The organism is uncultured Ilumatobacter sp., from assembly GCF_963980585.1.
Taxonomy (GTDB): Bacteria; Actinomycetota; Acidimicrobiia; order Acidimicrobiales; family Ilumatobacteraceae; genus Ilumatobacter_A.
The window spans coordinates 1-55,386 of the sequence record NZ_CAXCAM010000019.1 but is presented as its reverse complement, the minus strand read 5'-3'; the positions used below and the strand labels follow the sequence as shown (position 1 = coordinate 55,386).

58 protein-coding genes (1 of these 58 only partly in view) are annotated in these 55,386 nt (G+C 63.2%); 19 read left to right on the top strand and 39 right to left on the bottom strand.

The window, feature by feature from the left end; translation table 11 throughout:
• Window positions 1–588, top strand: the 3' portion of a protein-coding gene (locus tag ACH2DW_RS08200) for a twin-arginine translocation signal domain-containing protein (protein ID WP_394929250.1). 333 nt of this gene lie to the left of the window's left edge; only the last 588 of its 921 coding nucleotides appear in the window; its start codon lies off the left edge, out of view; the stop codon is at window positions 586–588.
• Between the two features lie 182 nt (window positions 589–770).
• On the opposite strand, the gene ACH2DW_RS08195 is transcribed toward ACH2DW_RS08200, so the two are convergent.
• Both ACH2DW_RS08195 and ACH2DW_RS08190 read right to left on the bottom strand, forming a co-directional pair.
• Window positions 771–1,100 carry a HesB/IscA family protein gene (locus tag ACH2DW_RS08195; protein ID WP_394929249.1) on the bottom strand — a complete coding sequence of 110 codons (330 nt, stop codon included), beginning with the start codon at window positions 1,098–1,100 and terminating at the stop codon, window positions 771–773.
• A gap of 54 nt (window positions 1,101–1,154) precedes the next feature.
• Complete coding sequence (locus ACH2DW_RS08190) at window positions 1,155–1,838, bottom strand: helix-turn-helix transcriptional regulator (RefSeq protein ID WP_394929248.1); 684 nt, start codon at window positions 1,836–1,838, stop codon at window positions 1,155–1,157.
• 39 nt (window positions 1,839–1,877) lie between these two features.
• Between ACH2DW_RS08190 and ACH2DW_RS08185 the strand changes: the two genes are divergently transcribed.
• Window positions 1,878–3,146 (top strand): Mrp/NBP35 family ATP-binding protein, encoded by a 1,269-nt coding sequence (locus ACH2DW_RS08185; protein ID WP_394929247.1) that lies wholly within the window; start codon window positions 1,878–1,880, stop codon window positions 3,144–3,146.
• 6 nt (window positions 3,147–3,152) lie between these two features.
• Here the strand turns inward: ACH2DW_RS08185 and ACH2DW_RS08180 are convergent, their stop codons facing one another.
• The 5 genes from ACH2DW_RS08180 to ACH2DW_RS08160 all read right to left on the bottom strand — a co-directional run bounded on the left by ACH2DW_RS08180 (window position 3,153) and on the right by ACH2DW_RS08160 (window position 6,601).
• Window positions 3,153–3,962, bottom strand: coding sequence for an NUDIX hydrolase (locus ACH2DW_RS08180; protein ID WP_394929246.1), 810 nt, complete (start codon window positions 3,960–3,962; stop codon window positions 3,153–3,155).
• Between the two features lie 106 nt (window positions 3,963–4,068).
• A complete protein-coding gene (locus ACH2DW_RS08175) occupies window positions 4,069–4,929 on the bottom strand; it encodes a cytochrome c biogenesis CcdA family protein (RefSeq protein ID WP_394929245.1) in 861 nt (286 codons plus the stop codon).
• Window positions 4,926–5,516, bottom strand: a complete 591-nt coding sequence (locus ACH2DW_RS08170) for a TlpA family protein disulfide reductase (RefSeq protein WP_394929244.1) — start codon at window positions 5,514–5,516, stop codon at window positions 4,926–4,928. The genes ACH2DW_RS08175 and ACH2DW_RS08170 overlap by 4 nt, the downstream gene beginning before the upstream one ends.
• Window positions 5,517–5,686: 170 nt before the next feature.
• The gene (locus ACH2DW_RS08165; RefSeq protein ID WP_394929243.1) at window positions 5,687–6,205 is read right to left on the bottom strand and encodes a WhiB family transcriptional regulator; all 519 of its coding nucleotides are present in this window, start codon (window positions 6,203–6,205) and stop codon (window positions 5,687–5,689) included.
• A gap of 129 nt (window positions 6,206–6,334) precedes the next feature.
• Window positions 6,335–6,601: a hypothetical protein gene (locus ACH2DW_RS08160; RefSeq protein ID WP_394929242.1), complete on the bottom strand. Its 267-nt coding sequence runs from the start codon at window positions 6,599–6,601 to the stop codon at window positions 6,335–6,337.
• Window positions 6,602–6,832: 231 nt separating this feature from the next.
• Here ACH2DW_RS08160 and ACH2DW_RS08155 point away from each other — a divergent pair, with 231 nt between their 5' ends.
• Together ACH2DW_RS08155 and ACH2DW_RS08150 are read left to right on the top strand one after the other, a co-directional pair.
• Window positions 6,833–7,915, top strand: coding sequence for a glycosyltransferase (locus ACH2DW_RS08155; protein ID WP_394929241.1), 1,083 nt, complete (start codon window positions 6,833–6,835; stop codon window positions 7,913–7,915).
• 68 nt (window positions 7,916–7,983) lie between these two features.
• On the top strand, window positions 7,984–8,505 hold the full coding sequence (locus ACH2DW_RS08150; RefSeq protein ID WP_394929240.1) for a copper resistance protein CopC: 522 nt from the start codon (window positions 7,984–7,986) through the stop codon (window positions 8,503–8,505).
• Between the two features lie 27 nt (window positions 8,506–8,532).
• Here the strand turns inward: ACH2DW_RS08150 and ACH2DW_RS08145 are convergent, their stop codons facing one another.
• Entirely contained in the window at window positions 8,533–9,510 is a 978-nt protein-coding gene (locus ACH2DW_RS08145) for an NAD(P)H-quinone oxidoreductase (RefSeq protein ID WP_394929239.1), read from the bottom strand.
• A 106-nt stretch (window positions 9,511–9,616) separates the two neighbouring features.
• Window positions 9,617–10,183: an oligoribonuclease gene (gene orn / locus ACH2DW_RS08140; RefSeq protein WP_394929238.1), complete on the bottom strand. Its 567-nt coding sequence runs from the start codon at window positions 10,181–10,183 to the stop codon at window positions 9,617–9,619.
• A 57-nt stretch (window positions 10,184–10,240) separates the two neighbouring features.
• Here orn and ACH2DW_RS08135 point away from each other — a divergent pair, with 57 nt between their 5' ends.
• Window positions 10,241–10,861 (top strand): poly-gamma-glutamate hydrolase family protein, encoded by a 621-nt coding sequence (locus ACH2DW_RS08135; RefSeq protein WP_394929237.1) that lies wholly within the window; start codon window positions 10,241–10,243, stop codon window positions 10,859–10,861.
• A gap of 19 nt (window positions 10,862–10,880) precedes the next feature.
• On the opposite strand, the gene ACH2DW_RS08130 is transcribed toward ACH2DW_RS08135, so the two are convergent.
• The 4 genes from ACH2DW_RS08130 to serS form a co-directional block, all read right to left on the bottom strand.
• Window positions 10,881–11,927 carry an ATP-binding protein gene (locus ACH2DW_RS08130; RefSeq protein ID WP_394929236.1) on the bottom strand — a complete coding sequence of 349 codons (1,047 nt, stop codon included), beginning with the start codon at window positions 11,925–11,927 and terminating at the stop codon, window positions 10,881–10,883.
• The gene (locus ACH2DW_RS08125) at window positions 11,924–12,613 is read right to left on the bottom strand and encodes a response regulator transcription factor (protein ID WP_394929235.1); all 690 of its coding nucleotides are present in this window, start codon (window positions 12,611–12,613) and stop codon (window positions 11,924–11,926) included. The genes ACH2DW_RS08130 and ACH2DW_RS08125 overlap by 4 nt, the downstream gene beginning before the upstream one ends.
• Window positions 12,614–12,686: 73 nt before the next feature.
• Entirely contained in the window at window positions 12,687–13,358 is a 672-nt protein-coding gene (gene pdxH / locus ACH2DW_RS08120; RefSeq protein WP_394929234.1) for a pyridoxamine 5'-phosphate oxidase, read from the bottom strand.
• Window positions 13,359–13,422: 64 nt separating this feature from the next.
• Window positions 13,423–14,730, bottom strand: coding sequence for a serine--tRNA ligase (serS, locus tag ACH2DW_RS08115; RefSeq protein WP_394929233.1), 1,308 nt, complete (start codon window positions 14,728–14,730; stop codon window positions 13,423–13,425).
• A 110-nt stretch (window positions 14,731–14,840) separates the two neighbouring features.
• Here serS and ACH2DW_RS08110 point away from each other — a divergent pair, with 110 nt between their 5' ends.
• Window positions 14,841–15,014, top strand: a complete 174-nt coding sequence (locus tag ACH2DW_RS08110) for a hypothetical protein (RefSeq protein ID WP_394929232.1) — start codon at window positions 14,841–14,843, stop codon at window positions 15,012–15,014.
• A gap of 137 nt (window positions 15,015–15,151) precedes the next feature.
• Here ACH2DW_RS08110 and ACH2DW_RS08105 read toward each other — a convergent pair whose 3' ends face one another.
• From ACH2DW_RS08105 to ACH2DW_RS08065, 9 genes are all read right to left on the bottom strand, one after another.
• On the bottom strand, window positions 15,152–16,066 hold the full coding sequence (locus ACH2DW_RS08105) for a cytochrome c oxidase assembly protein (protein ID WP_394929231.1): 915 nt from the start codon (window positions 16,064–16,066) through the stop codon (window positions 15,152–15,154).
• 63 nt (window positions 16,067–16,129) lie between these two features.
• Window positions 16,130–16,456, bottom strand: a complete 327-nt coding sequence (locus ACH2DW_RS08100) for a cytochrome C oxidase subunit IV family protein (protein ID WP_394929230.1) — start codon at window positions 16,454–16,456, stop codon at window positions 16,130–16,132.
• Between the two features lie 4 nt (window positions 16,457–16,460).
• Entirely contained in the window at window positions 16,461–17,141 is a 681-nt protein-coding gene (locus ACH2DW_RS08095) for a heme-copper oxidase subunit III (RefSeq protein WP_394929229.1), read from the bottom strand.
• The gene (gene ctaD, locus ACH2DW_RS08090) at window positions 17,134–19,152 is read right to left on the bottom strand and encodes a cytochrome c oxidase subunit I (RefSeq protein ID WP_394929228.1); all 2,019 of its coding nucleotides are present in this window, start codon (window positions 19,150–19,152) and stop codon (window positions 17,134–17,136) included. Before ctaD ends, ACH2DW_RS08095 begins: the two co-directional genes overlap by 8 nt.
• 17 nt (window positions 19,153–19,169) lie before the next feature.
• Entirely contained in the window at window positions 19,170–20,369 is a 1,200-nt protein-coding gene (gene coxB, locus ACH2DW_RS08085; protein WP_394929227.1) for a cytochrome c oxidase subunit II, read from the bottom strand.
• Between the two features lie 80 nt (window positions 20,370–20,449).
• Window positions 20,450–21,658 (bottom strand): hypothetical protein, encoded by a 1,209-nt coding sequence (locus ACH2DW_RS08080; protein WP_394929226.1) that lies wholly within the window; start codon window positions 21,656–21,658, stop codon window positions 20,450–20,452.
• A gap of 7 nt (window positions 21,659–21,665) precedes the next feature.
• Window positions 21,666–22,241, bottom strand: a complete 576-nt coding sequence (locus ACH2DW_RS08075) for a cytochrome c oxidase subunit 3 (RefSeq protein ID WP_394929225.1) — start codon at window positions 22,239–22,241, stop codon at window positions 21,666–21,668.
• Window positions 22,241–23,866 carry a cbb3-type cytochrome c oxidase subunit I gene (locus ACH2DW_RS08070; RefSeq protein WP_394929224.1) on the bottom strand — a complete coding sequence of 542 codons (1,626 nt, stop codon included), beginning with the start codon at window positions 23,864–23,866 and terminating at the stop codon, window positions 22,241–22,243. Before ACH2DW_RS08070 ends, ACH2DW_RS08075 begins: the two co-directional genes overlap by 1 nt.
• A 208-nt stretch (window positions 23,867–24,074) precedes the next feature.
• Window positions 24,075–25,031, bottom strand: coding sequence for a heme o synthase (locus ACH2DW_RS08065; protein WP_394929223.1), 957 nt, complete (start codon window positions 25,029–25,031; stop codon window positions 24,075–24,077).
• A 127-nt stretch (window positions 25,032–25,158) separates the two neighbouring features.
• Between ACH2DW_RS08065 and ACH2DW_RS08060 the strand changes: the two genes are divergently transcribed.
• On the top strand, window positions 25,159–26,037 hold the full coding sequence (locus tag ACH2DW_RS08060; RefSeq protein WP_394929222.1) for an S-adenosyl-l-methionine hydroxide adenosyltransferase family protein: 879 nt from the start codon (window positions 25,159–25,161) through the stop codon (window positions 26,035–26,037).
• 201 nt (window positions 26,038–26,238) lie between these two features.
• On the opposite strand, the gene proC is transcribed toward ACH2DW_RS08060, so the two are convergent.
• The 5 genes from proC to ACH2DW_RS08035 all read right to left on the bottom strand — a co-directional run bounded on the left by proC (window position 26,239) and on the right by ACH2DW_RS08035 (window position 29,841).
• Window positions 26,239–27,087, bottom strand: a complete 849-nt coding sequence (gene proC / locus ACH2DW_RS08055) for a pyrroline-5-carboxylate reductase (protein WP_394929221.1) — start codon at window positions 27,085–27,087, stop codon at window positions 26,239–26,241.
• Between the two features lie 152 nt (window positions 27,088–27,239).
• Window positions 27,240–27,701 (bottom strand): YbjN domain-containing protein, encoded by a 462-nt coding sequence (locus ACH2DW_RS08050; RefSeq protein ID WP_394929220.1) that lies wholly within the window; start codon window positions 27,699–27,701, stop codon window positions 27,240–27,242.
• Window positions 27,698–29,029 (bottom strand): glycosyltransferase, encoded by a 1,332-nt coding sequence (locus tag ACH2DW_RS08045; RefSeq protein ID WP_394929219.1) that lies wholly within the window; start codon window positions 29,027–29,029, stop codon window positions 27,698–27,700. The genes ACH2DW_RS08050 and ACH2DW_RS08045 overlap by 4 nt, the downstream gene beginning before the upstream one ends.
• 69 nt (window positions 29,030–29,098) lie before the next feature.
• Window positions 29,099–29,602, bottom strand: coding sequence for a hypothetical protein (locus tag ACH2DW_RS08040; RefSeq protein ID WP_394929218.1), 504 nt, complete (start codon window positions 29,600–29,602; stop codon window positions 29,099–29,101).
• The gene (locus ACH2DW_RS08035) at window positions 29,599–29,841 is read right to left on the bottom strand and encodes a MoaD/ThiS family protein (protein ID WP_394929217.1); all 243 of its coding nucleotides are present in this window, start codon (window positions 29,839–29,841) and stop codon (window positions 29,599–29,601) included. Before ACH2DW_RS08035 ends, ACH2DW_RS08040 begins: the two co-directional genes overlap by 4 nt.
• Here ACH2DW_RS08035 and ACH2DW_RS08030 point away from each other — a divergent pair.
• Entirely contained in the window at window positions 29,840–30,016 is a 177-nt protein-coding gene (locus ACH2DW_RS08030) for a hypothetical protein (protein ID WP_394929216.1), read from the top strand. The genes ACH2DW_RS08035 and ACH2DW_RS08030 overlap by 2 nt on opposite strands.
• A gap of 26 nt (window positions 30,017–30,042) precedes the next feature.
• On the opposite strand, the gene ACH2DW_RS08025 is transcribed toward ACH2DW_RS08030, so the two are convergent.
• Window positions 30,043–31,143 carry a hypothetical protein gene (locus ACH2DW_RS08025; protein WP_394929215.1) on the bottom strand — a complete coding sequence of 367 codons (1,101 nt, stop codon included), beginning with the start codon at window positions 31,141–31,143 and terminating at the stop codon, window positions 30,043–30,045.
• A gap of 147 nt (window positions 31,144–31,290) precedes the next feature.
• On the opposite strand from ACH2DW_RS08025, the gene ACH2DW_RS08020 reads away from it, so the two are divergent.
• From ACH2DW_RS08020 to ACH2DW_RS08010, 3 genes are read left to right on the top strand one after another with little or no spacing between them, the layout of a single operon-like run.
• Window positions 31,291–32,112 (top strand): peptidylprolyl isomerase, encoded by an 822-nt coding sequence (locus tag ACH2DW_RS08020; RefSeq protein WP_394929214.1) that lies wholly within the window; start codon window positions 31,291–31,293, stop codon window positions 32,110–32,112.
• A gap of 33 nt (window positions 32,113–32,145) precedes the next feature.
• Window positions 32,146–32,442, top strand: a complete 297-nt coding sequence (gene clpS / locus ACH2DW_RS08015) for an ATP-dependent Clp protease adapter ClpS (RefSeq protein ID WP_394929213.1) — start codon at window positions 32,146–32,148, stop codon at window positions 32,440–32,442.
• Entirely contained in the window at window positions 32,435–32,968 is a 534-nt protein-coding gene (locus tag ACH2DW_RS08010; RefSeq protein WP_394929212.1) for a DUF2017 family protein, read from the top strand. The genes clpS and ACH2DW_RS08010 overlap by 8 nt, the downstream gene beginning before the upstream one ends.
• Window positions 32,969–32,977: 9 nt before the next feature.
• Here the strand turns inward: ACH2DW_RS08010 and ACH2DW_RS08005 are convergent, their stop codons facing one another.
• A complete protein-coding gene (locus ACH2DW_RS08005; protein ID WP_394929211.1) occupies window positions 32,978–34,168 on the bottom strand; it encodes an acetyl-CoA C-acetyltransferase in 1,191 nt (396 codons plus the stop codon).
• A gap of 114 nt (window positions 34,169–34,282) precedes the next feature.
• Here ACH2DW_RS08005 and ccrA point away from each other — a divergent pair, with 114 nt between their 5' ends.
• From ccrA to ACH2DW_RS07990, 3 genes are read left to right on the top strand one after another with little or no spacing between them, the layout of a single operon-like run.
• Window positions 34,283–35,617: a crotonyl-CoA carboxylase/reductase gene (ccrA, locus tag ACH2DW_RS08000; RefSeq protein WP_394929210.1), complete on the top strand. Its 1,335-nt coding sequence runs from the start codon at window positions 34,283–34,285 to the stop codon at window positions 35,615–35,617.
• Between the two features lie 29 nt (window positions 35,618–35,646).
• A complete protein-coding gene (locus ACH2DW_RS07995) occupies window positions 35,647–36,297 on the top strand; it encodes an HAD family hydrolase (RefSeq protein WP_394929209.1) in 651 nt (216 codons plus the stop codon).
• A gap of 45 nt (window positions 36,298–36,342) precedes the next feature.
• A complete protein-coding gene (locus ACH2DW_RS07990) occupies window positions 36,343–37,536 on the top strand; it encodes a glycosyl hydrolase family 18 protein (protein WP_394929208.1) in 1,194 nt (397 codons plus the stop codon).
• A 12-nt stretch (window positions 37,537–37,548) separates the two neighbouring features.
• Here the strand turns inward: ACH2DW_RS07990 and disA are convergent, their stop codons facing one another.
• The 3 genes from disA to ACH2DW_RS07975 form a co-directional block, all read right to left on the bottom strand.
• Window positions 37,549–38,589 carry a DNA integrity scanning diadenylate cyclase DisA gene (gene disA, locus ACH2DW_RS07985; RefSeq protein WP_394929252.1) on the bottom strand — a complete coding sequence of 347 codons (1,041 nt, stop codon included), beginning with the start codon at window positions 38,587–38,589 and terminating at the stop codon, window positions 37,549–37,551.
• Between the two features lie 80 nt (window positions 38,590–38,669).
• Window positions 38,670–40,037, bottom strand: a complete 1,368-nt coding sequence (gene radA, locus ACH2DW_RS07980; RefSeq protein WP_394929207.1) for a DNA repair protein RadA — start codon at window positions 40,035–40,037, stop codon at window positions 38,670–38,672.
• Window positions 40,038–40,094: 57 nt separating this feature from the next.
• A complete protein-coding gene (locus ACH2DW_RS07975; protein ID WP_394929206.1) occupies window positions 40,095–40,613 on the bottom strand; it encodes a TIGR03086 family metal-binding protein in 519 nt (172 codons plus the stop codon).
• Window positions 40,614–40,742: 129 nt separating this feature from the next.
• Here ACH2DW_RS07975 and ACH2DW_RS07970 point away from each other — a divergent pair, with 129 nt between their 5' ends.
• Both ACH2DW_RS07970 and ACH2DW_RS07965 read left to right on the top strand, forming a co-directional pair.
• A complete protein-coding gene (locus ACH2DW_RS07970; RefSeq protein WP_394929205.1) occupies window positions 40,743–42,311 on the top strand; it encodes a transcriptional regulator in 1,569 nt (522 codons plus the stop codon).
• A gap of 12 nt (window positions 42,312–42,323) precedes the next feature.
• Window positions 42,324–42,809 carry a hypothetical protein gene (locus ACH2DW_RS07965; protein ID WP_394929204.1) on the top strand — a complete coding sequence of 162 codons (486 nt, stop codon included), beginning with the start codon at window positions 42,324–42,326 and terminating at the stop codon, window positions 42,807–42,809.
• Window positions 42,810–42,845: 36 nt separating this feature from the next.
• Here the strand turns inward: ACH2DW_RS07965 and ACH2DW_RS07960 are convergent, their stop codons facing one another.
• The 4 genes from ACH2DW_RS07960 to ACH2DW_RS07945 all read right to left on the bottom strand — a co-directional run bounded on the left by ACH2DW_RS07960 (window position 42,846) and on the right by ACH2DW_RS07945 (window position 48,445).
• Window positions 42,846–44,024, bottom strand: a complete 1,179-nt coding sequence (locus ACH2DW_RS07960; protein WP_394929203.1) for an ABC transporter ATP-binding protein — start codon at window positions 44,022–44,024, stop codon at window positions 42,846–42,848.
• A 10-nt stretch (window positions 44,025–44,034) separates the two neighbouring features.
• Window positions 44,035–45,252 (bottom strand): carbohydrate ABC transporter permease, encoded by a 1,218-nt coding sequence (locus tag ACH2DW_RS07955; protein ID WP_394929202.1) that lies wholly within the window; start codon window positions 45,250–45,252, stop codon window positions 44,035–44,037.
• A complete protein-coding gene (locus tag ACH2DW_RS07950) occupies window positions 45,249–46,946 on the bottom strand; it encodes a carbohydrate ABC transporter permease (RefSeq protein ID WP_394929201.1) in 1,698 nt (565 codons plus the stop codon). Before ACH2DW_RS07950 ends, ACH2DW_RS07955 begins: the two co-directional genes overlap by 4 nt.
• A gap of 110 nt (window positions 46,947–47,056) precedes the next feature.
• Window positions 47,057–48,445, bottom strand: a complete 1,389-nt coding sequence (locus tag ACH2DW_RS07945) for an ABC transporter substrate-binding protein (RefSeq protein WP_394929200.1) — start codon at window positions 48,443–48,445, stop codon at window positions 47,057–47,059.
• Between the two features lie 301 nt (window positions 48,446–48,746).
• Here ACH2DW_RS07945 and ACH2DW_RS07940 point away from each other — a divergent pair, with 301 nt between their 5' ends.
• From ACH2DW_RS07940 to ACH2DW_RS07930, 3 genes are all read left to right on the top strand, one after another.
• Window positions 48,747–49,406, top strand: coding sequence for a TetR/AcrR family transcriptional regulator (locus tag ACH2DW_RS07940; RefSeq protein WP_394929199.1), 660 nt, complete (start codon window positions 48,747–48,749; stop codon window positions 49,404–49,406).
• Between the two features lie 131 nt (window positions 49,407–49,537).
• A complete protein-coding gene (locus ACH2DW_RS07935) occupies window positions 49,538–50,506 on the top strand; it encodes an aldo/keto reductase (protein WP_394929198.1) in 969 nt (322 codons plus the stop codon).
• 27 nt (window positions 50,507–50,533) lie between these two features.
• The gene (locus ACH2DW_RS07930) at window positions 50,534–51,532 is read left to right on the top strand and encodes a phytanoyl-CoA dioxygenase family protein (protein WP_394929197.1); all 999 of its coding nucleotides are present in this window, start codon (window positions 50,534–50,536) and stop codon (window positions 51,530–51,532) included.
• Between the two features lie 36 nt (window positions 51,533–51,568).
• Here ACH2DW_RS07930 and ACH2DW_RS07925 read toward each other — a convergent pair whose 3' ends face one another.
• From ACH2DW_RS07925 to ACH2DW_RS07915, 3 genes are all read right to left on the bottom strand, one after another.
• Window positions 51,569–52,375 (bottom strand): hypothetical protein, encoded by an 807-nt coding sequence (locus ACH2DW_RS07925; protein ID WP_394929196.1) that lies wholly within the window; start codon window positions 52,373–52,375, stop codon window positions 51,569–51,571.
• 112 nt (window positions 52,376–52,487) lie between these two features.
• On the bottom strand, window positions 52,488–55,103 hold the full coding sequence (locus tag ACH2DW_RS07920) for an ATP-dependent Clp protease ATP-binding subunit (RefSeq protein WP_394929195.1): 2,616 nt from the start codon (window positions 55,101–55,103) through the stop codon (window positions 52,488–52,490).
• An 81-nt stretch (window positions 55,104–55,184) separates the two neighbouring features.
• A partial coding sequence (locus ACH2DW_RS07915; protein WP_394929194.1) for a hypothetical protein occupies window positions 55,185–55,386 on the bottom strand: 202 nt, incomplete at its 5' end.

Genomic DNA, 55,386 nt, shown 5'->3' with positions numbered 1-55,386 from the left:
GACGCGATCTCAGCGGTCCGTCGAGATGTCGCCCCTGCGCCGTACTACGACTTCCGAACCACCATTGACGCACCCGGCTTTTTCGCCCTCGCTGTCGCCGGCGGCCCCGACGATGGTGCTGCCTTTCAGGTCATGGACCCCCGGGCAGTCGCTGTTCCGACACCAGGTGAAATGTTGCCCGGCTTCGACACACCGACAGTCGGTGACCCTCAGGGTTTCGAGGTGCTGTGCTCCCGAGCCCCCGAGCCATGCCCATTCCACGACGTGACACTGACCGAGGCACTCGCCGCGGGCCGCCCTGTGGCGTATTACGTCGGCACGCCGGCATTCTGTTCGACTGGGAGCTGCGCTCCCGCCCTGGAAGCCCTCATCGGGGCACAGGAGCGCTTCGCGGACACCTTCACCTTCGTCCACGCCGAAGTCTTCTCAGATGCCGCTGGCACGGCGATCGCACCCGCCGTCGCCGCGGTCGGCATGACCTATGAGCCTGCGTTGTTCATCACCGACGCCACCGGAACCATCGTCGAACGCCTCGACGCCGTCTGGGATCAAACCGAACTCGAAGAACGCCTCGCCCTCTCCGCTTGACCGGGTCCAGATCTCCCGCTCAGTGAAAGAAGGGAAACGAAAGAAGCCCGCGTCCATCGACGCGGGCTCCTCCAAGTCTTCATTGAGTTTTTCGAGTCAGGTTTCCGAAGTCACGGAAGCGAAGGCCGAGTTGAGCTTGCTCAATGAGAGCCGCCGCTGACGCAGAGATCGGGAAAGCTGGCTCAGGAAAAACTGGAGCCGCAGCCGCAGGTGCGGGTTGCGTTGGGGTTGGTGATCGCGAAGCCGCTCTCGTCCAACCCGTCCTTGTAGTCAAGCGTGGCGCCCTCGAGGAGCTGCGCCGAGGCCTGGTCGACCACGACACGGACCTTGCCGTCGTCGCCATAGCTGGTCTGGTTGTCGTCGGCGGCGATGTCGCCGTCGAAGAACATCTCGTAGGAGAAGCCGCTGCATCCACCAGGGCGGACGGCGACGCGCAGCGCCAGTTCTTCGGCGCCTTCGGCGGCCAGGAGCTGGCCAACCTTCTCGGTTGCGGTGTCGGTGAGTGTGATCATGTGACAGTCCTCCTCAGGAGCCATCTGACTGGTAGGTCAACTGGTGGTGCCACATTACCTGGACGAGACGGTGACTCGACAAGGTGTGCGGTTGGTCAAGGTACAGAATTCGTCAATCGTGGCGTCACCCAGGTCGTCAACGAAGCCCGCGACCATTCCTTTGTGTAAACCACAGACGAGGTCCGGATGTTCCCGAGCGAGGTCAGCAAATGGGCAGTGGCCGAACGAGATGACCGCACCGACATCGTCGCCGACTGCGTCGTTACGGGGGTCATCGGTGACGACCGGGTCGAAACCAAGCCGGTCAAGGTCACTGACCAGCGCTTCGAGGGTGGAACGGCTGTCGACATGCATCGCCGCGCGGCGAGCGCCTTCGTCGTGGCCAACCGCCTCGGCATCGCTGGCGCTGCCGTCGAGTCGTTGCGCCATCGACAGCACCATTCGAGCGAGCACCGAGATCGTTGGCGGCTCGAGGCCGAGTGCTGGGGCGTCGGCGGCCAACGAGTAGCGGTGTTGCGGCCGGCCGACGTCACCTCGGCCGCCGACTTCGACATCAACGAGGCCGACATCACGCATGCGTTCAAGATGGGGCCGCACCGTGTTCGCGTGAAGCGAAAGCGAGTCGGCGATCTCGGCGGTGATCAGCGGTCGGGGTGCTCGTGCCAACTCAAGGTAGATCGCGTAGCGCGTATTGTCGCCCAGCGTCTTCAGCACATCGAGTTGGGATGAACCGGCCACATGACGAGATTACACGGCCGGGGCCGGTAAAATGTCGCGATGAGCCGCACCATCTCCGGCAAGGCACCCCGCCAGACGTCGGGCCCCCCGCCGACCAACGACGAAGTGATCGAGGTACTCGGCTCAGTGATCGACCCTGAGCTCGGCGCCGACATCGTGTCGCTCGGCATGGTTCCCTCCGTGGTTGTCGCGGACGACGGCCTCGTCACGATCGAGATCAAGCTCACGATCTCGGGCTGTCCGATGCGCGCCGAGATCAAGAAAGAAGTCGAAGACCGCGTCGAACTGCACCCGGGCGTCTCGAAGGTCAAGATCACCTGGGGAGAAATGAACTCCGAGGAGCGCAGCCAGGTGATGACCAAGGCTCGCTGGAACGCTCGCGAGAGCGCTGCCGAGACCGAGGTGCCCGCCAACTGCAAGGTGCTCGCGATCGCCAGTGGCAAAGGTGGCGTCGGCAAGTCTTCGGTCACGGTCAATCTTGCGGCAGCGCTGGCATCGACCGGGCTCACCGTCGGCGTGCTCGACGCCGACATCTGGGGATTCTCTGTGCCGCGTCTCCTGGGCATCACCGATCGGATGGAGGCTCACGCCGTCGAGGGGCCTGACGGAGAAGCGGGCAAGCCAAAGATTTTTCCAAACGAGCGCGTCGTGGGTGACGGTCTGCTCAAGGTGGTCTCAACCGGGTTCCTCGTCGACGAAGAAACAGCCCTGATGTGGCGCGGCCTCATGCTCACCAAGGCCGTCGAACAGTTTCTGCGCGACGTGCAGTGGGGCGAGCTCGACTACCTCCTCATCGACATGCCACCGGGCACCGGTGACGTCCAAATGGGCTTGGCGCGGATGCTCCCCAGTACTGACCTTATTGTCGTCACCACCCCCGCACTGGCAGCTCAGAAAGTGGCGCAGCGTGCAGCCGATATGGCCCGCCGCAGTTTCCTGAAGGTGGTCGGTGTCATCGAGAACATGAGCGCGTTCACGTGCGATCACGGCGAGACGTACGCACTGTTCGGATCGGGTGGCGGCGAGGCGTTGGCGGCCGCAATCGGCGCCCCGCTGCTTGGTCAGATCCCGCTGGAGCCATCGGTCGCCGCTGGCAATGATGCGGGCGCTCCGGTTGCCATCGACGGCACCGGCGCAGCGGCTGACATGTTCCGCTCGATTGCCGAGCACATCATCGACGAGATCGCTCCCCCGTCGAAGCCCGAAGACATCGACATGGCTGGCTGCAGCGCCCGCCTCTTCGACTCAGACGATGCGGCGTTCGCCGAGCTCGAGACCGCGGTCACCGTGGGTCCGCGGTCGTCGTAGCCGGCCTCAGAGCATGTCGTAGTCAGGATCGCCGGGCAGGGCGATCCCAATGAACTTGCCCGCGTCGTCAGTCCGCATCTTCGGCAGGATGCATGGCACGTCGGTGCGCGCCTCGCCCGCGGCGATCGCTTCGGCTGCAGAACCGTGTTCAGCCAAGAACTTCAGGTTGTAGATCGTCGGCGGCAACATCATCAGGTCGCCGCGCGCATGCATCTCGAGTGCATCTTGCGGCCGCACCCAGAGACTTTCAACGGTCTCCTTGTCATCGTGGAGCCCTTCTTGGTCCGAAGGTGCCAGCGTGACAAAGAAGCGGGTGTCGAACCGCCGGTTTTCGCCGATTGGTGTGATCCAGTGATCGACGTAATGCGTTGTCGACAGATCGAGCACAAGGCCGTGGCGCTGTGAAAGCTCGACCATCGAGAGCGTTCCGTCGTGGATGTGGTGACGTTCATCTTCGTCAACATCGAGCGGGGCACCATCACTGCGTTCGGCGAGCAGAACGCCGGCTTCCTCGAAGCACTCACGAATTGATGCAACCCAGTACGCGAGACCACCCGATTCAATACTCAGTTGTGCTGAGGCTTCATCGTCGGTGAGCCCCTTGCAGAACGGGGCAATCTCATCGGCATGGTCGACGTCGTCGACACGTCCACCGGGAAACACATACATCCCGGCAGCAAATGATGCCCGGCCAGTGCGTCGCAGCATGAACACCTCCAGACCCTCGGACCCGTCCAGATTCTTGTCGCGCACCATCATGACGGTGGCTGCAGCCTTGATCGGAACGGTGGTCGGGTCAAACGGTGTGTCAGTCATGCCCGACCGACATTAGAGATCTCAACCCACTTCGTTTGCGTCAGAGTTTCTGCGGACCGTTCCGCAAGATCTCCGACACAAACGCTGAAAGAGTCCCAAACAGGGCTCAGCTGACCGATTCGGACTCGGGTGCCACCTCGAGCTCGTCGTCGGTGTCGTCCTTGCGGAACGTCACGTACGCCACCGCAACGGCGACGACGCCACCGAGGACAATGCCGACAACCTTCCAGTTGTCGTTCAGGAAGGCGGTGGCGTCAGCCTGTCGGGCGAAGGCCCAGTCCGTGATCGGGTCGCCGCCGTTGTCAAGGTCCACCCAGTAGAAGTACCAGGCGAGATACAGACCTGACAGCACGACGAACGCCGCAGCAATCTTGTCGACGTACTGCATGGCGTTACGCAGGAACTTGAGCAGGGTCGTGTTGGCGAACGCGAACCCGACAGTCAACGCGCTGACCAGGAGTGCCATGCCCGCGCCGTAGGCGACCATGTTGGCGACACTGTCGATGAAGGTCTCATCCGGGCGAGCACTGAAGACCGTCGCGAGGAACAGTCCAATCGTGCACCCGATTGACGCCACGGCGTACGCAACGCCGTAGACGAACATCGACTTCACGGTCTGGTCCTTCTTGCCGGAATCGATCTGCGGCGTCATGAACGGCAGCTTGTAGCCAAACAGCATCGCAGTGCCGAGGACGATCAGACCGATTGCGATGAAGCCGGTGACGTACTTGGAGTTCGCCGAGATCGTCGAGCGCAGTGGCACCGACAAGAATCCGATCACCAGGAACACGGCCAAGAATCCGGATGACACGGCGGCGCTGACCTTGAGCGCTCGAGTAATCGACGCCTTCTGCGTGCCCGGGGCGCCACCCGACACACCGAGGAAGTACATCAGGTAGGTCGGCAGGAGGATGAAGCCGCACGGATTGACTGCAGCAACCAGGCCTCGAATGAATGACAAGCTCATGCTGAGGCCTCCAAGAGTCGTTCGATTTCAGAGCGAAGCTCATCGGCGTCGAGCACGCCAGTCTGTTCGATGATGCCGCCGTCGGGAGTCACGAAGAGCGTCGTCGGCGTGTTGACCAGGCGGATGGCGTCGACGAGATCACCGAAGTCGTCGCGGTAGAGCTCGTACGTAACGCCACGGTCGGCCGCGAAGCGCTCCATCTCTTCGACCGAGTCCTGGGTGTTCACGCCGATGAATCGCACGGCATCGCCCATCTCGGCGTGCACCTCAGCAAAGTCGGGGAGCTCCTTGACGCATGGCGGGCAACTGGCGTACCAGAAGTTGACAACGAGCGGTTGGCCGAGGAAAGACGCCGTGGAGATTGCGTTGCCGTCCCGATCGCCAAGGTCCACGACTGGAAGTTGGTCACCTTCGACGTTGGCGTTCGCGAGTCCGTCGTTCGGAAACGTGACGACTCCAGGAGTGAGTCGAGCATCGACGTCATCGTCGCTGCTGGCTTGAGTTGCCAGCACGACGGCGAAGGCCACGATCGACAGCACGGCAACGGCAAGCGAGCCGGCGAGCAGTCGTGGACGTGCGATCTTCACCCTTGGAAGGGTAGTGACACCACATCGGCAGCGCCGGTCGGACCGCGAAACGTTCCCTTACAGAACTCAATCCGTTTGCGTACCCACCAGATGTCGTGGGCGACATACGGCGGGTACGCAAACAGAAGGGCGGGGCGGGGATCGGCGGCGCGTGGGGGACGGCGATGTTGCTAGGCCGAGATCAGCGTGGCGCCCACCGGGCCCATCTCGTCGTAGACGACCTCGGGCCGCGGGACCTTCGGCGGACGACCACAGGGCCGCTTGTCGGCGATGATCCGGCCGCCCGAGAGCAGCTGACCGCCCCAGACGCCCCAGGGCTCTTCACGCTCGAGGGCGCCAGCGAGGCACTGCGACTGCAACGGGCAGAGGGCGCACATTGCCTTCGCTCGGGCGATATCGACGACATGGTCGGAGAAGAAGAGGCCGACCATCGTGCCGTTGCCGTCAGCACACCGGGCGACCGGGATGCGCACGGCGCCGGGTTCGCCGAACGGCTCGTCAAGTGATCGATCTGGGGGTCTCTGTATGTCGGGGTCCGGCTCGCCGAGCTCGTCGACGGGAGTGAAGGTATTCATGGAAGGGTCCGTTTCGTTGGTGCGTGCGTACAGGGCGGGAGCGGCGTGTGTTGCGCCGTCCGGATGCTTGGGCCAGATGCCGGCGGCTGCGTCGTGGTTGGTGAGGATTTTCATTGGGGTGCTTTCTGAGTTGGTGGCGCCGGTGGGTGCCGGTGGGTTTCGGAGAGATCTGGGTCGGAAAACCAAAAAGGCCGCCGGGTTGGTGAACCCGGCGGCCTCGCAAGAGGTGATCTGACGTTGGTCTTACGTCAGGGCCTCGCGGAGGCTGCCGGTGGTGATTCGCTTGGTGACATACGTGGTCGTCACGCATCCGGTTTCGGCAGAGTCACCAAGCCACGCAGTGTTCATGTGGTTGGAGTTCATGCCCGTGCCGAACTGGTTGCCACCGAATGCCGGGTTCGCGCCTGCGAACGCCCGAACCGAGGGTGTCGCGACAACTGCCGACACAGCGCGGGCGTGAACGGACAGGTCTGCGGCGTTGCGCTGGATGAACGACGTGATGTTGTTCATAGGTCTGTCCCTTCTGCTCGGTCTGCTCGGTCTGGGTGTCTGGGGCGAGTCACTACTTGCACGGCGGTGACCGCACGACTCAGTGATAGGCAACCACGATTGTGGGCACCGGGTCAAGGGAGTTAACTCGACCTCTCCGAATTCACCCCTGATGCGCGAAGTTCTCGGCCGATCTCCGACATGGCGTGCGCTCTTGTTGCAACACATCTCCGCGACGACCAGAGTGGGCCGGTGGAACTCGTGCCCGATCGCGTGGATCTGGCGATCTACCTCGCGGGATGGACCCTGGGCTGGTTGCTGCTGTGGCGTCTTCGACCGCTTCCGGATCTCGCCGGTGACCATTCCCCTGGATCTGCTGCGCGCCCGGGCGTTGCTGTGATCATCCCGGCCCGCAACGAGCAAGACGCTCTCCCGCACCTGTTGTCACGAGTACTGCCGCACATCGGACCGCAGGATGAAGTGATCGTGGTCGACGATCATTCCGATGATGCCACCGCGATCATCGCGGCACGGCACGGCGCCCGCGTCATCACACCGCCGCCACTCCCACCCGAATGGCTCGGCAAGCCACACGCGTGCGCGTTCGGCGCCGCTGAGTCGAGCGCACCGATTCTCCTGTTCGTCGATGCCGACGTCCGACCCGCCCCCGACCTCGTCGCCCGAATAGCGCAGGCCGTCACAGCACAACCCGACGTGGTGACCTCCATCCAGCCGTGGCACGAGACTGGGGGTTGGGCCGAGCAAGCCAGCGTGTTGTGCAACGTGACCGCCCTGATGGGCTGCGGCGCGTTCACGCCGACAGGACACGGCGCAAACGCCACGGTGGCATTCGGCCCGGTCCTCGCCATTGACCGGACCACGTACGACCAAGTCGGCGGACATGCGCATCCGTCGGTGCGTTCGATGCACACCGAAGACATCGGTCTCGCCCGCCTCGTCGGTCGGGCCGAGCTCTACACGGGCCGCCCCGACACGTCATTCCGGATGTACCCGGAAGGCCTTGGGCAAACCATTCGCGGATGGACCCGCAGCATCGCGACCGGTGCTCGCTTCACACCCTGGTGGATCGCCATCGCCACGCTGGCATGGGTCTGGTCGCTCGCTGGGGGTTGGATCGCCATGCCCATCGTCTACCCCCTCAGCGCGCTGCAAGTCTGGGTCCTGGGGCGTCGCGCTGCGTCGATCCATCCGCTGACCGCCCTTCTGTATCCGCTCGCCGTCGTGGCGTTCACCGTCATCTTTCTCCGCAGCCTCATCGCATTGATCCTGGGGCGAGGCGTCGAGTGGAAGGGCCGCCACGTTGATGCTCGTTGACCCACTGGCTGCAGGTGACCCGCGTCTGCCGAGGTCAAGAAGGACTCTGGCGCTGATTGAATGGAATCATGAAGGGCGCCACTGGTCCTGTCCGCCGATTCTTCGTTGCGGTGCTCGCTGTCACGGCAGTGTTCAGCGCCGGCTCAGCAGTGCTTGCGCACGACGACATCGAATCGTCGGTTCCCGAACACAAAGCGCAGTTCGACGATCCGATCAGCGAGGTGACGATCAACTTCGGCGAGCCGGTTGACGGTGTCGAACTCGCACTGGTCGGCCCGGACGACGGCGACGTACCGGGCGAGGTTCTGATCGTGTCGGAAACCGAAGCCAAGCTCGTCTTTGAGCCGCTGACGGTCAAGGGTGAGTACTTCGTACGTTACCTCGCAGAGGAGGACGGCCACCTCATCCGCGGAGCCATCACCTTCGTGTATGGCGACCGCGCGGGGGAAGGTGCTGGCGCACTCACGTGGATCCTGTTCGGACTGGGTGCCGTGTTGATTCTTGCGATCGGCGCGTACTTCAGCCTGCGCAACGCGCAGAAATCGGCCGTTGACGCCGAAGACAGCGAGCTGGCTGACGTCGACGTCTGATCTTGGCGTGATCGCGGTTGCGCCTGGTCAGGCGAGATCGATCAGGATCTTGCCGACGTTGGCGTTCGACTCCATGTATCGGTGTGCCTCAGGCAGCTGATCGAAGGAGTAGCGCGAGTCGATGACCGGGCGGAGCGCCCCCGATTCGAACAACGGCAGCATCTCGTCGATGAACCGCTGCATCAATGCGACCTTGCGTTCGAGCGGCCGGGACCGCAGCGTGGTCCCGATCCAAGTGACGCGCTTCATCAGGATCAGCCCCATGTTGACGGGCGCCGATCCTCCTCCCATCAGACCGACTTGCACGATCGTTCCGTCAACGCGGACGGCCTTGAGGTTGCGATCGGCTTCCTCGCCTCCGACGACGTCGAGGATCGTGTCGACGCCATCGGGCACCGCAGCACTGAGCTCGCCCAGCCAGTCAGACGGGCTGCGCTCGATCACCAGATCGGCACCGAGCGCAGTGCAGGCGTCGGCCTTGCCAGCTGAACAGGTGACGGCGATGCGTGCACCGATTGCCTTCGCGATCTGAATCCCGGCGGTACCGACGCCCGAGGCTCCGGCATGGATCAGCCCCCACCGCCCAGAGGTCAAACCGCCTTGCACGACCAGCGCATCCCACGCCGTGAGGAAGACCTCGGCAATGGCAGCAGCATCAGCCAGATCGACATTGGCAGGCACCGGGAGCGCCTGGCGGCTGTGGGTGACGACCTTTTCGGCGTAGCACCCGCCCGATTCGATGCCCATCACCTGGTCACCGATCGCCCACTCGGTCACGTCGCTGCCGATGGCGGACACGGTGCCCGCGTACTCGAGGCCGGGGATCTCGATCGTAGGGTTGCGTGGGTCGTTGTACATCCCCATCCGTTGCAGCGTGTCGGCACGGTTGAGCGCTGTGTGGGCGATGTCGACAACGATCTGGTCGGGTCCGGCCACGGGATCAGGCACCTCCTCGATCTGCAGGACCTCGGGACCACCGTGTGCTCTCAAAACGATTGCGCGCATGAGCGGAACCTATCCGGCGCGCTCAGCGCGGACCGATATGGGCCCAGCCGGTCCGAAACGTTGAGCCGTCGCGATGGTTGATGTTCGGGGTGACTCGATGGCTCCGTTATTCACCATCGTCAGATGCTGCGGGCGTGGCAGGGTCGACAAAGACCGTGTCGCGGTAGTACGCCATCTCGCGAATCGACTCTCGAATGTCGTCGAGCGCGCGGTGCGAACCCTGTCCACGAGGCCGGCTGGTGTCGACGGCTGGGTACCACCGCTTGACGAGTTCCTTGACGCTGGACACGTCGATCGAGCGATAGTGCAGCCAGTTCTCGATGTCGGGCAGGTACGCGTCGAGGAACCGGCGGTCGGTGCCGATCGAGTTGCCGCACAGGGGTACCGCCCGCTCTTCGGGAACGTGCTCCTTGATGAACGCGAGCGTGGCTGCCCCCGCCTCCTCAAGCGTGATGCTCGAGGCCTTGATCTGGTCGAGCAGGCCGGACCGAGTGTGCATGTCAACGACAAACGGGTCCATCGCGGCGAGTTGCTCGTCGGTGGCGTGGATGACCAGATCGGGCCCCTCGGCGACAATCTCCAGTTGATCGTCGGTGATCAGTGTCGCGATCTCCACGATGACGTCCGACGTGTGGTCGAGACCGGTCATTTCGAGATCCATCCAGACGAGCATCCGCTCATCGTACTGGCCCGATTCGCCCCGGTTCATTGACTCGGCCATGATGAAGTGATGACAGAGTTCGCCCAGATCCTCGAAGCACCCGGCGTGCGCGAGGTGTGCGAGCTCCGCTCGGGCCCTGCGGGTCGGGTGGGATTCATGGCCTATCACGGCGGAAATCTCGAGTTGCAGACCGACGTGATTGCCGATGCGGCAGCGATCCGGTCCGGCGCGTCGTACTACGGCGTCCTGCAACCCGTTCCCATGCGCGAGCACTTGTCGTCGATCAAGGTGCGGCCTGCAGAATCTGCAGCGTTGAGGTCGTTCATTGACCATGTCGACATCGTGGTGACCGTCCACGGGTTCGGCCGGCGGGGCATGTTCAGCTCGCTCTTGCTCGGGGGCTCCAACCGGCCGTTTGCCGAGCATGTGGGCGATGCTCTGCGTTCGGAGCTCCCGGCGTACGACGTGGTGACCGACCTCGACACGATTCCGAAGAAGCTGCGGGGTCTCCATCCTGACAATCCGGTCAACCTGCCGCGCCAGCAAGGGGTGCAGATCGAGTTGCCACCGCGCGTTCGCGGATCGAGCCCGCTCTGGTGGGACTGGGAAGGCCCTGGCCTCACGCCACACACCAACTCCTTGATCGACGGCCTCGTCACCGCTGCATCGACGTGGGCTCCGCCTGGTTGACCCTGGCGGCGGAATTCTGTCAGCGAGAGGGGATCGGGAGCGAGATGCGCACGTCGCCGCCCGGACCTTCGCCGAGCGCGACCGTCCCGTCGTGAGCATTGACGATTCCTCGGGCAATGGAGAGCCCGAGGCCAGCAGTACCCGTTCGCGTGTCACGCGCGGGATCCGCGCGGGTGAACGGTTCGAATGCTCGATCACGGAACTCGGTGGGGAAGCCCGTGCCCTCATCGTGCACTCGCAGCACCACGTTGACGTCGCCACGCGCGACCTGCACGAGGACGACCGAACCGTCGGGAGCGTGACGAATGGCGTTGTCGAGCAGATTTCGAATCACACGGGCCAGCTGAGATCCGTCGGCGTCGACCATGACCCGTTCGGTCGCTTCAAGCAGCAACTTGACGCCTCGCGATTCTGCAAGTGGACGGACGATTTCCATTGACTCGTCGGCCAGTTCAGTGAGGTCGATACGCGCCCGGTTGAGCTGCAACGTGCCGCTGACCAGGCGCGTGTGCAACTGCAGGTCATCAACGAGGAACGTGAGCGCCTTCACCTGGCGCTCCATCCCGACGAGATACAGGTCGGGGTCGTCAGCAACGCCGTCGCGAATGGCCTCGACCGCAGCACGCAAGGCCGCCAGTGGTGTTCGGAGATCGTGCGAAATCGATGAGAGCATCAATGAGCGCTCGCTTTCGACCGAGTTGAGACGGTCGACCATGACGTCGAACATCTCAGCAGCCTCGCCGAGTTCGTCGTTGCGGACCACGCCAGTCCGTGCGGACAGGTCGCCGTCAGCGACGCGCATCGCTGCATCGCAGATGCGCTTTGCATCACGGGCAACAGGACGAGCCATGAGCATTGCCACCATCGCTGCGGAGAGAACTGCCGGAATGAGCACCCACATCAGCAATCGACGATCGTGGTCGTTGATGAACATCTCGTTCGCCGCAATGGCGATCATCATGATCGCCACACCAAGCACCGCAAGGTTGGCCGCCAAGAATCTGCGACCCAACCGATTCATACGGTGGGCCTTGTGGCCGAGTTCGTTGGCGACGGGGTCGCTCATGGCTCGAACCGGTAGCCGACGCCCCACACCGTGGTGATCCACCGCGGGTGCTCGGGGTCGGCCTCGATCTTGTTGCGGATACGACGGACGTGGACGGTGACGGTCGCCGGATCCTGCCACTCGGGCGAGGACTGCCAGACTGATTCGAGGAGCTGAGCGCGCGAGAAGACCTGCCGCGGTGACGACGCCAGGAAGAGCAAAACGTCGAACTCCTTCGGCGTCATCTCGATGATCTCATTGTCCATCGTGACTTCGCGACTGAGCGGCTCGATGCGCAGCCCGTCGAATGTGAGCATCGCCGGGGGCTCTTCAACGCGACCGCTGGTGCGCCGCAAGACGCCATTCACGCGCGCCGCGAGTTCTCGGGGCGAGAAGGGCTTGACCACGTAGTCGTCGGCGCCGAGTTCCAGACCTGCGACCCGGTCGGACTCCTCAGCCCGAGCGGTCAACATGATCACCGGAATCGAACTGACGGCGCGGACGCGACGGAGGATGTCGAGCCCGTTCACCCCCGGCAGCATCATGTCGAGCACCACGAGGTCGGGCGGGTCAGAGTCCAGCAGCTCGAGCGCGGTGTATCCATCGCCGGCTTCTGCGACCTCGTGCCCATCACGGCGCAGATAGCCGACCACCACCTCGCGCACGGTGGGTTCGTCGTCAACCACCAGGACTTTGCTTCCGGTCATGTGCACAGCCTTGCTTGTTGCCATTGTCGCTTCAACCTTGCGTTGGTCCTGTTTCGTGATTGGCTCGTCGTCTTCAGGGGGCGAGGCGGTCGATCATCCACGCTCCGTCGACGGCGCCGTCGCTCGATCGCGGTCGATCCGTGGAGTAGCGCAACCGATCATGGAGTCGGCTCGGGCGACCCTGCCAGAATTCCCATTCGGTCGGCAGCAGTCGCCAGCCGCCCCAGTTGTCCGGCCGGGGCACCTTGTCGACATCGGCGAAGCGTGCCTCGGTTGCCAAGACTCGGGCGTCGAGCGTCCCGCGATCGGGGATCGTTGCACTCTGCGGCGATGACCAGGCGCCGAGTTGCGAAGCTCGCGGCCGGGTCGCAAAGTAGGCATCGCTTTCGTCGGGTGACATTTGCTCGACGGTGCCACGGGTCCGGACCTGTCGATGCAGGTCGAGCCAGCTGAACGTCGCCGCGGCGACCGGCCGACGACTGAGCTGCTGGCTCTTCACACTGTCGTAGTTGGTGTAGAACGCGAGTCCACGTGCGTCGATGCCGCGGACCAAGACGATGCGAGCGTCCGGCGCGTCGTCAAGGCCGATCGTCGAGAGTGTCATTGCGTTGGGTTCGGCCACGCCCGCCTCGAGTGCTTCGTCGTACCATCGCTGCCATTGCTCGACCGGGTCGGCACTCAGGTCGTCGACATCGAGCCCGGCCGTCTCGTATTGAACTCTTCGGTCGCGCAGCGCATCACTCATCGCTCCAGCTTCGCACCAACGAACGCTCCGAGCACGGAGGAGTTCGCTCAATGCTGCGATGGGGTCAGTCCGCCGAGATGCGAGTGATGCCGCGCATGTAGGGATGGAGAACGTCAGGAACAGTGACGCTGCCGTCTTCGTTGCGATAGTTCTCGACGATTGCCGCCCAGACCCGCGGGACGGCAAGCGCCGAACCGTTGAGCGTGTGCGCGAACTCGCTGCCCTTGATCAGCTTGCCGGTCTCGTCATGGCGACGGAACCGGATGTTGGCGCGACGCGCTTGGTAGTCGCCGAGCCAGCTGACCGACGACACCTCGAGCCACGCATCGGCACCCGGCGCGTACACCTCGACATCGAAGGACCGGTGATGGCTTTGCCCCATGTCGCCAGTGCAAATTTCGATGACGCGGTACGGGAGCTGCAGTGCCGCAATGACTCGCTCGGAGCGCTGCACCATGTCGTCCAACAGGCCTGGCGCCTGCTCGGGCGTGGCGTACGCCATCATCTCGACCTTGTCGAACTCGTGGCTCCGCAGCATGCCCCGCGTGTCGCGGCCAGCGGAGCCCGCCTCGCGCCGATACGACGAGCTGTGCGCCATCAACCGGATTGGCAGCTCGGTGTCGTCGAGGACTTCGTTGGCATAGATCGAGGTCAGTGGTGCCTCGGCGGTGGGGCTTGCCCAGAGGTCGTCACGCTCGATCGCGTAGGCATCGTCGGCAAACTTTGGCAACTGCCCGGTCGCGGTCAGGGTGGCAGTGCTGACCAGCGAAGGTGGTCGCACCTCTTCATGGACGTCAGCATTTTGGTCGAGCCCAAACTGGCAGAGCGCACGGGCGAGCGTTGCGCCGGCGCCGCGCTGCATCGTGAACATCGACCCCGAGATCTTTGCTGCCCGTTCGTTGTCGAGGATGCCAAGCTCGACAGCGGTTTCCCAGTGCGGTACCCGCTGCCATTCGGGGTAGGTGGAGTGATGCGCGATCGGGCCGATCACCACCGGATTGTCATCCTCGCTCGCACCATCGGGTGCGGCCGCATGCGGCAGATTCGGGATGCCCAGCAGCCGGTCGCGAAGCGCAGCTGACACTTCTTCGTATTCACCAGCGAGAACGCTCTCGGTGCCTCCGAGATCCTTGCTCTCGGCCTGCAGCGCTTGCGCCTCGTCAGACTTGCCGTTGCGGTGCAGTTGGCCGACCTCTTTGGAGATGCTGTTGACGCGAGCACGGATGTCGTCGCGTTCGGCTTGAATATCGCGCAGACGGGCGTCGAGCCGCGCGGCATGCGCGACATCGTCAATGATTGCCGGACGGTTGCGACGCGACAGCGCGGCCTTCACGCCGTCGAGGTCCGTACGCAGCAGTCGTTGGTCGATCACGGCCTCTGACGATATCGCCCGCCGTTCACCCGGCCGCTCCCGATTCGGCGCGGCGTTGACAACACAAGATGGAGTCGAGTCGCCAACTCCGTCTCAGACGTTCAATCGGCGTGTTCGCGAGCATGGTCGTCGAGCATCGCCAACTGCTCGACAATGCGGCTGCGTTCGGCGGCAGACACGCCTGGTTCTTCCAAACGTTCGAGCAATCCGCCACGAACGTCGAACCGACAACAATCACCGGTCAGGGGTTCGGCAAGGAGCCCACCGTCGGCGCCATCATCTGATGGCAACTGCAGGAACCCGTAGTCGGATCGCCCGGGGAGTGGAACGCCTGAATTGACCAGGCCGGGTACAGGTTTCTCACGCCTCGGCGACGAACACGATGTAAATCCTGCGACGACACGGTCGAGGTCAGTGCGTGTCAGCCGACATCTTGCGGTGGGGCACTGGACGCAAACTCACGATCGACGTCAGCCGTGGTCAACGGCTCGTCGTCTGGCTCCGTCGGGCGGCGGTAGTCCTGCTTCTCGCCGTACCCATTCGCGAAGCGCTTGAAGAAGATGTAAATGACGAGTGTCCACAGGAAGACGCCGCCACCGATCTTCATGATGGCACCGGCTAACTGCTGGTCGACCGTGACGCTCCAGCCGAAGACTCGGACCGGGATGTCGTACGGCTTGTACACGGCGCCTTCGGCAAAGGTGAGCCACGCCGCGGGCAACGTCGGTACGACCGAAAGCAGGAAGAGGTAGATGCACTTCCCGAGTGGGCCCATGTGGAATTCCTTGAACGGGCCGACGACGGGCATCCACATCAGCAGGGAGAACAGCACGACAATGAAGTGCAGTGAGTAGTGCAGCGGCCCATTGTCGAGGGAGGCATTGACGACGAGCGGAACGTGGGTGACCATCGCCACCAGGTTGAACAACACACCTGCGATGACCGGCTTGGAAAGGAAACGCACCGCTCGGTACGTTCCGCCGTCGCCGATGAGCACACGCAACAGCCATTCCGGCGTGGCGAGGAGCGCCAACGGGGGCAGGAAGTAGCTGAGCATCATGTGCTGCAACATGTGCGCCGAGTACAGGTACTCCTCGGAAATGTCGTGCAATGGCCAGTCGCTCGCAACCCACAACAGCGCCATTGCTCCGACGAAGGCGTAGGTGTTCTTGCGTGACACGGCCTGCTGGCCGGGTGGTACGGCGTTCGGCCCGATGACCTTGATCATGTAGACGAACGCTGCGGTGAGGAACCCCACGAGGACCCACACTTCGGGGTGCCATTGGAAGCGCCAGGGATCAGCCGAAATCGCCGTATCAGCAGCCTGCGCGAGCATGTTGGTCAGCCTACGAGACAGCCGGCAACGTGCCCAGTTGAGGGACCATGCCCTCGGTCACCACTACCCGGCAAAGAACTGGAACGTTGACAGCATGGCGACGTAGACGGCCACGGCCAGGCCGAGGCCGATGTAGAACAACCGCCCGAATAACTGGTGGTCGAACTTGATGTGCATGAAGTACCAGACGACCGTGAAGAACTTCACGATCATCAGACCCAGCAGCACGGGAAGGAACGCAGGCCCGATGTCGATGTAGCTGACGAGCACTTCAACTGCGGTAATCGCCGCAAGGAAGAAGAAGATCGCAATGAACTGCTTGTCCGTTGGACCGTGGTGATTGTCGTGCTTGTCGTCGTGAGCGGTGGTGGTCTCGAGTGTGTCAGTCATGTGATCAGGCCGGAATCAAGTAGACGAGGGTGAAGATGATGATCCAAACGATGTCGACGAAGTGCCAGTAGAGGCCGACCATTTCGACCGCCTCGGCCTTGTCGCCAGAGATTTTGTCTTTCTGAATCATGCCAATCGTGGCCACCAACATGATGATGCCGATCGACACGTGCACGCCGTGGAAGCCGGTGAGCGTGAAGAAGCTCGACGAGAAGAGGCTCGTGGTGAATCCCAAGCCTTCTCGATAGAAGGTCGTGAACTCGTAGATCTGGCCGGCGACGAACAGTCCGCCGAGCAGCGCCGTGACGCCCAGGAAGATCTTGGTGTTGCGCAGATCCTTGCGGTTGGCTGCGCTGACTGCGAGCACCATGGTGAGCGACGACGTGAGCAGAACGAAGCTCGATGCCGAGGTGAACGGGATATCCCACAGTTGGTCCGGACCAAGTTCTGCCGAGTGCCGGTTGCGGTACAGCATGTAGGTGGAGATGAGTCCACCGAAGAGGAGGCACTCAGATCCAAGGAACAGCCACATGGCCAGCTTGTTGTTGGACAGCCCGAGCGACGAGTGATGCCCGCCGTGCGCGTGGTCATCGTGACCGTGGTCGTCTCCTGCATGTTCAGCAGGGTGGTCTTCCACGACGTCGACGGCGTCGGGCGCCGGCTCGGTGATTACCGAATCAGACATTGGCCAATTCCTTGCTCGTCTCGCCGCCATCATCAGTGGGGTCGTAGTCGGACTGTTCTGCGTCGGCAGGCTCGAGGGCCCAACCGAACATCGCCATGACCGCAATGGCACCGCCAGCAACGATCAAGAGCGTGTTGTAGATGACGCCGTAGGCCATGATCGGCAGCGAGAACGCAAGGACCATCGGCCAGTAGGACGGTGCCGGCAGGTGGATGTTCGGGTCGGCGTTGTCTTCTTCGTGCTGGATGACTTCTTCGCCGGTCATCCGCTGCACGTACTCGTGGCTGTCGCCTTCGCCCACGTCTTCGTACTTCCGGTGGAAGAACTCGTCGAGTTCAGATACCTGCGGGGTGCGAGCGAAGTTGTATTCCTTCGGCGGGCTGCTCGTGATCCATTCGAGGCTGCGTGCGTCCCACGGGTCTGCAGGTGCTGGCGGGGTCTTCGAGCCGGGACGGTGGGTGATCCAGATGTTCACGAGGAACAGCAGCACACCGACAGCGAGGATGAACGTGCCGATCGTGGCCACGAGGTTCCAGAAGCCGAGGTTGAAGAATCCTTCACCCGCACGGAACTCCGTCCAGACGTACATGCGGCGGGGCTGACCCTGCAACCCGATGATGTGCATCGGTCCGAATGTGAGGTTCATGCCGGCGATCATCAGCCAGAAGTTCCATTTGCCCCAGCCTTCGCTGAGGAGCTTGCCGAAGATCTTCGGCCACCAGTAGTAGAAGCCGGAGAACAGGCCGAGCACAGCGCCACCGAAGATGACGTAGTGGAAGTGGGCAACGATGTAGTACGTGTCGGTCTGCTGGGTGTCAGACGGCGCAACCGCATGGGTGACACCGGAGAGGCCTCCGATGGTGAACTGCACGATGAGCCCGACGGCAAACAGCATGGCGGTCGTGAACTTCAACTTGCCGCCCCACATCGTGAGCGTCCAGTTGATGATCTTGACGCCGGTCGGCACTGCAATGGCCATCGTGGCCACCGAGAACACAGCAACCGACACCGGGCCGAGGCCCGAGGCGAACATGTGGTGCGCCCAGACGCCCCAGCCGACGAAGCCAATGGCGGCGCCGGAGAACACGACGAACGGGTAGCCGAACAACGGCTTCTTCGAGAAGACGGGGAGAACCTCGGAAATAATACCGAAGCTGGGCAACACGAGGATGTACACCTCAGGGTGACCGAAGATCCAGAACAGGTGCTGCCAGAGCAACGGATCAGCCCCGGCCTCGACACTGAAGAACGTGGCGCCGAAACTTCGCTGGAACATCAGCAGGAAGAGCGCCACGGTGATGACGGGGATGGCGAAGAGGAGCAGCATCTGCACCACGAAAGCCATCCAGGTGAAGATCGGCATCTTCATCATCGACATGCCAGGTGCTCGCATGTTGAGCACGGTGACGATGAGGTTGATGGCACCGACCAGTGAAGCGATACCGGTGATCTGCAGGCCGAGTGCCCAGAAGTCGACACCGTTGGTCGGGCTGAACGGCACCGAGCTGTTCGGTGCGTACATGAACCAGCCGCCGTCTGCGCCGCCGCCGAGGAACCACGACGTGTTGAGGAAGACGCCACCAAACACGAAGACCCAGAGGGACAGCGCGTTGAGGCGAGGGAACGCGACGTCTCGAGCTCCGATCTGAAGCGGAATGAAGTAGTTCGCGAAGGCCGCAGCCATCGGCATCACGAAGAGGAACACCATGGTGGTGGCGTGCATCGTGAACATCTGGTTGTACTTGTCGGCCGACAGGATCGTGCCGTCGGGACCGGCGAGCTGCAGCCGGATGAGTCCGGCTTCAAGGCCACCGATGATGAAGAAGAACATCGCGACGGCGCCGTACATGATGCCGATTTTCTTGTGATCGACCGTGAAGGCCCACGAGCGCCAGCCGGTGGTTTCCACGGGGCGGCGCAGGTAGCCGTAATTGGTGGCTGCAGTGGGCGCCTGCGCCGTTCCCGCGGGGCGGGCGTCAGGTGTCTCAGCTGGACGTTCGATGATGGCCATTGTTCAGTCGCTCCGTGTCACTTGCGCTCGAGCAGGTAGGCGATGAGTTGATCAATCTGATCTTCACTCAGCGCCAGGTACGGCATGCCACGGGGAAGACCGTCGGTCTCCTCCAGGCTTTCAGGGTCGGTGTACATCGGCTTCTTGGCCGGTGCGTTGCGGAGCCACTCACGTAGCTCGACTTCGTTGAGGCAGCTGTCGCTGACGCCTTCGAGATAGGCAGCGCCGACCTCAGATGAATCGGCCTCCCAGACGTCCGGCCAGCACTCGTTGCTCAGCAGATTCCAGGTCGCTCCGGCGAAGGTGTTGCGAGTCATGAAATTGGTGAGGTTTGGCGCTGCGCCAGACCAGACATTTTGGTCGGGGCGGGCCACGACCAGCTCGCCACCGCTGTCGGTGAGGCCATCGACCTGGTGACACCGTGAACACTGCGTGATGAAGGTGGCTTCGCCTTCCGCAGCGAGCGTGCCTTCATCAGGCGAGGCATATGCCTCGAGCTGGTTGGCTTTCCATGCAGCGAAGTCGTCCGGCTCCATGGCGATGACTTCCATGCGCATGTTGGCGTGGCTCAGCCCGCAGAACTCGGTGCACTGACCGGCATAGATACCGGGTTCGTCGGCTTCGAGACGCACGGTGTGGATGCGGCCCGGCACCATGTCGCGCTTGCCGTTGAGACGAGGAATCCACCAGGAGTGAATGACGTCGCGGCTGGTGCCACGCACGAGCACCTTCGAGCCGGCTTCGATGACCATCTGGCCTGACGTGACGATGGGTTCTTCAATGCCGCCACAGCCGTCCTGGACCGGGTAATCAACTTCCCACCACCATTGCTGGCCGGTGACGTTGATGATGCACTCGGTGTCATCGGTCTTGTTGAGATCCATGATCGTGCCGACCGTGGGGATAGCGATGCCGATCAGAATCAAGGCAGGGAGAATCGTCAGGCCAATCTCGAGCGCCGGCTTGCCGTGGGTCTGCTCGGGGATTGGCTGGCCGCGATCGCGGTATTTCCAGACGGCGAAGCCAAGGACCGAGAACACAGCGACGCCGACGATGCCAGCAATGCTGAACACCCAGATATCGAGGTCATTGATCTGGCGGGCATTCGAGCCAGCCGGCTGCCAGGTGTCCTGCGGCGCGTCTTGCGCACAGCCTGCAACGACTGCGGCCAACATGGCAACGGCAGAGAGGCGGGCGATACGTGCACGAGGCGTCACGGAGTTGACCGTAGTTGTGGAGTTCACTGCCTGCATTTTCGTCGTCGGTGGTTGAAGGTCACTCGTTGCGCTGCGAACGATCATGGCACCATCACCTCGAGCTCAGCGTCGGTTCCGGGAACAAAGAAGCGGAAGGCTTCGTCGTCATTGGACGGGGAGATACTCGGCTCCGCGATGAGCAGCGTCATGAGCTGAGCCCCGCCCGGTTCGATGAGCGTGGTGCACTGCTGGAAGCGCTCGACGGTGCTGTGTTCCTCGTCGCTCTCACCTTCGCCGCCATGCGATTCGTCTTCCTTGGCAGCTTCGATCTCGATGATCTCGTCCTCGGTCAGCGCCCGGAAGTCGTAGGTCAGTCGACGTTCTTCGTCAGAATCGTTGCGGAACACGATGTTGTTGGGGTTCGAGCGAGGGAGCACCATCGCAACGGCACCGACCTCAACCGGCCCGGGGACGTCAAACTCGAGTTCATCGGATGCGGTCAACGTGATCGTGTAGGTGCTGGACTTGGTTCCGACGGTCTGGCTTGCTTTCTCGTCGAACTCGCCCTTTTCGGGGCTGGCACAGAGACCCTCGACAGCAGCGGTGGTGGTGGTCTCGTGCACGTGGATGTCACGTTCACCATCGACGCCCGCAGCAGTGCCACTCGCGACGATCGCCACGGCACCCAGGCCGAGGACAGCGCTGATTGCTCCACGCTTGACCGATGGGCGGAAGGCGAAGAAGAAGGCGATCAGAGCGATCAGCGTGGCGAGGATGACGAAGGCATAGACCGTGTTGGTTTTTGACAGCCACAGCATGATGCGGCTGAAGGCGAAGGCGATGATGCCGACAGCAACGGCTCCGAGCAACGGGTATTCGAGCGGGTTGGCCACACGGTCGCGAACATCGGCATTGACCCTGCGGTCCGACGAAGCGCTCTCGGCCCAAGCCTGCACCATCCACTGCGCACCTGCGGCAATGAGGATGACGACGCCGATGGTGAAGATGCTCTGCTGTGTGACGAGCCCCAGCAACACGGTGGTTGCTCCGACGCCGAACACCATCGGCCAGATGCTGGCCCCGGGGGGCTCAATCGCCGCGTCGGAGGTCGCGATTCCCGTGGTGTCCGTTGCGGACAGGTTCGAGTCACGCGCCCAGACGTTGAAGCCGGCGAGCAGCGCTAGCGCGATTGCCGCGGAGATCAAGCCAACAATGCCGATCGCCTCGCCCTGCGAGATGCCGTAGACGATGGCCGCCACGGTGGCGAGCACCGAGCTGCCGATGAGAATTTTGGAACCTGTGGTGAACATCAAAGACTCACTTAGTGATGTAGACGACGAACCAGATGGCCGAGAAGATGGCCGCCATGGTGTACCAGTAGATCGCATGGGCGACGACGATGGCGTTGTCGCTTCGTCCGCCAATGGAGCGGAATGCGGTGACCGCGGTGAGGACAACGCCGATGATCATCAGGAGGGTGAACATCCCGGTGACGGCGTAGAACATCGTGGCGTAGGCACCATCAGAGATGCCGAGGCCCATTTGGGCGTAAATGAACGCCTGGGCATTGATGACCATGATTGCGGTGAGTGCGGTGACCCCGAGGGCAAACGCTGTGTGCCCACGATCTTGACGCTTCACCGACCAGACCGCCCACTGGGCGAACGTGCAGATTGCAATGAAAGCGATGAGCGCCACGTTGGCAGCAACTTCGGGGATGACCACCCCGTTCGGGAGCCAGGTGCCCTCACTCTCGACGAAATTCGTGCGTTGCTCGGACCAGACGGCGAGCATGCCACCGGTCAGCATGATCATCGCCACGCTGGCCATGACGGAGCCGGCGATGACCTGTCGACGTGGTGCCGCAGCGGGTCCGGCAGTGAGGGCCTGCATCACTTCTCGCCTTTCTCGTCGGCGCTGGCAGAGCCTGCGCCGTAGTTCGGCTTGCTGTCGGCAAGCGGTTCAGCGGACATCACCGTGGGTGGCTCGACAAAGTTGTTGGCCGGCGCGGGCGACGTGGTGGCCCATTCGAGCGTCTGACCGTCGTACGGATCGTCGACCGCGTCGTTGTCATCATTGGCCACTGCCTGCGCAAGCAGGCCGACAAAACCGATGACGGTGAGCGCCATGAGTCCGTGACCAACGGCGATGACCGTGTCGTACACGTCACGCTGCTGGTCGAAGCCGGCGATGTAGTTGGGCAGCGAGGCGAGCACTGTGGCCAGGACACCGAGGCCGGCGAGGGGCAACAATTTGACCATCGACAACTCGACTCCCCAGAGCTTCGAGGCCCAGTAGGCCATCCCGCCGAGAGCGGCGAGGACGAGGCCATACGCGACATACACGAGGACGCCCTCTTCGAACGTCGAGTCCTGCAGCTTGAGGTCTTCGATGGCGTACATCGCGTTGCCCAGCATGCCAACCATGATCATCCCGACACCGAGGAAACCGAACACCATCGCGGGCGTGAGGTTGGGCTTGGCGCCACGAATGGGCTTGGCGACGAAAAGCGACATCAGCAACACGATGGTGATGCCAACCAGCGGCAAGAGGTTGAAGAAGGCGGACGGCACGATGTCCGAAACAGCATCTCCACCGAACGTGTCGACCTCGGCCACGCTGAACAGCGATTGCTGCGCCACGCCAGCGAAGGCAGCGACGCCGACGAGCGCAAAGCCGGCGTACATGACGCCTCGTGCCGGTGTGCGCTGCTTGAACAACAGCGCGGCGCCTTCGGCGAGCACACCGAGTGCCGGGATGGCAAACAGGAAGCTCATCGGTTGGGTGAAGATCCAGGACGCCCAGTCGTAGAGGCCGGTGTTCCCGCCGAACGCTTCGCGACCGTTGCGGTGATCGAGGAACAGGTAGCTGAGCGTTCCGAGCAGCACCGGCATGACGAGTACGAGACCAATACCGGTGATCATCGCCGACATTGAAAAGAACGGGACCCGACGCATGGTCATGCCCGGCGCTCGGGTAGTGAGCACGGTGACAGCAATCGATGCGCCGACGGCAGTGAGGCCAATCGCCATCAGGCCGTGCGCTCCGATGAAAAGATCGACCATGTCAGCGTCGCCGCCAAGACCGCCGCCATTGTTGGCGAGGGCGATGATGCTGAAGATCAGACCTCCAGCCCACATCCAGAAGCCGGATGCGGCCAGCCGTGGAAACGCGATCGCACGGGCGCCGAGCTGCATCGGAACAACGGCGATGCACAGGCCGACGGCCAATGGCAACAGCGTCCCGAACACGAGACCGACACGCTGGGCGTCGAGGAGTTGCGGGGTCGCGGCGTCATCGATGTTTGCGATGCCGGCGCGGTCAAGACTGATGATGACGTTGACCACGATGGTCCCAAGCAGGCCGATGAGGCCGGCGCCGAGGAACAGTCGGCCGATCTTCTTGTGGTCGGTCGATGTCAGCCAATCAGCAATGGCTGCCAGCAACTGCGCGACGGCACCGTCGCGTTCATCGGCAAATTCTTCGGCCGTTGCGGTGGTGGGATCAATGGTGGTCATACGAAATGGAGCTCACAATTTTCGGTTCAACGGATCAAATCGACTGGAGGTGGCGGCACACAACGGCCCGAGACTACTTGCCGAGGGGTGAATCTTCTGAAATCACAGCGAGATTCGTGACGGACGGCGGAGCGCATGTTCACAAGCTCCTGTGGATGTTCGTTGGGGGCGCCACTTGGCGCCAGGGTGACCAGGCCGTTGGCGACCATCACCAGCCGTACTCGACAAAGACATCAAGCGACATGGCGCCGAAGAGCAACGTCACGTACGTGATGGAGAAACCAAAGAGTCGCATGCTCGCTTGAGGTGTCGGGTTCCGTCCGAGGGCAATGGTGCCACCAAGAAAGATGGCGCCGAGCACGACGGCCGCGACCCCGTATATCCAGCCCAGTCCGGCGACCGGAAGGAGGACCAGCGTCGAGATGACGAGCGCCACCGTGTACAGGGTCATCTGCCGCACGGTCTCAGCCATCGGCACGACGCTCGGGAGCATCGGAACGTCGGCCGCCCGGTAGTCGTCGGCGTACTTAACAGCAAGTGCCCAAAAATGCGGTGGTGTCCACAGGAACATCACGATGAACAGCACAATCGGCGTCCAGGTGACGTTGTTTTGCACGGCAGACCAGCCAACCAACACCGGCACCGCACCCGCGGCGCCGCCGATGACGATGTTCTGACGGCTGGTGCGCTTCAACCAGATGGTGTACACACCGATATAGAACGCCGCTGCAGCGAAGGCGAGGACGGCCGACAGCAGGTTTGCTCCGGACCAGAGCACACCGAAGGCGACGACCTGCAGGCTGAGGGCGAAGATGAGTGCGTTACGAGGTTCGATGACACCGGTGACGAGCGGCCGGGCCTGCGTCCGTTCCATCAAGGCGTCGATGTCACGATCGACGTACATGTTGACGGCGTTGGCACTGCCGGCCGACAACGTTCCGCCAATCAGGGTGACCACGACGAGCCAGGTGGACGGCCATCCGCTCGCTGCAAGGATCATCGTGGGCACCGTGGTGATCAGCAGCAGTTCAATAATGCGCGGCTTGGTCAGTGCGACGTAGGCACCAATGACGGTGGTGGGCGTGCGACGACTGCCGTGCGCTACTCCGCCGGGCGCGAGCCGCGACGGAACGAGGGGGCGAGAGCCGACGGCCATTGCGCCCATCGTACGGTCACGCGGGGAACCCGGCCAACGTGGGCGACGCGTGTTTCCGAAGCCGTGCCCGCGTCACACCCCTGTTGAGGCCGGCGACCTGGCGGACATCAAGGCTGCACGGATAGCGTCCGAGGGGATGGGCCGCAGGTATGACACCGTTTCGTTTCTCACTGACTACGGGCTACAGGACGAGTTCGTCGGCGTGTGCACATCGGTGATTCGTGAGCTCGCACCGCACGCCTCGGTCATCGACTTGACCCACGGCATTGCTCCGTTCGACGTGCGCGCCGGTTCGCTCGCCCTCGCCCGCAGCATCAGCTATGTGGCCTCTGGTGTCGTGCTGGCCGTGGTCGACCCGGGCGTCGCCACATCGCGCAAGGCGATTGCGATCGAAGTCGCGGACGGTGAGGGCGTTCTCGTCGGCCCTGACAACGGGCTGCTTGCGCCCGCCGTCTCGATGACCGGTGGTGCCGGACGGGCAGTCGAATTGACCAACGCCGATTACCAGCTCCACGCCATCGGGGGCACGTTTGCCGGTCGCGACGTCTTTGCACCTGCAGCTGCACACCTCTGCAATGGTGTCGATCTGATGGAACTCGGCAATCCCGTCGATGCTGACCTGTTGCTCCCGGGAGTGATCCCGCTCCCGCAATCCGACGACACCAAGGTGATCGCGCAAGTGCTCTGGATCGACCGGTTCGGTAACGCGCAGCTCAACGTCGGACCCGACGACCTGCCCGCGACGTTCGGCTCCCGCGTCAGCGTGCGGATCAGTGCGCCGACCGACCCGTCCGGAGAGGTCACGCGGAGCACGGTGCGCGCGGCATCGTTCGCCGAACTCGTCGGCGGCAGCGTCGGCCTGGTGCTCGACTCAAGCGGAATGCTCGCCATCGCGATGGATCAGCGATCAGCTGCCGAAGAACTCGGCCTCGACGCCGGCGATCAGGTGACCCTCACTCCGGCCGGCGACGACGATGCGCCCACGCCGCAGGCCGTGTCGATCCGTCCCAGCTGACACCACACCCGGACTCGCCGAGCACGCTCGTTGCAGGCTCCCGACGGTCCCGGTGACGTGGCCCTTGTCACAAGAGCGCGCGAGGCTCTAGGATTGGTCTCCAACAACGCGTTCGCCCTCGACGGCGAACAGCGCGTGACGGAGCCGGTGCCACCTGGGGGGTTGACATCGGCTCTGTTCGCGTCTGGGGACCCGTTCGACTCAGGCTCCGAGTTCGCGACTGCGCTCGGTTGCAGCGCGCACCGCAGCAGCAAAGGTGCCACGCACGTCGTGTGCGTCGAGCACGCCGAGTCCGGCGGCCGTGGTGCCGTTGGGCGACGTGACGTTGCGACGCAGCGTGGCGGGGTCACCGTCGCGGGCCAGCAGTGTCGAAGCACCCAGCAGCAGCTGGCTCACCACGCGATCGGCGGTGGATCGCTCAATACCTTCCGCGACCGCCGCGTCGGTCAACGCCTCGGCGATGAGAAAGATGTAGGCCGGGCCGGAACCAGCGACGCCGGTGAATGCATCCAGCTGTTCTTCAGGCAGGCGATCGACGATGCCGACGGCGCCAAGCACCGATTCGGCCCACCCCAGGTCATCGTCGGTGGCGGCGCTCCCGCCTGCAATCGCCGAGGCGCCCTTGCCGACGAGTGCAGGGGTGTTCGGCATGCACCGGACGACGGCCACGTCGTCCCCGGCGGCGGCTTCGATGGTGGCGATGTTGACACCGGCGGCGATCGACAGCAGACGAGTGGCGCCGGCCGCAACCGCTGCGGTGGTCGCAGCCGGAACACCGGGCGGCTTGACGGCAAGTACTGCCGAACGGCACGGGGGAATCGCGTCGACGATGGCGACGCCAGGAAACATGTCGACGAGTTCGTTGCGCCGGGCGTCGAGTAACTCGACGACCGCCAACATGCCCGGCGCGAACACACCCGACTCGATCATCCCGCCAAGGAGGGCGGCGCCCATGTTGCCGCCGCCGACCATGACGACATCGACGACATCGACGACATCGACCGGGTCGACAACCTCGGCGGATCTGGTTGCAGGCTGGGCATCGCTCATCGGGCCGAAGTTACCGGGAACTGCCCGGGCGGATACGAGGGACCGACTCCCCCGAGACGTACCCGCCCGGACACTGGGACAGTGGGCACCGACGCGACCGACTCGGAACGAGCACGTGAAGAACGATGCCGGCTCGTCAGCGGTACCTGGCGTCAGCCTGCGAAGCGGCTGGCAAATCCGATGCGGATCATGCCCGTAAAGCACTGCTCGACCTGGGCGTACAGCGTGCCCAGCACTCGGTCGAGCTCATTGCGGTCGACCCGGTCGACCGGCACCTCGCCACGCAGGAAGATCGCATCCTCAACCCCAATGGAGAAGTGGGCTCCGACCAGACGGTCGTTCCGGCGAAGTACATGTTCGTACAGCTGAGCGTGGTTCTCTTCTGGCGCTGGCATCACATAGGTCTCGTAGCGCAGAGTGCGTTGACCAAGCGTGAGCCACACCGTGGTGAAATCCTTGTCGTCGCCGCGCATGCGCACGAACCAGCGCACGTCGTCATCGGGCGATCGATCGACGGCGACAATGTGATCGTGGTTGGCGTCGAGTTCGCCGAGCCACTCGTCGATCTGTCGTTCAAGGACGGCGAGTTGCTCGCCGGTAAACGGGTCGGTCACGACACGACCTCGGGCGCCGGGTTGATCATGGTCACAGCCCCGTTGGTTTCGTTCGCCGCTGCGTCCGCGAGCACGTCATCGATGTGGCGTACCTCGGTCACATCGTCGACGTGGCAGCTGACGAGCTCGGCTGCCGCGTCCAGATCGACGTACAGCGACCGCAGCCGATCGGCTGCTGCGCGCCAGGTGTACGAACGGGCCCGCTCTTCTGCGGCCGCACCCATCGCGGCGGCGAGTTCAGCATTGTCGAGGATCGCGGCCATCGCCACCGCGAAGTCGGTCGGCCGTCGCCCTTCGATGAGGAAGCCGGTCTCCCCATCGTCGACGAGGCTGAGCAGTCCGCCGACTGCGCTGGCCACGACCGGAATGCCGCACGCTGCGGCCTCGAGTGCGACCAACCCGAAGCTCTCGCTTCGACTGGGTACGAGCACAACATCGGCGGCGCGGTACCAGGACGACAGGATGTGGTGCGGCTGCGGTTCGACGAAATGCACCTGGTCGTGCAGGCCAAGTTCGTCGACGAGCGCATGCGCCTCTGCTGCTTGCACGTCACCGTTGCGTCCGCTGGAGCCGCCGACCAGGGCAAGTTGTACGTCATCGCGTTCGAGTGCGGCGAGCGCTCTGATCGCCACGTCGGGACCCTTGAGCGGCTGGATCCGGCCAACGAACAAGACGAGCGGACGGTCCGCATCAAAGCCGATCGCCTGCCGCGCGGCAACACGAGCGCCGGGCGCAAAGAAGGCGTGTTCGACACCGGGCGAGATGATCTCGATGCGTCCGGCCGGATCGCCGTACAACCGACGAAACTGTTCCTCTTCCTCGACGCAACTGACGCAAATGCCATCGGAGCACTGAATGATCTCGGCTTCGGCCCGGTCGCGCCACATTGGCTCCGGGTCGCCACCTTCAGCTTTGACCCGGGCAAGGGTGTGGAACGTCGACACGAACGGCACACCGAGTTCGTGCTTCAGATGGTGGCCGACGACGCCACTCAACCAATAGTTGCCGTGGATCACGTCAGGCATTTCGTTTGCCTTGATCCACTCGATCACGCCGTGACAAAACTCGTCGGAGATCTCTGGAAGCGCCTCTTTGGGCAGGTGGTGCGGCCCGGCCTCAATATGCACGACTCGATGGCCGGGCTCGATCATCACTTCGGCCGGCAGACCTTCCCGATCGGCTCGGGTGAACGTCGTGCACTCGACGCCGGTTTGCGAGAGCGACGACACCAGCTCGCGCACATAGACGTTCATGCCACCGCTGTCACCGGATCCGGGCTGCAGGAGTGGTGATGTGTGAAGTGAGATCACTGCGACACGTTGCACCACGGCGTGAACGCTAACGGGCAGCCTGCCGAGGGCGCTACGTGTGCCCGCAAGCAATGCGGGGTTGCGAGTTCAGTCCGCGAGGAGGGAATCGACGCTGGCTTCGCCGTCGCGGTATCGCCGCACCAACTCAGCACTCAAAGCGTCGAGGCGATCGAACCGCTCGCGGCGGTCGGACGAGACGCGAGTTTCGAAGTTGCCGATGGCATCGGCCAGCGCGAGGAGCTCAGCGTCGTCGAGGTCATCCAACCGACCGAAGTGATGCTCGGCGCACACTGCGTCGAGCTCATCGGCGAGGGCGTTGTCGCTGAGATCTTCGGTGGGCCGGGGCGGGCGGGCAGGGCCTCCGGTCAGGTGCTGACTGAGCACGCTGCCGATCTGTTCGTTGAGATCGGCGTCGGGGCCGGCATCACGGCGAGCGTGTTCGCTCTTCACGAGGTCAAGGCGCGCTTGGGCAACCCGGCGGGCGTACGACACGACGTCATCCTCGTGCTGCAGTTGCTGGCGCAGCGCGCGTAAATCGTCGAGCGACAAATCAGCGGGGTCAGGGCTGAGCGCGGCGTTGGTGTCGGTCACGTGGATCCTCCAGAGACGGGCGGGAGTACCGCCACTTCGTCGTGCGGCCCGACCATGGTGTCGGGAGCAACATCGTTGCCGTTGACCCAGATCCGACAGGTGGTGAGCACCTCGGCGAATTCGGATCCATAGCGTTGGGTGGCAGCTGCGAGCACGTCAGCAACGGTTGCGCCATCGATTGCGTCGCTCCCGGTGCCTGCGGCCTCGCGAGCAGATGCGAACAGTCGCAGCTTCGCCATGTCCGACAATCTAATGGCGGTGGGCAGCGCGACCGGGGCACCGTGCGGGGCAGTGTTGTCCGCAGGCAGGGACAACGTCGACACCTGGGCCATCAAGGGGGGTATCGGCACGCTCGATGAGGAACTTGAGGAGAAATTCCAGAAATTCCAGAAATTGTTTGTGTCGCCCGCCTGAAAGCTCAACGCCTGACCTGGCGATGGTCAAGGGGCGGCGACGAGGACCTCGGCAGGCGCCAACCCGGCGACGAAGCCAATCACGGCGACGACCAGTGTCAGCCCGATCGTCAGACGGCGCACCGATGACTCTTCCAAGCGTCTCGTGGCGCCGTAGTGACCGAGTTCGGGTTGCGGCATCCGGCGCATCGCGATGCCACCGGCGGCGACCAAGCCGAAAGCAACCGTCATCGCAGTCACCCGCGCGTCGTCGTTCATCGGCCCGAGGCCGTGGGTCCATCGGTCGCTCATGCCGCGCAACGCAATGCTGATGTTCAGCGCGATGAGCGTGGCCATGGTCATCGCCCATCGGATCGGGAGGCCAGACCGCGAGACACCAGCGCCGAGTCCAGCGCCGATTGACGCCATCGACCAGATCAGGCGAGCCAGCGGGCGAACGTGCCCGCCGGAGAGCAACCAATGACCGATCGAGAGGAGTGCGATGCCGACGGCGAGCATTGCGATGCGATTCGGCGGCGGCGTTTCGAACGGGGCGATTCCGGTGAACAAGACCACCACCAGGGTGATCACGGTGACGAGGCGCCGAAGTCCGTCAAGCGCGACCACTGACCAGGCCGCTTCGCGCAGGTTGTGGGTATCGAGTTGGGCGCGCCGATCGAGTCGGCGCTGCTCGCCAAGGACACGAAGGCCGCGACGTGCCCAAGCGATTTCGCCCGTGTCGTCCGGCCCAACGTTGGCCGCCGACAGCGCACTGGGGTCGGTCGGGTCGGTGTTGCGTTCGTTGTTGATGTCTCCGAGGCCGAGCGCTTCGCCGAGCAGCATTGGCAGTTGACGATCGGCGTCAGTTGCACGTCGTCCTCGGCGCCATCGCGGTCGGCCGGCAAACAGTCCAGCAGTGACGAGGACGGCGGCCGAGATCGCAACGAGTTCGAGGGCGAGCACGCCCACTGCCACGATCGACATCTCCAGGGTGCCGAACCGCCACGACAGCCAACCGAGCCAGCCAATCAGTCCTGCAAGACTCAGCGCGAGGCCCGCCCAGCGTCCGAGCGATGCCGTCGCCCGAGCGGAGGCGCGGTCTGTTGCCTGCTCGGGCCGGTTCATGAAGGTGGTTGAGGTCTGTAGCACGGTGTGATTGCTTCTGGGAGGCCGCGAGCGGCGTCTCTGGGTATCGGCAGCACCGTCGACGCGCTTGAGGGCAAGACCCACGCGCTGCTGAAGGGTGCCAAACGGCGAGGGTCGACCCCGGTCGACGGGCGGTATCGTTCCGCCACTGTGGGAACCGACAAACGCGAACGTCAACGGGCCAACAAGGCCGTCAAAGAACAACAGGCCGCACGCGCCGAGACACGCCAGAAGGGCACCCGGATCGGCGTCATCATCGTCGCCGCCATCGTCGGCGTGGTCGGCATTGCCTTCATTGCCAACACCTTCATCGGTGGCGATGATGACAATGCGACTCCGACGACGCTGCCCGAGGTGAACGAAGATGCGGGCGCCGATGTCGCTGCGGGCGAAGTTTTCGAGCCGACCGGCGAGTTCGTCCCGGAGGGCTGCCCCTCCCCCGACGGGTCTGCCACCAAGCAGCAAACGTTCGACGCGGCGCCTCCGATGTGCCTCGACCCCGACAAGGAGTACAGCGCGCTGCTCACCACCAACAAGGGTGAGCTCACGATCGAACTCGATCAGAACATCGCGCCGCTCACGGTCAACAACTTCGTGTTCCTGGCTCGCCACCAGTACTTCGACGACACGCCCTGCCACCGGATCATCCCGGACTTCGTCGTGCAGTGCGGTGACCCGACGGGCACCGGTACTGGTGGTCCCGGCTACAGATTCGCCGACGAGCTCCCCGAGGCCGGCGCGTACGAGATCGGTTCGATTGCGATGGCAAACAGCGGTCCGGACACCAACGGCAGCCAGTTCTTCATCATCACCGGCGAAAACGGCGCAGCCCTCCCACCGAGCTACTCGCTCTTCGGTGCAGTGACCGAAGGCTTCGATGAGACCGTCGTCGCGATGGAAGCAGCCGGCACAGCGTCCGGGACCCCATCGGAGCCGGTCGACATCGAATCCGTGGTCATCACCACCAACTGATTTTCCGTTGGCACGACGCGGCAGAATGGGCGGGTGCCAACGACGCTCGAACCAGTCCGGGTCGAAGAGCCCAAGGTCGACGAGGAGTTGGCCAACGACCGCCCGTGGGTGGTGATCGTCTGGAATGATCCGATCAATCTGATGAGTTACGTCACTTTCGTGCTCAAGAAGCTGTTCGGCTACTCCGACGAAAAGGCCACGGCGATGATGCTCGACGTGCACCACAAGGGCAAGGCCGTGGTCGCCAACGGCAATCGCGAGGAAGCCGAGATGCACGTGTTTCGTCTCCACGAGCACAGCCTGTGGGCCTCAATGGAGCACGATGAGTGAGCGCGATTTCGTTCCGCCCGTCGAGCACGTGGACAACAGTGACGTCGATCCACTCGGTGCGTTCGACCATGGTGAAGGCGCCCGGTTCCGACTGAACTTCGAGACCGAGGAACGCGAGTTGATCGTGCGCCTCCTCGGTGAGATGAAGGACTTGCTCACGAGCGAGCCAAACGAGCACACCGCTCCCTTGCTGCACCGTCTGTTTCCTCCCGCATTTCATGACGACGAGGAAAAAGAAGCCGAGTATCAGCGGCTCATGCGCGAGGAGTTGGTCGCGAGTCGCGTGGCCGCTGTTGACAGCGTGAGCTTGCTCCTCATGGAAGAGGGCCGGACCTTGGGTGAGGGCGAGACCATGGCCTTCATGCAGTCGGTCAATGCAATCCGTCTCGTGTTGGGCACGATGCTCGACATCACCGACGATGAGTCAGCCGAAGAAGCCGACATCAATGACAGCCCCGAGTACAGCTTGTACGGCTACCTCGGCTGGGTCCTGGAATGGACCGTCACCGCGCTCTCCGGCAGCTGATCGGTCGACTCAGACGGTACGCAGGATTGCCGCGTCGCCTTGGCCGCCGCCACCGCAGAGCGAGGCCACGCCGGTGCCGCCGCCGCGACGGTTGAGCTCGTGGAGCAGGGTGAGTGCCAAACGGTTACCGCTCATGCCGATCGGGTGCCCAAGTGCAATCGCGCCGCCGTTCACGTTGACCTTGTCCGGGTCGACGCCGAGCTCGGCGGTCGATGCAATGCCGACAGCGGCAAATGCTTCGTTGAGCTCGAGCAGGTCGAGATCGCCGACGGCAATGCCGGCCTTCTGAGCGGCGAGCATCGCAGCCCGGCTTGGCTGATGGAGCAGTGAGGCGTTGTCGGGGCCTGCGACCATGCCGTATGACACGAACTCGCCGAGCGGGTTGACGCCGCGGCGCTCGGCTTCGGCCTTGCTCATCAGGATCATGGCGCTGCCGCCGTCAGAGAGCTGCGAGGCGTTCGCTGCGGTGATGCTGCCCTCCTTGTCGAACGCTGGGCGCATCTTCGACAGGCTCTCGACCGTGGTGCCGGGGCGCACGCCCTCGTCGTGCTCGATGAGGATCGGGTCACCCTTGCGCTGCGGCACTTCGACCGGAACGATCTCCTCGGCCAGGCGGCCCTCCTTGATGGCGTCGGCGGCCAGCTCATTGGAGCGGGCGGCGAATTCGTCCTGCTGTTCACGGGTGATGCTGTCACCGGTGTAGCGGTCAGTGCCGAGGCCCATGAGGCAGGCATCAAAGGCACACCAGAGGCCGTCGGCGATGATGGCGTCGCGCAGTTCGGTGTTGCCGTACCGGAAGCCGCTCCGGGCGCCATCAGCGAGGTACGGAGCATTGGACATCGATTCCATGCCGCCGGCGACCACGATGTCGGCTTCGCCGGTGGCGATCATCTGGTTGGCGAGGTAGATCGAGTTGAGACCGGAGAGGCACACCTTGTTGACGTTGATCGCAGGGACATTCATCGGGATGCCTGCGTTGACAGCCGCCTGGCGGCTGGGGACCTGGCCCTGACCAGCCATGAGGACCTGGCCCATGATGACATGGTCGACTTCTTCCGGAGCGACGCCCGCGCGCTCAAGCGCAGCAGCGATGGCGAAACCACCGAGTTCGGCACCGGAGAATGACGAGAGCGCACCGCTCATCTTGCCGATCGGGGTGCGCGCACCAGCGATGATGACGGAGTTCGAGTTTGCAGCCATACGTGGCACGCTAGTCGCGCCTTTCCAGCGGGCAACAACTGCTGGTCTGTCGAACACACTCTCAAACGCGCCGAACTTGGGCGGGTTGGTTACCGCTCAGTAACCTTGGACCCCATGGAGCAGATTCTCGAGGCGATTCAGTCCGGCGCAAGTGGCGATGACATTGCGAACCTTCCCATCCCGGAGAGCTACCGGGCCGCGTTCGTCAAGCGTGACGAATCGGACATGTTCGAAGGTGTCGACTCGTGGGACAAGGATCCGCGCAAGTCGCTCCACGTCGACGATGTCGCCACCCCTGAACTGGCGCCGGACGAGTGCCTCATCGCGGTGATGGCGTCAAGCATCAACTTCAACACGGTGTGGACGTCAATCTTCGAGCCGCTGCCGACGTTCGGATTCCTCGACCGACTCGCCCGGGAGAGCGAATGGGCCAAGCGCCATTCGCTGCCCTATCACGTGGTCGGTTCGGACGCGTCGGGTGTTGTTCTGCGGATCGGTTCTGCAGTCCGCAACTGGAAGCCCGGTGACCGGGTGACGGTGCAGTGCAACCATGTCGACGGACAAGACCCAACTGCGCACAACGACTCGATGATGGCCAACAACCAGCGGATCTGGGGATTCGAGACAAACTTCGGCGGCCTTGCCGACATGTCGATCGTGCGCGCCAACCAGCTGATGCCGAAGCCGACACACCTGTCGTGGGAAGAGTCGGCCGTCAACGGACTGTGCAGCTCGACGTCGTACCGGATGCTCGTCAGCGACAACGGGGCGCGGATGAAGCAAGGCGACAGCGTCCTCATCTGGGGCGCCACCGGCGGCATCGGCGGCTACGCCGTGCAGTACGTCCTGAATGGCGGCGGTAGGCCAATCGGAGTCGTTTCGTCACCGGAGCGCGCCGAGATCCTCAACCGCATGGGCTGTGAGGCGGTCATCGACCGCAAGGCTTCGAACTATCAGTTCTGGTCCGACGAACACACGCAGGATGAGTCCGAATGGCGTCGCTTCGGCAAGGACATCCGTGCGGTCAACAACGGTGAAGACGTCGACATCGTCTTCGAGCACCCGGGCCGCTCCACGATGGGCGCTTCGGTCTTCGCTGCGAAGCGCGGCGGCACGATCGTCACGTGTGCCGCGACCTCTGGCTACATGGTCGAGTTCGACAACCGTCACTTCTGGATGAAGTTGAAGAAGCTCCTGTCGTCGCACTTCGCGAACTACACCGAGAGCTGGGCAGCCAACAAGTTGCTCTGCGAAGGCAAGATCCAGCCGCTGCTCACCGACACCTACACCCTCGATCAGGTTGGCGATGCTTCGCTTGCGGTCCATCACAACAAGGCCGAGGGCAAGCTCGGTGTGCTGTGTCTCTCGCCAGCAGAGGGTCTGGGCGTCGACGATCCCGAGCGCCGCGCGGAAATCGGCGAAGACAAGATCACCGTCTTCAGGGGCTGAGTTGCCACACCGGCTCTAGCCTGCCCGCCATGACTGAGCTGGCAGCGGTGCTGTGGGACATGGACGGCACGCTGGTCGACACCGAGCCGTACTGGATCGAGTGCGAGCACGAGCTTGTCAACGAATTCGGCGGCACCTGGACCAAGGCTGATGCGGCTTCGCTGATTGGCTCAGATCTTCTCGATACTGCAGCGGCGTTGCGCGCTGCAGGCGTCGATATGGAACCGGTGGCACTGGTCGACCGGTTGATGGATGGTGTCATCGAGCGCGTGCAACGTGAGTTGCCGTGGCGACCCGGAGCCCGCGAACTCCTTGCAGCATGTCGGGACGCGTCGATTCCGTGTGTGCTCGTGACAATGTCGTGGCGCCGGTTCGCCGACGCAGTCCTGGTGTCGGCACCAGAGGATTCGTTTGTCACCACGATCACCGGCGACGAGGTCACCCAGGGCAAGCCGCATCCCGAACCGTATCTTGCAGGAGCCCGAGCGCTCAATGTCGATGCTGCTTCCTGCGTCGCCATCGAGGACTCGCGAACCGGGGTTGCCTCGGCGTTGGCTGCCGGGTGTGCGACGCTGGGCATCCCCCATGTCGTCAGTATCGACCCTGCACCCAATCTCACGATCGCGCCCACGCTGGCCGGCCTCACCGTCGACGATCTTCGCGCCCTTCTGCCCGCTTGACCACGGCAATCTCTTCGTCGGGCCGCATGCCGCGCTGCGTGCAACATGACCAGCGCTGACGACACACCCGTTGCCGACGTCGCCGTTGCCGGACCGACGGCGAGGCAGCGTCGCGGGGTGTTGTTCGGCCTGATCGGTGTGCTCGTCGCCGTCGTCGCCGGAGGTTTTTGGCTCACCCGTGAGGATCCGCCGCCGCCGCCCAAACCGGATATTCCACTCGATGCGTGGGCGCCGTACTGGGCGCTCGACGACGCGCTGCCCGAGTTCGAAAAGCGCGTCGGTTCGCTGCGCGACGTATCGCCGTTCTGGTTCAACGCGACAGGTGTGGACAGCATTGAAATCGACACGAATGCACTCGATGAAGGACTCGACGAGTTCTTCGAGATTGCCGCCGACGCAGGCGTGAACGTTGTTCCCTCGATCATTGATGCAATGCCGGCGGGGTCGATGGCGGCGATCATCGCCGACCCGGTCACTCGCACGCAGCACGTTGAAACGATCCGGTCATTTGCCGCCGGGCTTGACGTTGCCGGCATCGACATCGACTACGAGCAGTTTGCGTTTGCTGATGGTCGAGACACCTGGGCTGCAACACGGCCCAACTGGGTGGCGTTCATCGCCGAACTCGGCGCGGCGTTGCGTGCCGATAGCCGAACGCTGGCGGTCAGCATTCCACCTGTTTACGACGCAGGGCAGACCGCTGACAGCGGATATTGGGTCTACGATTATGGCGCCATTGCTCAGCACGTCGACCGCATTCGCATCATGGCCTACGACTTCTCGGTGGGCGAGGCAGGGCCGATTGCTCCGCTCGATTTTGTCGAACGTTCAATCATCGGCGCTATCGAGGCCACGGGTGATCCTGAAAAGTTGGTGCTTGGCCTTCCGGCGTACGGCCGAAATTGGCCAAACGGCGAAACCGGCGCATGTCCGGCATCCGAGCTGCAGGGCCGCACCTCTGTCACTGCACGATCAGTTGATGCGCTACTCGAGCTTCGTGGTGCGGTGCCGGTATTTGTGCCGGAGACGGGTGAGTACACCTTCGACTACGACCTTGAAGTCACCGATGGCACCCTGACCTGCACGCAGGGGCGACGCGTCCATTTCGTTGATGGTGATGGCGTTCGGCTCCGCATGGATCTCGCCCGGCAATATCAGCTCAACGGCGTGTCGCTCTGGGCCCTGGGGTTCGACGACGACGCGGTCTGGGCCGAGATTCTCCCAACCGTGACGCCCTAACCCTCGACGGGGTCAGTATTGATCGAGGATCGTCGACTCAGTGATGCGGGTCATCGTTTCGCGGATCGCTCGTGCCGTTGACTCATCGACGCCATCGACCGACATCAGATCGTCGAGCGTGGCCCGTTGAATCTTTGCCAGGCCACCGAAGTGAGCGGCGACGCCTTCGGCGACGCCACTCGGGAGACGCTTCACGCGGTGGAGGTAGCGCAGTCCCTTGGGAGCGACCTCTTGGCTCAGATCGTCATTGTCGCCGGCGCGGCCGAGAACATCTGAAGCAACGCGCAGGTTGAGCACGTCGTCATCGGACAGCTTGGACATCTCGCTCAGGATGTCTTCGGCCACGCTCCCGGCAGGCAGATAGTCGACCACGACAAGGTCGAGTTCGTCATCGATCTCGCCGTACAACTCATCGAGCTGCAAGCGCAGCAGTCGCGCATCGAACCCCAGCTCGATGATCATCGTTTCGATCTCGTCGGCGACCCGGTGCACCATCTCGCCACGTTGCACAACAGCAACGACGTCGCGGAGCGTGGCGACGTCTTCCACCTCGACGGCAGTGAGGTTGGTGATCGCGTCGTCGAGCTTGGCCTTGTAGCGCTCGAGCGTCTGCAATGCTTGATTCGCTCGTTCGAGCAGGTGACCGACCTCTTGGAGCTGCCGCTTGTTGCCGCCCGCATAGACGTTGATAACGCCCATCTCCTCGCTCGCAGACACGACAGGGACGTCGAGGGACCGGGCGACGCGCTCGGCGGTGCGGTGGCGGGTGCCGGTCTCGCTCGTTGGGACAGTGGGATCCGGGACCAGGTGCACATTGGCCCGAGCAATGCGGCCGCCCTCAGTTGAGATGATGATCGCGCCGTCCATCTTCGCAAGTTCGGACAGGCGCTGTGGGCTGTAGGGCGCGTCGACGAGGAATCCACCCGAACAGATCGACAGCACGTCGGGCTCGTCGCTCAGGACGAGCAAGGCCCCAGCCTGGGCCCGCACCACGCGGTCGATGCCATCGCGGAGTGGCGTGCCCGGTGCGACACGAGCCAGCGCGTTGCGCATTTTCTCATTCGCTCCGCTATAGCGATACTCCACGTGAGAATTCTAGTTCATGCTGGAGGCGAGTGTCAGAGACGAATGCGTCAGAGCGCGCTGTCGCCGTTGAGGCCGACGGCCGCGATGGCTTCACTGAGCGTCTTTGCCCGGATGACACGAATATTGTCGTCGCCGTCAGGAGAGTTTGCGGGCACGACCACTCGTGAGAAGCCAAGCCGAGCTGCTTCGGTGAGTCGTCGTGCGGCCTGGCCGACTTGGCGAAGCTCGCCACCCAGGCCCACTTCGCCGAACACTGCGACGTCAGCCGGCATCGGCTGATTGCGGAGTGCGCTGGCCACTGCCAGACAGACGCCCAGGTCGAGGCCCGGCTCGACCAGCTTCACGCCCCCGGCGGTCGATGCATACACGTCGTTCTCGCCGACGGGCAGCCGCGCTCGACGGCCGAGGACGGCCATCAACATCGAGAGTCGAGCCCCGTCGAGCCCGAGCGCGCTCCGCCGCGACGGAACCCCCGGCACGCCTGGGGACGTGAGTGCCTGCACCTCGACGACGATGGGTCGTTGCCCCTCCATCGTGGGGACCACGGCCGAGCCCGGAATGCCGGTGCGGCGGTCGGAGAGAAACATGGTCGACGGGTCGGGCACGCCAATGAGACCGGAACCGGCCATCTCGAACAGTCCCAGCTCGTTCGTGGGTCCAAAGCGGTGCTTGGACGCACGCAGCAGCCGCAGCGCGTGGTGCTTATCGCCTTCGAACTGGAGCACTGTGTCGACCACATGTTCAAGCACGCGCGGCCCCGCAAGGCCACCGTCCTTGGTGACATGGCCAACGAGGACGATGGCGATGTCGCGCTCTTTGGCGACGTTGACCAGGCGCTGAGCACATCCACGGACTTGGCCGACACTCCCCGGTAGCGACCCGAGCGCCGGGTCGAAGACGGTCTGGATCGAGTCGATCACCACCAGCTCAGGCTTCGTTTGCTCGATGGATTCGAGGACGTGCGGCAAGGAGGTCTCGGCATGCAGCCACAGCTGAGGTCGTACAGCATCGAGCCGCTCCGCGCGGAGGCGCACCTGTTGGGCGCTCTCCTCGGCGCTGACATACAGCGTCGGTCCGTCCCATGAAGCAAGCAACTGGAGCAGCAACGTGCTCTTGCCAATGCCCGGCTCGCCGCCGAGCAAGGTGACAGCGCCGGGGACGATGCCGCCGCCGAGCACCCGGTCAAGTTCGGGAATTTGGGTCGGGGTCGGGCGGCCTGCTTCAGTGCCGACGTTGCCGATCAGGGTAGGTCCCGGCCGGTTGGTCGGTGGAGGGGGAGCGACCAGATCATCGCCAGCCCCCTCCACTTCTTCGACCAGGGTGTTCCAGTCGCCGCAACTGCCGCACTGTCCTGACCACTTCGGGTACGACGTGCCGCACTCACTGCACGCATACACCAATTTCAGTTTCGCCATGGTGGCCACCCTAGAGATGGGCACTCACAGAGTTGCCCGCGTCGTCGGGACGGGCGCTCAGAGTGAGCGGCCGCTGAATGCGGCGAGTCGCTCGAGTTGACTGGCGTCGTCAGGCACGGTGGTCGCGTCTTTGAATGTGTCGCCGTCCCTCATTTCAGAGGTCAGTGCACTCCGGGCAAACTCATCGACGGCGCAGATGACTGCCGGGGGCACTTCGAACCGTTGTCCGGTGGACGAGGCGAGGTCCCAGCCGTGCATCAGACCATCGAATGCGACGAGCCGAGCGAACGTCTCACCGGGCATCTCCCCCATAGGAGTCGTCACCTGTCGCTCCATTGCCCCTGGGGACTTGACCGCAGCAAGGAGATCGTCCATCACCTCACGGAACTCGGCGGCGGGAACCCACCCGTACACACCCGGCGCCCTCAATTCCGGGGCATCCTCGCCCCTGAACGAGTAGGTAAACGTCCCGCCGAGGACGATCATGTGATTGAGCACGTCGTGCACGGTGAACTTGCTGCACGGCGTGGGGTCGTTCATCTGCATCGTCTGGATGCGATCGACCGTGGCATTCAAGGTAGGCAAAATGTATGAGAGCTGTTCGATGGGTTCCATGAGTGGGCCTTTCTGAATCTGTTTGTCGAGATCGCTCCGTCGATTGGTGCGATGTCAAAGAGGCGTGACAATTGATGTCACAATGCGACAATGCAGGGACTTGCAGCCGCCCAGACGGCAGTTGAGCAGGGCGAATGGGCTGAGGCCCTCGACCTGCTTGCCGCAAGTGGATCAGCTGCAGCTTCGGCTGAGGGGCTCGAACTCCTCGCTCAGGCCGAGTACGGAAACGGCGGATTCGAAGCGTCCGTGTCCGCGTGGGAACAACTGCACGCACTCTTGCTCGCCGACGACGACATCGCCGGCGCTGCACGAGCCGCTGCGATGGTTGCCATGTTCTTGATGATGGACACCGGTCTCATGGCGCCTGTTCGAGGGTGGTTACGCCGTGCCGAGCGACTGCTACAAGGCCATGATGAGACGCCCGCTCACGCCTTGATCGCCGTCGTGCGTGGGTACGAACGGTTTATGTCCGGAGACATGGATGCCGCAAGAATGTTTTCGGCCTTGGCGATCGAACTCGGAGGCCGACTCGGCGTCAATCCGGCCGTCATCATTGGGCGCGTGTGCGCCGCACGAGTTCGTGTCTTTGATGGACATGTTGATGCGGGTCTGGACCTCCTCGATGAAATCGCGGTGGATCTCATGTCAGGCGCCGCCGACCCACTCACCACGGGGATGATGTACTGCGAGTTGATCTGCGCCGCCCAGGGGATGGCGCTGCACGACCGAGCGACGCAGTGGACAGAGGTGATGGAGCAATGGCGTCACGGCGCGGCGATCGGGGCAATCAGCGGACGATGCCGCGTCCACCGCGCCGAGATCCTCAGGATTTCTGGGCCATGCGATGTCGCTGAGGCCGAAGCATTGGGGGCCTGCGAGGAGTTGCGCCCTTGGATGCGCCGCGAGTTCGGTTGGCCACTCGTCGAACTCGGCAACATCCGGTTACGTCGCGGCGATCTCACCGGTGCCGAGGAAGCATTTATCGCAGCGCACGAACGCAGTTGGTCGCCTCACCCTGGGCTCGCGTTGTTGCGGTTGGAGCAGGGCGAGGTCGACGTGGCTGCGTCGATGATCACGGATGCAATTGCTCACCCCTTCGATATTCCCTCCAAGATGCGGCCGCCGTTCGGCGACTTGCGCCTCGCCCCGCTACTCGATGCCCAGGCGAAGATCGCTGCCGCAGCAGGCGATGCCAACACTGCTCGACAGGCCGCCGATGCGCTCGCATCGATCGCGGACTCCTACCCGAGCCGTTCCCTCGAGGCCAGTGCCGCGCTCGCTAGTGCTCGCGCATCGTTGGTCGGTGGAGACCTGGGGGCCGCTATCCACTCGGCAAAGGCCGCAACCGGTGCGTGGGCCGACATCGGAGCCCCGTTCGAAGCGGCCGCCGCACGCATCGTGCTCGGCGAAGCTCGCCACCGGTCCGGCGATGTCGAAGGGGCACATATGGAATGGCGTGCGGCACGAGTGGCCTTCGACGCATTCGGGGCGGTGCGCAGAGCCGAGCAGGCTGAGCGTCTCATCACCAACGCGCCGTCACACTCAACGACGTCTCGGATAGCCAGCAAGGCGACCGCCGTCTTCCGATGCGACGGAGACACTCGCACCATTGGTTTCGACGACGACACCACGCTGATGCGCGATCTCAAGGGCCTTTGATACGTTGAACGATTGCTCGCTGACCCGGGTCGCGAGATCCACGTGTTGGACCTCGTTGCTGTGGAACGTGGCTCGCTTCCGACCGGCGGCATTGTCGAGCACGGCGACGATTTACACGTCGGTCAAGGAAGCAGCGGGCTGGAAGTCATCGACGATGTAGCGCGGGATGCCTACCGTCGACGGCTCGCCGAAGTCGACGACGACATCGAAGAAGCGACGATGTTGAACGACCTCGGCCGCATGGAACTGGCGCAACGCGATCGCGAGTACCTGATCGCGGAACTGACGAGCGCAGTCGGCTTCGGTGGGCGCACTCGCTCAGTCGGTGGGTCTGCTGAGCGCGCTCGGACGAGCGTGACTCGATCACTGCGCTACGCGCTCCGCCGGATGGCCGAGCACCATCCGGCGCTCGCTGCGCACCTCGAACAATCCGTGCAGACCGGGACGTACTGCGTCTACACCCCGGACCCAATCGCACCCCTTGTCTGGGACTTGTGACGGGCCGTCGACGTGCGACGTCGACGGCTGCGTGATTCAGCTCAGCGGCAGGCCGGTGTCTGGGTCAAAGAAGTGCGCCAGATGTGTCTTGACACCGAGTCGCAGGTTTTCGCCGCTGGTGACGAAGTGAATACCGTCGATCCGAGCAATGATCTTGGTCGTTGACAATGGCGTCTCGTCGCCATCTTCGGCGGACACTGGCTGACCGTCGAGTTCGACAACCGGGACATCGAGCGTGATGTGCAGATGCGCCTCGGCGCCCATCGCTTCAGCCAACTCAATCTTGAATTCAACGATCTGATCATCGGGGAGGTCGAAGTCGCCCTCCATCGAGAAGTGTTCGGGACGCAAACCAAGTACGACTGATGATCCAATGCGGTCGACAATTTGCGGGTAACGCTCGATCGCGCCCTCGTCGATCGCAAGGGTATGACCAGCAAAGCTCGCGGTGGGCCGCTCGGCTGTGCCTCCGAGGGTCACATTGATCAGGTTCATGGCCGGGCTACCAATGAACGCAGCAACGAACAGGTTGGCTGGGCGCTGGTACAACTCCTGCGGGTGAGCGACCTGTTGGAGCACTCCGAGACGCATCACCGCAACTCGGTGGCCCATCGTCATCGCCTCGATCTGGTCGTGGGTGACGTACACCATCGTGGTGTCGAGCCGCTTTTGGATCTGGATGATCTCCGATCGCATCTGGACGCGGAGCTTGGCGTCGAGATTCGACAACGGCTCGTCCATGAGGAAGACCTGTGGGCTACGCACGATTGCTCGGCCCATCGCGACGCGTTGGCGTTGACCGCCGGAGAGCGCCTTCGGCAAACGATCGAGATACTCGGTGAGGCCGAGCATTTCAGCGGCCTCTTCGGTACGCGCCTTGATCTCAGCCTTCTTGACCTTGGCGACTTCCAGCGCGAATCCGATGTTCTCTCGAACGGTCATGTGCGGATACAGCGCATAGTTCTGGAACACCATCGCGATGTCGCGGTCGCCCGGAGGGACGTCGTTGACGAGGCGATCTCCGATGCGCAGTTCGCCTTCGGTGATTTCTTCGAGTCCGGCAATCATGCGCAGCGCGGTGGACTTACCGCAGCCGGAAGGTCCAACGAGCACCATGAACTCGCCGTCCTTGATATCGAGTTCAAGATCGTGGACTGCTTTGGGTCCACCGCCGTCGTACTGCTTGCTGACGGAGCGGAAGGTGACTTCTGCCATGGGTAACTCCCTACTTGAGCCCGCTGGAAGCGGAGTTCTCGACGAAATAGCGCTGGGCGAACAGGAACACCAGGATGGGCGGGGTCATCGCGATCATCGCGCCGGCGAACACCAGGTTGAGATCGGTGCTTGAGCGGCCACCAAGTGTTGACAATGCGAGCGACAACACGCGGCCGTCGGGGTTGCCTGAGTTGATGATGACGAGTGGCCAGAAGAACGAGTTCCAGGCATAGAGGAACCCGAACGTGGCGAGCGTGGCAATGGCTGGGCGAGCAAGCGGGACCATGATGCGCCACAAGATCTTCCAGCGCGATGCATTATCGAGCAGCGCAGCTTCTTCGATCTCGATGGGAATGCTGATGAAGAACTGCCGCATGAGGAAGGTGCCGTAGGCGCTGAACATGAACGGAATGATCAACGCCGAGAGATTGTCGAGCCAGCCCACCTGCAGCATCAGCTGAAAGAGCGGGATGATGAGCACGACGAATGGCACCATGACCGAGCCGAGGTACAGCAGGAACAATGAGCCGCTTCCCTTGAACTTGATTCGAGCGAAGGCGTAGCCACCCAGGATCGAGGTCAGAATCTGGCCGGAAACGACCGCAATGGTCACCAACACCGTGTTGGTGAGGGATCGACCAAGCTCCTTGTCGATGAGGACCTCTTCGAAGTTCTCGAGCCGGGGGCCGAACTGTTGCAGTGGCTCCACGACGTTGACAAGTTCCACGCGCACGTCGGTCGGGTCGTCGAGCGAGACGAACTGGCCGCCAGAGGTGAGTCGCGATCGGTATGCCTCGATGTTGATGCCGTCGACCTCGATGACGAAAACGTCTTCTTCCGCACCGTCGATGATGACGACCTCGCCGGTCTTTTCCCCCGACGTCACGTCGAGCCGGATGATTCGATCAACGTCGTCGAGCGGTCGGAATTCTGCGACCGAGACGTCGTTGTCGACGAGCGCGAATCGTGTGTCGGAATCCGGGAACGCGTACAGCGGAAGCGGTTCATCGGCGTCGATATCCGGGAACGCGACCTCAGCAGGATCCACGGTCTGGGGTTCCTTCGGGATCAGGGTCGGCGGATAGTTGAAGATGTCTTGGCTGTTCTTCGTCGATGTGGCGAACGCGACGACGAACGGGAAGACCACGATGACCGCAACCGACACAAGACACAGGTAGGTGAAGATCCGAACGATGGTCGCTCGTGGCCCTTTTCTGCGGACGCTCATGACACGCCTCCTGCGCTGGCTTCACTGCGTTGTCGCCGGAACTGGAACGACGTGAAGCTGAAGATGATGATGAACAGCACCCAGGCCAGCGCTGACGCGTAGCCCTGGCGGTTGTTGGTGAAGGCCTCTTGGTACAGGGTCAGCACCGGCGTCTGCGTGGCGAAGTTCGGTCCACCTGCGATCGGTCGTGCCAGGATCCACACGATGTCGAAGAGCTGCAAGGCCAGGATCGACGTGGTGATGACGACATAGAAGGTCGTGTTGCGGAGCTGCGGCACTGTGATCCGTCGAAAGACCTGCCAGGTGTTGGCTCCGTCGATCTCGGCTGCCTCGTACAACTCTTTCGGAATGGCCTGGTGCCCTGCCAGGTACAGCACCGTGTTGAATCCAAAGCTCATCCAGGCAAAGACGATGACCATCGACAGCAGCGCTGTGTTGGGCTGGGTGAGCCAGCCTTGACCCTGGCCTGCTTCGGAGACACCGATCAGGTCGAGGAGGTAGTTGATCCAGCCGATTGTTGCGTCGAACATCTGGCCCCACACGATTGAGACGCCGATCACGCCCGCCACCGAGGGGACGAAATAGATGGTTCGGAAGACCTTCATGCCGGGGAGCTTCGAGGCCAGCACGCTGGACAGGACGAGGGCTGGCAGCACGGCGAGTGGCACGGCGAGGACGAGGAAGACCGTGATGTTCTTCAGGGAGATCCAGAACTCGACATCGCGTGCGCCGATCACCCAGTGCTGCCCGAACCAGTCGAGGTTTGCAAGCACCTGATAGTCCGACTTCAGCACCTCGGTGCCGGCATTGCTTTGCGCACTGTTGGCGAAGTCGAGTGACAACGCTCGGATGTAGTTCTCGAGCCCGATGAAATCGCGGGTGGTGTTGGTGGTGTCCCAGTCGAAGAAGCTGACCCACAGCGAGAACAGCAGTGGGAAGGCGAAGAAGATGAGGAACCCGAGCAGGTTCGGTGACAAGAACGCGAGGCCACTCAGTGCTTCATCGACCTGACGGGTCGAGCCGAAGTGCTTGGCGGCGGCACGTGACCACATGAGTCGAGTGGCGAGCGCTGCGCAGACGGTCAGGGCTATCGCGCCGAGCGCGAGCGGGCGAGTGAGCGTCTCGCCGATGGACGAAATGAAGCCGGATGGGTCTGCTTTGATGACAAACCAGACACTGGCAACACCGGCGAGACCCCAGCCGGCTTGGCGGAGGCGTAGCGGCCCGGCTGCCGTCGGCCGATGCGCCAACATCTGACCGCTCAGCAGTACCCAGAGCAGTCCGACACAGATGACGACAAAGGGGAGAAACGCCTTGTACAAGCCCTCGCCGAAGTCGCCAAGGGCTCGAAAGGCGTTGAAGAGATGCAACGTCGCGGACGCCGCGACGAGCGTGAGGAGATAGTTGACTGCAAGCGAGAGCGGGCGAGCCCAACGTGTCCGAGCGCCAACGCCGTAGGCGCTGGCCATGTGGGCTACGAACGCGAAGCTGAAGAAGCCCTGGAGTGCGTAGCGCGGCATCCACGGCAGCTCGATGTCGCCACTGCGCCGAGCGAGCAGAATGCCCATGACGCTCACGGCGGCACCAACGAGGTGCCATAAACTCAGCAGTTTCAGCTTGCGGCCAAGCGCGGTGTCCGGTGCGTCAGGTAGGTCGACCCCAGCGTCCGCTTTGTCGGCTGCATCTGCAGCCATGGTGTCCGACACAAGTCCCCCAGGTGTGATGGTCGGTGTCCCGCGTGAACGGGCGAAGCCCTGACCGTTACATCCGGTGCAAGGCACCGAATGTAACGGTCAGGAAGTCATCAGCCGCCGAACGTGGCGATCTCAGCCTCGGCACAAATGTTCGCAGCGAAGTCTTCGATCGTGCGCTCACCGTTGATCACTGCGGTCACTGCAGCACCCACGACATTGTCGAACTCGGTGCGGCTACCGGTCCAGAGAGGACCTTCAGCTGTCGGCGAGTCAGCAAGACCGTTGAGGAACGCTTGCGCGTTGTCTGGCGGCGTGAAGCCAAGGAAGGCCTCCTCTGCGGCATCGCTCTGGCGGCTCGGGATGTTGGCACCGAGTTCGCTGATCGCTGCCTGAGTCTCGGCGGTGGTCAGGGACTGCACGAGGTCGAACGCCTCGGAAGGGTTCTCGGTGTTCGCGTTGACGACGTATGCGCCCCAGAACAACCAGTTGCCCTGCGTGCCACCGGGACCGGTGGGCAGCTGGACAACGTCCCAGTTGAAGTTGGCGTCAGCGCGTGCACCAGGCGTTGCCCAGCGACCGTTCATGAACATGCCGACGGTGCCGGCCTTCCACGGAGCCTCTCCACTTTCGCCATAAGCGACTGCAAGACCGCCGTCGTAAACCGCCTTCATTTGGGTCAGACCCGCAATGGCCTCCGGCGAATCGACCGTGCACTCAGTGCCGTCCTCGTTGAGGTAGCTACCGCCAGCTGCCTGGATGAAGTAGCCAATAGGACCCCACCAGGCGTCCATTGCAAAGCCCTTGTTTTCGCCACCGAGCGCGCTCACCGCAGTAGCGACTTCGGCGTAGGCATCCCAGTCCCATTCGCCGGCTTCGGCGAGGGCTCGGGGGTCGTCAGCACCGGCCTCAGCAATGAGGTCGTTGTTGAGGTACATGGCGAACGTTGACACGTCGCGGGGCAGACCCCACAGCTTGTCGCCCGGCGCACCTGCGTCGGGGTCGAAGGTCAAGTGGTACATGGGCTCGGGGTAGAACTCGCTGGTGTCGAAGCCGTCTTCGGCTGCGATCGGGGCCAGGTCGAGGATGAGACCAGCGCTCTGGAAACGAGCGATGTCAGTTCCCGGGATCCAGAAAACGTCAGGGGCGGTGCCGTTGGCGATCTCGGTGATGAGCTGGTCCTGATAGTTAGCACCGTCGGTGGTACCCGGCTCATAGGCCAGGGTGACTGAGTCTCCATTTTCGGCGTCGATGGTGTCGCTGATTGCTCCGTAGACCTCGGCCTCGGCGTCGTTGTCTGGGCGGGTGCGCCAGCGGATCGTGACGTCTTCGCCGCTTTCAGCGGGCTCGTCTGCGGCCGGGGCATCGGCTGCCGGCGCTTCTGTTGCGTCGGGTGCCTCGGTGCTACCGGACTCGTCGGCGGTGTCGTCACTCCCACCGCATGCGGCGGCGACCAGTGACAAGGCAACCGTTGCGGTTGCGATCTTCCGTGTTCTCTGCACAGTGTGCTCCTTCAGTGATGGTGGCGATTGTCGCCACCGTTTCTCCCCCTGCTCGCGATCGCGAGCCGGTGCTTGTTCTGCTGTTCGTTGCAGCACTCAGTCCCTGCGCGGAACATCGAGCTGCATCGTGAAACGGAACCCCGGTGTCGTCAGGCGAACCCTCCGACGTGGTGACGCGAATTCTTCCCCCTCACGGCCCTCCGGTGCATAACCGATCACATCATTGCCTCTCTTGCACTTTGTGTCAACAATGTTCGAAAGTGTTCGCTTGCCCGTCGCGGAGACGGCAGAATAAGGGCCCATGGATCCCGCATCAGCCGCTCCGGCAGTCGCAACGATGATGGGTGCCCGTTTGTCCCCCGAGGATCGACGCCGGCATCTGCTTGACGTGTCGCGAGTGATCGTCGAGGAGAACGGTGTTGGCGCGCTGTCGATGGAATCGGTCGCAGCCGAAGCGGGCGTGTCACGCGGTCTGGTCTACACGTACTTCAGCAACCGGGCGGGTCTGGTGGACGCGCTGTGGAATGAGGTCGCGGCGTTGTGGAAGGTGGAGGCCATGCCACCCCACGAGGAGCTCGTCGGGTCGGGCTCATTGCGTGAGTTGTTCGACGATCGGGTTGTGTCGAACACCCGCTGGTTCTTCGACCAGGTGGAGAGCAGCGGCCTCCTCTTTCATCGGCTCCAATCTGAGCCGGTGTTGGAATCCTCGATTTCAGAGGTGCGCAAGCGCGTGGAGCAGGACAACATCGAGTGGTGGGCTCGGCTGGTCGAGGCGATGGGTGTTGACAAGGACCGTGCCCTGGTGTTCTCAGCGCTCGTCAATGCCCCGAGTCATGTGATGTGGAGTCTGATCGCTCGCGGGCAGGCATCTCGGGAGGCCATCGAAACGGTCTTTTTCCTCACGTGCCGTGCTGGCCTCGACCAACTCCTCGCAGCCGATGATGCAATCGCCTCGGAGTAAGCATCGCCTCAGGATCGGGGCGCCCGGAGAGTTCGACCTTGCTGCCAGACTCACTATTGGATATTCTGTCAATAGCGTTGACCGCCGACCTCAGATGGTCCGCGCCACGATGAGAGCACCAGGAGATCACCATGCGATATCGACGACTGGGCCGAACTGCTTTGCAGGTGAGCGAAGTGTGCCTCGGGACCATGAACTTCGGTCCGACGACGTCCGAGCCCGAGTCGTTCGCCATTCTCGATCGGGCGCTTGAAAATGGCGTGAACTTCGTCGACACGGCGAATCAATACGGCGGAAGCACCGGGGTGGGCGCCACGGAGACCATCATCGGCAGCTGGCTCGCACAGGGCGGTGACCGCCGTGAGCAGATCGTGCTGGCGACCAAGTTGTATGAGCCGATGTCGGACCGGCCAAACGATCGTGGGCTGTCCGCTCGCAACATCCGGTTGGCGTGCGATGCCAGTCTGCGTCGACTGCAGACCGACCACATCGATCTGTACCAAATGCATCATCTCGACCGGGCTGCGCCGTGGGACGAGGTGTGGCAGGCCATGGAGACCCTGGTGGCGCAAGGCAAAATCATCTACGTCGGCTCCAGCAACTTCGCCGGTTGGACCGTCGCTCAGGCCAACGAGGCAGCGCGCTCCCGTCACTTTCTCGGGTTGGTGTCCGAACAGAGCCTGTACAACCTGACCGAGCGAACGATTGAGCTCGAGGTCATTCCTGCTTGTGAGTCGTACGGGCTCGGCCTGCTGCCATGGAGCCCGCTCGGCGGCGGCATCTTGGCCGGCGTGTTGTCCGGTGGCGACACTGGCCGCCGAGGGTCAGCCGACATGCAGCGTCGAGTTGCTTCGCTCCGACCACAACTCGAACAATGGGAGGCACTGTGTGCGGACCTGGGCGAACGGCCCAGCGATGTCGGCATCGCCTGGCTGTTGCACCAGCCCGCTGTGACGGCGCCGATCGTCGGGCCGCGCACCATCGCGCAGTTGGATGGAGCGCTGCATGCCACCTCGATTGAACTCTCACGCGACGTTCTCGATCGCATCGATGCGATCTTCCCAGGTCCGGGCCCGGCGCCCGAGGCCTACGCGTGGTGACACCTGGACCGAAAGAAGGAGACGCCAATGTCGAACAGCAATGAAACCAAGTCAGTCGAACGCCACGCCGAGCTCGGATGGCACGGCACCGACCGAAACGCACCAGAGGTTGTGCAGCAACGCGAGTATCTCGGGGCCAATAATGGGCTCCGGGATGTCGAGATTCTCGACCCGTCTGAGATCGAGCGTGCCGTCAAGATTTTCCGGCGCGATGGCTTCGTCCTCGTCGGTGATGCGCTCAGCCCCGACCAGACCGAGTTCCTCCGCAATGGAGTGGTCGAGGTTGTCGACGAGATCGTGGCGCACGACAGCGAACGCGGCGGTAACCGTGGATCGCACCGCTACTCGTTCGGAGGTTCCAGCGTCACCCGCAGCATGTTGCATCGGCCCGAGTGGCAGATGCTTGTCGATCTCCCGACGGTCACACCGATCGTCACCGCGATCTTCGAGTCGTCCGATTACCTGCTCCGCTCAGCGAGCGGCGACTTCTGTCTCCCCGGCGCGATCGAGTACCAGCCGTTGCATTCCGACATTCGTGACTTCGCGCCGGACGGGAACACACCGTTCAGTGCGTTCCACGATCCACGCGGCTTCTTGACGTTACGCGACCTTCCCTGCCCGTATGTGTGCGTGAACTTCTTGCCGTTCGATCAAACGGCGCTGAACGGGCCCACCCGCCAGATTCCAGGCTCCCAGCACTCCCGTGCTCCGATTCCCACGCTGGACGAAGAACCCGAGTGGATGCGTCTCAGTACTGCGTGCCCGGCGCCCGCCGGTGCGATTCAGATCCGTGACGTGCGGGCCTGGCACGGCGGCACGCCCAACCTGTCTGACGAGCTGCGGGCCATTCCCAACCTCGAGTTCTACGCGCCGTGGTTCCGCGAACCGATGATCCCAGGAATCACGTACGCCGATCACAAGAAGTTGTCTGAACACGCACAACATCTGACGCGTCTGAGTGTCATGGACTCCTCGGAGCAACTGCCGGCCGGGTACGTGGTCAAGCCGCTGCCCAACAGGACCTAGAGCATCTGCCACCACCGCCGCTCACGCGGGGATGGGTTACTGCTCGCCGAGGTGGCGGTGCTTGTACGCCCGGGCTCGACGGAATCGCGCGACGGTGACGTAGCCGATGAAGATCGTCATGAAGCTCACCCATGCCACGAGTGCAATGAGCGCCAGAATCGAGAGCGGGCGTGCCCAACGCTGGCCCTCACCGGGCTGCTGCGTCGATTGAGCGAGGATCAGGGCCGCAGAGCCATTGTCGGGCAGCTCCCAGGTGAGGATTCCGTTCGCGTCCGGTTCCACATTGGTCTGCTCGCTTTTGATCACGCCCGGCAAGAGCGCCTGGAGTGTCACATTGAACGAGTCGGCTGGGGTTGCTCCGCTCGCGGCGATCTCGTCGGCGAACGGCTGACCCCCAACCGAAGCGACGAGGTCTGCATCGGCGAAGTCATCAAAGCCGCTGAGCACGAGACGACCACTGAGTTGGTTGGTGGTGATATCGCCGTTGGTTCCCCGACCGAGTTCCATCTGCGTGAAGGGTGGTCCGAGACTCTGCAACAGATTGGTCGCTTCGCCTTGCGAGCGGAACGGATGGGTCATCTGGAGGAACAGCCCGCCACTGCCGTCATCGGGCGCACGAGGTCCGTCAATCGACCAGCCGGCCTCGATGACATCGTCGAGGACCAGGTCGTCGACGAGCGTCGGGACCTGATCAAGGACGTCTTGATCGGCAAGCACCGTGACGGCGATCTGTCCTGTTCCATCAGATTCGACGACGACATCAACCGTGACGTCGAGTTGGCACGCAGCGAGAGCAACGGCGCATGCGAGAAGTGCGACGAGCCGCGTGATCACCCGATCCATGATCCCGCCATTATGACGGGGCCGATGGTCCGCGCTGCGGCACGGGCCATGGATTCATTGATTGCGTGGCCGCGCGTTCGACCAGATCGTGACGATCGAGAAGATCAGCTGATCACTCAGCTGCTTCGGGCGGCGGCAGTTCGCCTTCGCCCGTCACCGGCGGAACCGGCTTCTCGGTCGCGGTCATCTCGAGCTCGACCGACGCCGGAGGGACAAAGCCCTCAACCGAGGTGAACACGAACTTCTTCTTGCCCTCACCGCGCTCGGGATCGTCCTCGGCATCAACGACGATGATCTCGCCCGCCGAGAACTCCTTGTAGAGCAGCTTCTCGGACAGCGAGTCTTCGATGTGGCGCTGGATCGCACGACGCAACGGACGGCCACCGAGCTGCGGGTCGTAGCCCACTTCGGCGAGCAGTTCCTTTGCAGCTTGTTTGACCTCGATGCCGAGACCCTGGCCTTCGAGCTGAGCCGTGAGCCGCACGAGTTGCAGGTCGACCATCTGGAGCACCTCGTCACGAGACAGTTCGTGGAACACGATGGTCTCGTCGATGCGGTTGAGGAACTCGGGACGGAAGTGGTTCTTGAGCGAGTCGTTGACTTTTTCCTTCATCCGCTCGTAGCTCATGGCCGAATCGTCGGTGGTGAAGCCGAGGTTGGCCTTGCGTAGATCCTGGGTACCGAGGTTTGATGTCATGATCAACACCGTGTTGCGGAAGTCGACCGAGCGACCTTGGCTGTCGGTGAGGCGACCCTCTTCGAGAATCTGCAGCAACGTGTTGAACACGTCGGGGTGGGCCTTTTCGATCTCATCGAACAGCACGACGGAGAACGGCTTGCGGCGCACGGCTTCGGTCAGCTGGCCGCCCTCTTCGTACCCGACGTAGCCGGGAGGCGAACCGACGAGGCGGCTGACCGTGTGCTTTTCCATGTACTCGGACATGTCGAGCGTGATCAGCGCGTCGTCGTCACCGAACAGGAACTCGGTGAGGGTCTTGGCGAGCTCGGTCTTGCCGACACCGGTGGGGCCGAGGAAGATGAACGAGCCCGACGGACGCTTGGGGTCCTTGAGGCCGGCGCGCGTCCGGCGGATCGACTGCGATACGGCGGCCACAGCGTTCTCTTGGCCGATGATCCGCTTGTGCAGCTCGTCTTCCATTTTGAGGAGACGCTCGGTCTCTTCTTCGGTGAGCTTGTAGACGGGGATACCGGTCCACAGCGAGAGCACTTCGGCGACCGCTTCTTCGTCGACCTCGTCGAACAGGTCGACGCCGGAGGCCTTGACCTCGGTCTCCTTCTCGGCCTTCTCTTCGAGGAGCTTCTTCTCTTCGTCGCGCAGACGGCCGGCCTCTTCGAACTGCTGCTCTTCGACAGCGGTCTTCTTGGCTTCCTGCACTTCGTTGAGCTTCAATTCGAGATCGCGCAGGTCGGGCGGAGTCGCCATGCGCTTGATGCGCAGACGCGAGCCGGCCTCGTCGATGAGGTCGATGGCCTTGTCGGGCAGGTGCCGATCGCTGATGTAGCGGTCAGCGAGGTTGGCAGCAGCGACGAGGGCCTGGTCGGTGATGGTGACCCGGTGGTGCGACTCGTACTGATCGCGGATGCCCTTGAGGATCTCGATCGTGTGAGCGAGCGTTGGCTCGTCGACCTTGATCGGCTGGAAGCGACGCTCGAGTGCGGCGTCTTTCTCGACGTGCTTGCGGTACTCGTCGGTGGTGGTGGCACCGATGGTTTGGAGTTCGCCTCGGGCGAGCATCGGCTTGAGGATCGACGCAGCATCGATGGCACCTTCAGCGGCGCCGGCGCCGACGAGGGTGTGGATCTCGTCGATGAACAGCAAGATGTCGCCGCGGGTCTTGATTTCTTTGAGCACCTTCTTGAGGCGCTCTTCGAAGTCACCGCGGTAGCGGCTGCCGGCCACGAGCGAGCCGAGGTCGAGCGTGTAGAGCTGCTTGTTGGTGAGCGTGTCGGGCACGTCGTTGTTGACGATCTTCTGGGCGAGGCCCTCGACGATCGCGGTCTTGCCGACTCCGGGCTCACCAATGAGCACCGGGTTGTTCTTGGTGCGACGCGAGAGAATCTGCATCGTGCGTTCGAGCTCTTTCGAGCGACCGATCACGGGGTCGAGTTCACCCTGGCGCGCGGCCTCGGTGAGGTTGCGGCCGAACTGGTCGAGAATCTGAGAGTTGGCGCCCTTGTCGTCATCGCCGCCCTTGCTGCCAACGCCTGCCGCTGCCGGCGTGCCGCCTTCGGTCCGACCGCTGCTCCCGCCGGTGGAGCCGGATGGGCCTTGGTAACCCGAGAGGAGCTGGATGACCTGCTGGCGGACACGTGAAAGATCGGCGCCGAGCTTGACGAGCACCTGTGCGGCAACGCCTTCACCCTCGCGGATGAGACCGAGCAGGATGTGCTCGGTTCCGATGTAGTTGTGACCGAGCTGCAGTGCTTCGCGCAGTGACAGCTCGAGGACCTTCTTGGCGCGCGGCGTGAAGGGGATGTGGCCCGACGGCGACGAGCCGCCCTGGCCGATGATCTCTTCAACCTGGCTCCGCACCGCTTCGAGGCTGATGCCGAGCGACTCGAGGGCCTTCGCCGCGACGCCCTCACCTTCGTGGATGAGGCCGAGCAGGATGTGCTCGGTTCCGATGTAGCTGTGGTTGAGCAGCCGCGCTTCTTCTTGCGCGAGCACAACGACTCGTCGAGCTCGGTCGGTAAATCGTTCGAACATCTGCTGCCCTTTCGTTCAGGGGCCCCTCAATGAGCGCCGCCTGCGAGATGCGAAACAGCGCTCGGAACCTGTGCGTCAACCCTACCGGCCACCTGCCACGGTGCCCGATCGCGCGCCGTGACAGGTTTTCCTCAAATTCTGGGAATACGCGAGCCGATGAGCTGCATGTCGATGAACCTGCGCTGAGCGGGCCATGATCGGGTAATGCGTCTCGTTCTGATTGTTCTCGGAGTACTCGCCGCTGTCGTCGTCATCGCTGCGGTCATGATTCGACGGCTCGACC

Excerpts from the sequence above, each read along its gene's own strand:
- ACH2DW_RS08195 (WP_394929249.1), bottom strand. The coding sequence starts at position 1,100 with ATGATCACACTCACCGACACCGCAACCGAGAAGGTTGGCCAGCTCCTG.
- ACH2DW_RS08185 (WP_394929247.1), top strand. The coding sequence starts at position 1,878 with ATGAGCCGCACCATCTCCGGCAAGGCACCCCGCCAGACGTCGGGCCCC.
- ACH2DW_RS08180 (WP_394929246.1), bottom strand. The coding sequence starts at position 3,962 with ATGACTGACACACCGTTTGACCCGACCACCGTTCCGATCAAGGCTGCA.
- ACH2DW_RS08175 (WP_394929245.1), bottom strand. The coding sequence starts at position 4,929 with ATGAGCTTGTCATTCATTCGAGGCCTGGTTGCTGCAGTCAATCCGTGC.
- ACH2DW_RS08165 (WP_394929243.1), bottom strand. The coding sequence starts at position 6,205 with ATGAAAATCCTCACCAACCACGACGCAGCCGCCGGCATCTGGCCCAAG.
- ACH2DW_RS08160 (WP_394929242.1), bottom strand. The coding sequence starts at position 6,601 with ATGAACAACATCACGTCGTTCATCCAGCGCAACGCCGCAGACCTGTCC.
- ACH2DW_RS08150 (WP_394929240.1), top strand. The coding sequence starts at position 7,984 with ATGAAGGGCGCCACTGGTCCTGTCCGCCGATTCTTCGTTGCGGTGCTC.
- ACH2DW_RS08145 (WP_394929239.1), bottom strand. The coding sequence starts at position 9,510 with ATGCGCGCAATCGTTTTGAGAGCACACGGTGGTCCCGAGGTCCTGCAG.
- orn (WP_394929238.1), bottom strand. The coding sequence starts at position 10,183 with ATGCTCGTCTGGATGGATCTCGAAATGACCGGTCTCGACCACACGTCG.
- ACH2DW_RS08135 (WP_394929237.1), top strand. The coding sequence starts at position 10,241 with ATGACAGAGTTCGCCCAGATCCTCGAAGCACCCGGCGTGCGCGAGGTG.
- ACH2DW_RS08130 (WP_394929236.1), bottom strand. The coding sequence starts at position 11,927 with ATGAGCGACCCCGTCGCCAACGAACTCGGCCACAAGGCCCACCGTATG.
- ACH2DW_RS08125 (WP_394929235.1), bottom strand. The coding sequence starts at position 12,613 with ATGACCGGAAGCAAAGTCCTGGTGGTTGACGACGAACCCACCGTGCGC.
- pdxH (WP_394929234.1), bottom strand. The coding sequence starts at position 13,358 with ATGAGTGATGCGCTGCGCGACCGAAGAGTTCAATACGAGACGGCCGGG.
- ACH2DW_RS08105 (WP_394929231.1), bottom strand. The coding sequence starts at position 16,066 with ATGCTCGCGCAGGCTGCTGATACGGCGATTTCGGCTGATCCCTGGCGC.
- ACH2DW_RS08100 (WP_394929230.1), bottom strand. The coding sequence starts at position 16,456 with ATGACTGACACACTCGAGACCACCACCGCTCACGACGACAAGCACGAC.
- ACH2DW_RS08095 (WP_394929229.1), bottom strand. The coding sequence starts at position 17,141 with ATGTCTGATTCGGTAATCACCGAGCCGGCGCCCGACGCCGTCGACGTC.
- ctaD (WP_394929228.1), bottom strand. The coding sequence starts at position 19,152 with ATGGCCATCATCGAACGTCCAGCTGAGACACCTGACGCCCGCCCCGCG.
- ACH2DW_RS08080 (WP_394929226.1), bottom strand. The coding sequence starts at position 21,658 with ATGTTCACCACAGGTTCCAAAATTCTCATCGGCAGCTCGGTGCTCGCC.
- ACH2DW_RS08075 (WP_394929225.1), bottom strand. The coding sequence starts at position 22,241 with ATGCAGGCCCTCACTGCCGGACCCGCTGCGGCACCACGTCGACAGGTC.
- ACH2DW_RS08070 (WP_394929224.1), bottom strand. The coding sequence starts at position 23,866 with ATGACCACCATTGATCCCACCACCGCAACGGCCGAAGAATTTGCCGAT.
- ACH2DW_RS08065 (WP_394929223.1), bottom strand. The coding sequence starts at position 25,031 with ATGGGCGCAATGGCCGTCGGCTCTCGCCCCCTCGTTCCGTCGCGGCTC.
- ACH2DW_RS08060 (WP_394929222.1), top strand. The coding sequence starts at position 25,159 with ATGGGCCGCAGGTATGACACCGTTTCGTTTCTCACTGACTACGGGCTA.
- proC (WP_394929221.1), bottom strand. The coding sequence starts at position 27,087 with ATGAGCGATGCCCAGCCTGCAACCAGATCCGCCGAGGTTGTCGACCCG.
- ACH2DW_RS08030 (WP_394929216.1), top strand. The coding sequence starts at position 29,840 with ATGTCCGACAATCTAATGGCGGTGGGCAGCGCGACCGGGGCACCGTGC.
- ACH2DW_RS08035 (WP_394929217.1), bottom strand. The coding sequence starts at position 29,841 with ATGGCGAAGCTGCGACTGTTCGCATCTGCTCGCGAGGCCGCAGGCACC.
- ACH2DW_RS08010 (WP_394929212.1), top strand. The coding sequence starts at position 32,435 with ATGAGTGAGCGCGATTTCGTTCCGCCCGTCGAGCACGTGGACAACAGT.
- ACH2DW_RS08005 (WP_394929211.1), bottom strand. The coding sequence starts at position 34,168 with ATGGCTGCAAACTCGAACTCCGTCATCATCGCTGGTGCGCGCACCCCG.
- ccrA (WP_394929210.1), top strand. The coding sequence starts at position 34,283 with ATGGAGCAGATTCTCGAGGCGATTCAGTCCGGCGCAAGTGGCGATGAC.
- ACH2DW_RS07995 (WP_394929209.1), top strand. The coding sequence starts at position 35,647 with ATGACTGAGCTGGCAGCGGTGCTGTGGGACATGGACGGCACGCTGGTC.
- ACH2DW_RS07990 (WP_394929208.1), top strand. The coding sequence starts at position 36,343 with ATGACCAGCGCTGACGACACACCCGTTGCCGACGTCGCCGTTGCCGGA.
- disA (WP_394929252.1), bottom strand. The coding sequence starts at position 38,589 with ATGCGCAACGCGCTGGCTCGTGTCGCACCGGGCACGCCACTCCGCGAT.
- radA (WP_394929207.1), bottom strand. The coding sequence starts at position 40,037 with ATGGCGAAACTGAAATTGGTGTATGCGTGCAGTGAGTGCGGCACGTCG.
- ACH2DW_RS07970 (WP_394929205.1), top strand. The coding sequence starts at position 40,743 with ATGCAGGGACTTGCAGCCGCCCAGACGGCAGTTGAGCAGGGCGAATGG.
- ACH2DW_RS07960 (WP_394929203.1), bottom strand. The coding sequence starts at position 44,024 with ATGGCAGAAGTCACCTTCCGCTCCGTCAGCAAGCAGTACGACGGCGGT.
- ACH2DW_RS07955 (WP_394929202.1), bottom strand. The coding sequence starts at position 45,252 with ATGAGCGTCCGCAGAAAAGGGCCACGAGCGACCATCGTTCGGATCTTC.
- ACH2DW_RS07950 (WP_394929201.1), bottom strand. The coding sequence starts at position 46,946 with ATGGCTGCAGATGCAGCCGACAAAGCGGACGCTGGGGTCGACCTACCT.
- ACH2DW_RS07940 (WP_394929199.1), top strand. The coding sequence starts at position 48,747 with ATGGATCCCGCATCAGCCGCTCCGGCAGTCGCAACGATGATGGGTGCC.
- ACH2DW_RS07935 (WP_394929198.1), top strand. The coding sequence starts at position 49,538 with ATGCGATATCGACGACTGGGCCGAACTGCTTTGCAGGTGAGCGAAGTG.
- ACH2DW_RS07930 (WP_394929197.1), top strand. The coding sequence starts at position 50,534 with ATGTCGAACAGCAATGAAACCAAGTCAGTCGAACGCCACGCCGAGCTC.
- ACH2DW_RS07925 (WP_394929196.1), bottom strand. The coding sequence starts at position 52,375 with ATGGATCGGGTGATCACGCGGCTCGTCGCACTTCTCGCATGCGCCGTT.
- ACH2DW_RS07920 (WP_394929195.1), bottom strand. The coding sequence starts at position 55,103 with ATGTTCGAACGATTTACCGACCGAGCTCGACGAGTCGTTGTGCTCGCG.